Origin of the sequence: Micromonospora haikouensis (assembly GCF_000876225.1) — a bacterium.
GTDB lineage: Bacteria > Actinomycetota > Actinomycetes > Mycobacteriales > Micromonosporaceae > Micromonospora > Micromonospora haikouensis.
In genome coordinates this window covers 1-57,384 of sequence record NZ_JXSX01000001.1, presented here as the reverse complement: position 1 = coordinate 57,384, position 57,384 = coordinate 1, and the positions used below count along the sequence as shown (strand labels likewise).

Annotated in this window: 48 protein-coding genes (2 of these 48 cut by a window edge); 24 read left to right on the top strand and 24 right to left on the bottom strand. The window is 75.6% G+C overall.

Translation table 11 applies throughout. The annotated features are described in order from the left end of the window. A protein-coding gene (locus TK50_RS00230) for an SAM-dependent methyltransferase (protein ID WP_082106345.1) crosses the window boundary here: on the top strand, positions 1–20 show its final stretch. 805 nt of this gene lie to the left of the window's left edge; only the last 20 of its 825 coding nucleotides appear in the window; the start codon falls outside the window, past its left edge; it ends in the stop codon at positions 18–20. On the opposite strand, the gene TK50_RS00225 is transcribed toward TK50_RS00230, so the two are convergent. After that, a protein-coding gene (locus tag TK50_RS00225) for an IS630 family transposase (RefSeq protein WP_052503546.1) crosses the window boundary here: on the bottom strand, positions 1–1,045 show its 5' portion. Its footprint begins 20 nt before the window's first position; 1,045 of the gene's 1,065 nt are visible here — the first part of the coding sequence; the start codon lies at positions 1,043–1,045; its stop codon lies off the left edge, out of view. The genes TK50_RS00230 and TK50_RS00225 overlap by 40 nt on opposite strands. Positions 1,046–1,250: 205 nt before the next feature. Between TK50_RS00225 and TK50_RS34035 the strand changes: the two genes are divergently transcribed. The 17 genes from TK50_RS34035 (at position 1,251) to TK50_RS00140 (ending at position 24,454) form a co-directional block, all read left to right on the top strand. Further along, positions 1,251–1,493, top strand: a complete 243-nt coding sequence (locus TK50_RS34035) for an acyl carrier protein (protein ID WP_074474870.1) — start codon at positions 1,251–1,253, stop codon at positions 1,491–1,493. Beyond that, positions 1,486–3,060: a class I adenylate-forming enzyme family protein gene (locus tag TK50_RS00215; RefSeq protein WP_043960763.1), complete on the top strand. Its 1,575-nt coding sequence runs from the start codon at positions 1,486–1,488 to the stop codon at positions 3,058–3,060. Before TK50_RS34035 ends, TK50_RS00215 begins: the two co-directional genes overlap by 8 nt. A gap of 110 nt (positions 3,061–3,170) precedes the next feature. Next, positions 3,171–3,890, top strand: coding sequence for a Phenylacetic acid catabolic protein (locus tag TK50_RS00210; RefSeq protein WP_176734421.1), 720 nt, complete (start codon positions 3,171–3,173; stop codon positions 3,888–3,890). 19 nt (positions 3,891–3,909) lie between these two features. Beyond that, positions 3,910–5,040: a radical SAM family protein gene (locus tag TK50_RS00205; RefSeq protein ID WP_043960762.1), complete on the top strand. Its 1,131-nt coding sequence runs from the start codon at positions 3,910–3,912 to the stop codon at positions 5,038–5,040. A gap of 30 nt (positions 5,041–5,070) precedes the next feature. Beyond that, positions 5,071–5,328: an acyl carrier protein gene (locus TK50_RS00200; RefSeq protein WP_043960761.1), complete on the top strand. Its 258-nt coding sequence runs from the start codon at positions 5,071–5,073 to the stop codon at positions 5,326–5,328. Beyond that, positions 5,325–6,209 (top strand): SDR family oxidoreductase, encoded by an 885-nt coding sequence (locus TK50_RS00195; protein WP_241773882.1) that lies wholly within the window; start codon positions 5,325–5,327, stop codon positions 6,207–6,209. Before TK50_RS00200 ends, TK50_RS00195 begins: the two co-directional genes overlap by 4 nt. A 21-nt stretch (positions 6,210–6,230) precedes the next feature. Next, on the top strand, positions 6,231–9,338 hold the full coding sequence (aroA, locus tag TK50_RS00190) for a 3-phosphoshikimate 1-carboxyvinyltransferase (protein ID WP_043960760.1): 3,108 nt from the start codon (positions 6,231–6,233) through the stop codon (positions 9,336–9,338). Next, positions 9,335–10,483 carry an acyl-CoA dehydrogenase family protein gene (locus tag TK50_RS00185; protein ID WP_043960759.1) on the top strand — a complete coding sequence of 383 codons (1,149 nt, stop codon included), beginning with the start codon at positions 9,335–9,337 and terminating at the stop codon, positions 10,481–10,483. Before aroA ends, TK50_RS00185 begins: the two co-directional genes overlap by 4 nt. Beyond that, positions 10,480–11,274 (top strand): SDR family oxidoreductase, encoded by a 795-nt coding sequence (locus TK50_RS00180; protein ID WP_043960758.1) that lies wholly within the window; start codon positions 10,480–10,482, stop codon positions 11,272–11,274. Before TK50_RS00185 ends, TK50_RS00180 begins: the two co-directional genes overlap by 4 nt. Next, the gene (locus tag TK50_RS00175) at positions 11,271–13,259 is read left to right on the top strand and encodes an FAD-dependent oxidoreductase (RefSeq protein WP_063838535.1); all 1,989 of its coding nucleotides are present in this window, start codon (positions 11,271–11,273) and stop codon (positions 13,257–13,259) included. The genes TK50_RS00180 and TK50_RS00175 overlap by 4 nt, the downstream gene beginning before the upstream one ends. Next, a complete protein-coding gene (locus tag TK50_RS35345; protein ID WP_063838534.1) occupies positions 13,256–15,367 on the top strand; it encodes an ATP-binding cassette domain-containing protein in 2,112 nt (703 codons plus the stop codon). The genes TK50_RS00175 and TK50_RS35345 overlap by 4 nt, the downstream gene beginning before the upstream one ends. Continuing rightward, entirely contained in the window at positions 15,364–17,226 is a 1,863-nt protein-coding gene (locus tag TK50_RS00165; protein WP_043960757.1) for an ABC transporter ATP-binding protein, read from the top strand. Before TK50_RS35345 ends, TK50_RS00165 begins: the two co-directional genes overlap by 4 nt. A gap of 58 nt (positions 17,227–17,284) precedes the next feature. Beyond that, complete coding sequence (locus TK50_RS00160; protein WP_043960756.1) at positions 17,285–18,553, top strand: cytochrome P450; 1,269 nt, start codon at positions 17,285–17,287, stop codon at positions 18,551–18,553. Continuing rightward, positions 18,546–20,342 (top strand): condensation domain-containing protein, encoded by a 1,797-nt coding sequence (locus TK50_RS00155; RefSeq protein WP_043960755.1) that lies wholly within the window; start codon positions 18,546–18,548, stop codon positions 20,340–20,342. Before TK50_RS00160 ends, TK50_RS00155 begins: the two co-directional genes overlap by 8 nt. Before the next feature lie 157 nt (positions 20,343–20,499). After that, positions 20,500–21,759, top strand: coding sequence for a beta-ketoacyl-ACP synthase II (gene fabF, locus TK50_RS00150; protein WP_043960754.1), 1,260 nt, complete (start codon positions 20,500–20,502; stop codon positions 21,757–21,759). Further along, on the top strand, positions 21,756–22,841 hold the full coding sequence (locus TK50_RS00145) for a branched-chain amino acid aminotransferase (RefSeq protein ID WP_043960753.1): 1,086 nt from the start codon (positions 21,756–21,758) through the stop codon (positions 22,839–22,841). Before fabF ends, TK50_RS00145 begins: the two co-directional genes overlap by 4 nt. Beyond that, the gene (locus TK50_RS00140) at positions 22,841–24,454 is read left to right on the top strand and encodes a beta-ketoacyl [acyl carrier protein] synthase domain-containing protein (protein ID WP_229405827.1); all 1,614 of its coding nucleotides are present in this window, start codon (positions 22,841–22,843) and stop codon (positions 24,452–24,454) included. Before TK50_RS00145 ends, TK50_RS00140 begins: the two co-directional genes overlap by 1 nt. A gap of 105 nt (positions 24,455–24,559) precedes the next feature. On the opposite strand, the gene TK50_RS00135 is transcribed toward TK50_RS00140, so the two are convergent. Next, a complete protein-coding gene (locus tag TK50_RS00135) occupies positions 24,560–25,015 on the bottom strand; it encodes a PaaI family thioesterase (protein WP_043960752.1) in 456 nt (151 codons plus the stop codon). A 54-nt stretch (positions 25,016–25,069) separates the two neighbouring features. On the opposite strand from TK50_RS00135, the gene TK50_RS00130 reads away from it, so the two are divergent. Further along, a complete protein-coding gene (locus TK50_RS00130; RefSeq protein ID WP_043960751.1) occupies positions 25,070–26,044 on the top strand; it encodes a GlxA family transcriptional regulator in 975 nt (324 codons plus the stop codon). 100 nt (positions 26,045–26,144) lie between these two features. Beyond that, positions 26,145–27,458: a helix-turn-helix domain-containing protein gene (locus tag TK50_RS00125; RefSeq protein WP_052503545.1), complete on the top strand. Its 1,314-nt coding sequence runs from the start codon at positions 26,145–26,147 to the stop codon at positions 27,456–27,458. On the opposite strand, the gene TK50_RS35340 is transcribed toward TK50_RS00125, so the two are convergent. Together TK50_RS35340 and TK50_RS00115 are read right to left on the bottom strand one after the other, a co-directional pair. Beyond that, positions 27,451–28,158 carry a LuxR C-terminal-related transcriptional regulator gene (locus tag TK50_RS35340; RefSeq protein WP_052503544.1) on the bottom strand — a complete coding sequence of 236 codons (708 nt, stop codon included), beginning with the start codon at positions 28,156–28,158 and terminating at the stop codon, positions 27,451–27,453. The genes TK50_RS00125 and TK50_RS35340 overlap by 8 nt on opposite strands. 74 nt (positions 28,159–28,232) lie before the next feature. Next, the gene (locus TK50_RS00115) at positions 28,233–28,757 is read right to left on the bottom strand and encodes a helix-turn-helix transcriptional regulator (RefSeq protein WP_052503543.1); all 525 of its coding nucleotides are present in this window, start codon (positions 28,755–28,757) and stop codon (positions 28,233–28,235) included. A gap of 273 nt (positions 28,758–29,030) precedes the next feature. Between TK50_RS00115 and TK50_RS00110 the strand changes: the two genes are divergently transcribed. Continuing rightward, positions 29,031–29,822, top strand: a complete 792-nt coding sequence (locus TK50_RS00110; RefSeq protein ID WP_158499139.1) for an AfsR/SARP family transcriptional regulator — start codon at positions 29,031–29,033, stop codon at positions 29,820–29,822. Here the strand turns inward: TK50_RS00110 and TK50_RS00105 are convergent. Genes TK50_RS00105 through TK50_RS00050 form a run of 13 tightly spaced genes read right to left on the bottom strand, consistent with a single transcriptional unit; the run spans position 29,809 to position 43,152 of the window. Next, the gene (locus TK50_RS00105; RefSeq protein ID WP_052503542.1) at positions 29,809–30,906 is read right to left on the bottom strand and encodes a zinc ribbon domain-containing protein; all 1,098 of its coding nucleotides are present in this window, start codon (positions 30,904–30,906) and stop codon (positions 29,809–29,811) included. The two genes, TK50_RS00110 and TK50_RS00105, sit on opposite strands and share 14 nt — an antisense overlap. Then, the gene (locus tag TK50_RS00100) at positions 30,903–31,472 is read right to left on the bottom strand and encodes a phage tail protein (protein ID WP_043960749.1); all 570 of its coding nucleotides are present in this window, start codon (positions 31,470–31,472) and stop codon (positions 30,903–30,905) included. The genes TK50_RS00105 and TK50_RS00100 overlap by 4 nt, the downstream gene beginning before the upstream one ends. A 16-nt stretch (positions 31,473–31,488) precedes the next feature. After that, positions 31,489–33,450, bottom strand: a complete 1,962-nt coding sequence (locus TK50_RS00095; RefSeq protein WP_043960748.1) for a putative baseplate assembly protein — start codon at positions 33,448–33,450, stop codon at positions 31,489–31,491. After that, entirely contained in the window at positions 33,450–33,896 is a 447-nt protein-coding gene (locus TK50_RS00090; RefSeq protein WP_043960747.1) for a GPW/gp25 family protein, read from the bottom strand. The genes TK50_RS00095 and TK50_RS00090 overlap by 1 nt, the downstream gene beginning before the upstream one ends. Before the next feature lie 7 nt (positions 33,897–33,903). Further along, entirely contained in the window at positions 33,904–34,275 is a 372-nt protein-coding gene (locus tag TK50_RS00085; protein WP_052503541.1) for a PAAR domain-containing protein, read from the bottom strand. Positions 34,276–34,289: 14 nt separating this feature from the next. Beyond that, the gene (locus TK50_RS00080; RefSeq protein WP_043960746.1) at positions 34,290–36,053 is read right to left on the bottom strand and encodes a VgrG-related protein; all 1,764 of its coding nucleotides are present in this window, start codon (positions 36,051–36,053) and stop codon (positions 34,290–34,292) included. Continuing rightward, positions 36,040–36,771 carry a CIS tube protein gene (locus TK50_RS00075; RefSeq protein ID WP_043960745.1) on the bottom strand — a complete coding sequence of 244 codons (732 nt, stop codon included), beginning with the start codon at positions 36,769–36,771 and terminating at the stop codon, positions 36,040–36,042. Before TK50_RS00075 ends, TK50_RS00080 begins: the two co-directional genes overlap by 14 nt. Then, a complete protein-coding gene (locus TK50_RS00070; protein ID WP_043960744.1) occupies positions 36,768–37,199 on the bottom strand; it encodes a phage tail protein in 432 nt (143 codons plus the stop codon). The genes TK50_RS00075 and TK50_RS00070 overlap by 4 nt, the downstream gene beginning before the upstream one ends. A gap of 36 nt (positions 37,200–37,235) precedes the next feature. Further along, on the bottom strand, positions 37,236–40,496 hold the full coding sequence (locus tag TK50_RS00065; protein WP_144420106.1) for a hypothetical protein: 3,261 nt from the start codon (positions 40,494–40,496) through the stop codon (positions 37,236–37,238). A 6-nt stretch (positions 40,497–40,502) separates the two neighbouring features. Next, a complete protein-coding gene (locus TK50_RS34280) occupies positions 40,503–40,661 on the bottom strand; it encodes a DUF6760 family protein (RefSeq protein ID WP_176734419.1) in 159 nt (52 codons plus the stop codon). Then, positions 40,658–41,134, bottom strand: coding sequence for a hypothetical protein (locus TK50_RS00060; RefSeq protein WP_043960742.1), 477 nt, complete (start codon positions 41,132–41,134; stop codon positions 40,658–40,660). Before TK50_RS00060 ends, TK50_RS34280 begins: the two co-directional genes overlap by 4 nt. Further along, positions 41,131–41,571: a phage tail protein gene (locus tag TK50_RS00055; RefSeq protein WP_043960741.1), complete on the bottom strand. Its 441-nt coding sequence runs from the start codon at positions 41,569–41,571 to the stop codon at positions 41,131–41,133. The genes TK50_RS00060 and TK50_RS00055 overlap by 4 nt, the downstream gene beginning before the upstream one ends. A gap of 30 nt (positions 41,572–41,601) precedes the next feature. Then, complete coding sequence (locus TK50_RS00050; RefSeq protein ID WP_043960740.1) at positions 41,602–43,152, bottom strand: phage tail sheath family protein; 1,551 nt, start codon at positions 43,150–43,152, stop codon at positions 41,602–41,604. A 536-nt stretch (positions 43,153–43,688) separates the two neighbouring features. On the opposite strand from TK50_RS00050, the gene TK50_RS32575 reads away from it, so the two are divergent. After that, complete coding sequence (locus TK50_RS32575; RefSeq protein ID WP_199485944.1) at positions 43,689–44,753, top strand: eCIS core domain-containing protein; 1,065 nt, start codon at positions 43,689–43,691, stop codon at positions 44,751–44,753. 75 nt (positions 44,754–44,828) lie between these two features. On the opposite strand, the gene TK50_RS00040 is transcribed toward TK50_RS32575, so the two are convergent. The 4 genes from TK50_RS00040 to TK50_RS00025 form a co-directional block, all read right to left on the bottom strand. After that, a complete protein-coding gene (locus TK50_RS00040; protein ID WP_082106095.1) occupies positions 44,829–46,994 on the bottom strand; it encodes an ATP-binding protein in 2,166 nt (721 codons plus the stop codon). Further along, complete coding sequence (locus TK50_RS00035) at positions 46,991–47,713, bottom strand: Pvc16 family protein (protein WP_063838533.1); 723 nt, start codon at positions 47,711–47,713, stop codon at positions 46,991–46,993. Before TK50_RS00035 ends, TK50_RS00040 begins: the two co-directional genes overlap by 4 nt. A 13-nt stretch (positions 47,714–47,726) precedes the next feature. Next, on the bottom strand, positions 47,727–50,777 hold the full coding sequence (locus tag TK50_RS00030; RefSeq protein ID WP_063838532.1) for a DUF11 domain-containing protein: 3,051 nt from the start codon (positions 50,775–50,777) through the stop codon (positions 47,727–47,729). A gap of 204 nt (positions 50,778–50,981) precedes the next feature. Next, positions 50,982–51,602: a helix-turn-helix transcriptional regulator gene (locus tag TK50_RS00025; RefSeq protein ID WP_043960738.1), complete on the bottom strand. Its 621-nt coding sequence runs from the start codon at positions 51,600–51,602 to the stop codon at positions 50,982–50,984. A gap of 167 nt (positions 51,603–51,769) precedes the next feature. On the opposite strand from TK50_RS00025, the gene TK50_RS00020 reads away from it, so the two are divergent. Then, on the top strand, positions 51,770–53,077 hold the full coding sequence (locus TK50_RS00020; RefSeq protein ID WP_043960737.1) for a COG1470 family protein: 1,308 nt from the start codon (positions 51,770–51,772) through the stop codon (positions 53,075–53,077). Positions 53,078–53,110: 33 nt separating this feature from the next. Here the strand turns inward: TK50_RS00020 and argS are convergent, their stop codons facing one another. The 3 genes from argS to TK50_RS34275 all read right to left on the bottom strand — a co-directional run bounded on the left by argS (position 53,111) and on the right by TK50_RS34275 (position 56,487). Further along, a complete protein-coding gene (gene argS, locus TK50_RS00015) occupies positions 53,111–54,841 on the bottom strand; it encodes an arginine--tRNA ligase (protein WP_043963525.1) in 1,731 nt (576 codons plus the stop codon). 317 nt (positions 54,842–55,158) lie between these two features. Then, a complete protein-coding gene (trpS, locus tag TK50_RS00010) occupies positions 55,159–56,217 on the bottom strand; it encodes a tryptophan--tRNA ligase (RefSeq protein WP_043960736.1) in 1,059 nt (352 codons plus the stop codon). A gap of 96 nt (positions 56,218–56,313) precedes the next feature. Continuing rightward, positions 56,314–56,487, bottom strand: a complete 174-nt coding sequence (locus TK50_RS34275) for a hypothetical protein (RefSeq protein ID WP_176734417.1) — start codon at positions 56,485–56,487, stop codon at positions 56,314–56,316. A 92-nt stretch (positions 56,488–56,579) separates the two neighbouring features. Between TK50_RS34275 and TK50_RS00005 the strand changes: the two genes are divergently transcribed. Next, entirely contained in the window at positions 56,580–56,828 is a 249-nt protein-coding gene (locus TK50_RS00005; RefSeq protein WP_043960735.1) for an SCO4848 family membrane protein, read from the top strand. Positions 56,829–57,384: the final 556 nt, after the last annotated feature.

Here is a 57,384-nt window from a genome sequence, read left to right as displayed (position 1 = left end):
GGGTGGCCCGCAAGCCCTGAGGCCCGTCGGGCGGCGGCTCCGCGCCCGAAGTTCGTTCACGATGTCCGGGTGTTCGCTCACGATGCCCGGCGAGCGAGCGGTGGACCTCCCCGGGGGCTCGCCACCAGGTGCGGGGCTGCGCCACCCAGGTTCGGCTGTCGGCCCCGGCGTCGCCGCCCGCCCAGGCCGGCAGCTCCTCGCCGAGCAGGGCGAACCACCGTTCGGCCTGTTCCACCCACGACCGGCCGGCCGGCGTGAGGTGGACGTGGAAGCGGGGATGGCGGGCCAGCCAGGCCCGCACCGCCGCCGATCCCTGCACGGCGGCGTCGTCGCAGATGACGTGCACGTCCAGTGCGGCCGGCACCGCCCGGTCGACGGCGAGGAGGAACCTGCGGTACTCGGCGGACCGGTTCCCCCCGCGCCCCGTCGCGGCCCCGCCGGCCGGCGCGCGGGGGGCCGGCACGGTCGTCGACCGGGTCCACCCGGGGCCCCGCGTCGGCGGAGCGTCGTCCGTGCACAGCACCACCGCCCGCCCCGGCGGATGCCGATAGAGGCCGACGACGCCGACGACCCGCGCCACGAACCGCGGGTCGGCGGCGAGCCGGTGCCCGTCCTGGACGTGCGGCCGCAGGTCGAACCGCCGCCAGATCCGGCCGACCGTCGAGGCGGACAGCCCGCTGTGCGCGGCCATCGACGCCCGGGACCAGCGGGCCGCCCGCTCCGGCTGCGAACTGAGGGTGGCGGCCACCACCTGCTCCACCCGGCCCGGCCCGATCGTCGGGGGCCGGCCGGCGCGCGGTGCGTCGGCGAGGCCCGGCAGCCCGCGCGCCACGAACCGGGACCGCCACTTGCCCACGGTCGGCGGTGACACGCCGAACCGGGCCGCGACCTCCGCGTTGCTGGCCCCGTCGGCGCAGGCCAGCACGATCCGGCAGCGCAGCGCGTACGCCTGTGTCGAGCGGGCCGCCCGGGCGCCCCGCGCCAGCCGTGCCCGTTCCTCTTGGCTCAGCATCAGCTCGGCCTTCGGCCGGCCCTTTCCCCCCATGCGGCCGATGGTACATATATGTAAACGAATTTGTGGCGCAAATATTCGGACGTCGCAGGTGGTGGGACGAATCGATGTCCCTTCTGGACAGCGTCAGGCCCCCTCGGTATGGTCCCGACGAGTTCCCAAGCGAGGGATTCGCTCGCTGCTGCAAGGTCGCGGTGGCCCGTGGAATCACATTGACATGGAGACCGCTTCAGTGACTATGACCGATTTGCAACTGAAGATGACATCCATCTGCGCCGACGTGCTGAACCGTTCCACCCTCGGGCCGGACGAGGACCTCGTCGCGCTGGGCATGGACTCGGTCGCGGCGGTGGAGATCGTGACCCGCGTCGAGACGGCCTACGGGGTCGACGTCGTCGACGTCATCTTCGACAATCCCACGGTGAACCGCCTCTGTGACCTGGTGGGGGCGGCCGCCGGCAGCGACAGCACACATGCCTAGTCCGCTGGACGAGCCGGATCTCGCGGTCACCACGAACCTGCTCGACCTCGTCCGCGCCGCCGCCGAGCGCCACGGCGACCGCCCGTACCTGGTCCCCGCCGAGCCGGGCGGCCGGACGGCGAGCTTCGCCGACGTCCTGACCTTCACCCGGGGCTGCGCCGCACTGCTCGACGAGCACGGCGTGCCACCGGGCGGCCGGGTGGCGGTGGTCATGCACAACTCCTCGCTGACGGCGCTGCTGTTCATCGGCGTCATCGCCGCGCAACGCGTGCTCGTGCCGCTCAACCCGAAGTCGGGGCCGGGAGAGCTGGACGCGCTGCTCGCGCACTGCGCGCCCGCCCTGGTGCTCGCCCCCACGCCGGTCACCGCGAAGATCGGCCCGGGGCCCCGCCGGGTCGCCGTGGACGACGCCGAGGCCCTCCTGGCCGACGTGCTGGCGCGCGGCGCGGCGTACCAGGGGGACCTGACCGCCCCCCGCGACGGCGGGGCGGGCGACGCGGAGATCGTCTACACCTCCGGCTCGACCGGGGTCCCCAAGGGCGTCGTGCTGTCGCACCGCAGCCTGCTCGCCAACTCGCTGGCCATGGTGAAGTGGGCCGACGCGGGCCCCGACGACGTCTTCCTCAACGTCGTCCCCCTGTTCCACGCCGGCGGGCAGGGGTTCCCGACGCTGACCCCGCTGTGGAGCGGCGGCCGGTCGGTCTGCGTGCGCTCCGAGACGGCGCTGGTGCGGTTCTGGCACTACGTCGACCGGCACCGCCCGACCTGGACGCTGGTCGTCAACGCCTACCTGGCCAACCTGGTGGAGCGGCCGGAGCGGCCGGCGACCGACAGCCTCAAGGGCGTCCTCGCCGGGGGCTCGGCGCTCGGCCCGGAGCTGATCCACCGCTTCGAGGACACCTTCGGCATCGGCGTCTACCAGGTGTACGGCATGACGGAGATGACCTCCCTGACGACGGTGGAGCCGCGCGACCGCCGGCCGGGGGAGCCCCGCAGCGCCGGCCTGCCCGTGCCGTTCGCCCGGGTGCGCGTGGTCGGCCCGGACGGGCGGGACGTCCCGGCGGGCGAGAACGGCGAGGTCCTGCTCAGCGGCCCGAGCATCTTCACCCGCTACGAGGCCGCGCCGGAGCTCACCGCGAAGCGGCTCGACGACGGCTGGGTGCGCAGCGGCGACCTGGGGCACCTCGACGAGCGCGGCGAGCTGTCCATCGTCGACCGGATCGACAGCATGGTCATCGTCAGCGGCGAGAACGTCTACCCCGCCGAGATCGAGAACGCGGTGCCCCACCTGGCGGGCGTCGAGGACGCGGTCGTGGCGGCGCTGCCGCACCCGGTCACGGGTGTGGAGCTGATCCTCGTCTACACGCTGCTGCCCGGCGCCGTCGCCGACGACGACGCCTGGCGCGCGACGCTGCTGCGGTTCCTGAGCCCGTTCAAGGTGCCCCGCAGGTTCGTCGTGCTCAAGGAGATCGGCGTCGACGCCTTCCCCCGTACCCCGCTCGGGAAGATCCAGCGGCCGGAAGTGCAGCGGCTGGCCGTCGACGGTCTTTCACCGACCCGGACCTGATTCGGGCCACCAGAACTCCACGCGATTAGGCGGGAATGCCGTAACGGTGCGGCATCCCATTCTTTCCGGCCGGCACCATTCGGGCTTTAGTCGACAGGAGGTGGTTTGTCATGTCAGTCGAGATCCTCGACGACGAGGAAGTCGTGGTGCGCACCCCCGAAGAGTTCAAGCGCATGCCCCGGGCGTACCAGAAGGCGCTCATCAGCCAGGTCATGATCAATACGGAGGGCGAGCTCTCCGGCGGCGACGACTACACCATGATGTTCATCCCGCTGGCCCCCAACGCCGAGGAGCGCCAGGTGTGCGCCGAGCGGGCGGCGGAGGAGTACGACCACTACAAGATCGGCAAGCGGGTCCTCGCCGAGATCGGCATCGACACGACCTACATGGAGGAGCAGACGATCGAGGAGCGGCGGCTCTTCTCCGACAAGCGCCTGCACCAGTGCACCACGTGGGCCGAGCGCGGGATCTACTCCTACATCGGCGAGGAGAGCGCCCTGCTGATGATCAGGGAGTTCGCCGAGAGCAGCTACAAGCCCTGGGCCGACGCCGTCCGCACGATCATCCTGGACGAGAAGATCCACATCGCGCACGGCGCGCGGGTCTGCCGCAACCTGGCCACCACCGACGAGGGCCGCGAGCAGCTTCAGGCGGGCCTCAACCGCCTGTGGCCGGTGTTCCAGGGCCTCTTCGGCACGCCGGACTCCGAGCGCTCCAAGCGGGCGGTCCGGTTCGGCCTGCGCAGGACGACCAACCGCGAGGCCCTGGAGAAGTGGTTGCAGACGGTCACGCCCCGCATCCACTCCCTCGGGCTCGTCGTACCGGACTGACGGAAGGGACGACCGCGTCATGCCCACCCCTGTCGCCATCAATCCACGCCCGCCCTCCCGCAAGGAGGCCAAGGCCCGGCTCCAGGCGCTGCTCGCCGGCCGCCCCGACCTGGCCGGGCGGCTCGCCGCCGTCCGGGACATGGGCCTGCGGGTCACCGCGTCCGAGGTCCACCTGACCACCACGTGCAACATCCGGTGCAAGGGCTGCTGGTACTTCGAGGGAGGCTTCGACGCGGCCGTCCCGGAGACGTCGGACCCCGTGGTCATCTCCGACTTCGTCGACTCGCTCGTCGCCCGGGGCGTCACCCAGGCGACGCTCATCGGCGGCGAGCCCACGCTGGTGCTCAACCGGGTCGTGCCGTTCGTCGAGCGGCTCCCGTACGTCACGATCTCCACCAACGGGATCCGGCCGCTGCCGCGCGCCGGGTTCGAGGACGTCGCGGTGGCGATCAGCCTGTTCGGCGGCGGCCCGCTCGACGACTCCCTGCGCGGCTACCGTCCGAACGGATCGGCGTTCACCGGGCTCTTCGAGACCGCCCTCGGGCACTACCGCAACGACCCGCGCGTCATCTTCGTGTACGCGCTGTCCGAGGAGGGCCTGCAGTACGTCGAGCCGACGGTGCGGGCCATCCAGGACAACGGCAACCAGGTCACCTTCAACTTCTACTCCGACCACGGCAGCGACCACGCGCTGCGGATCGACAACGAGCAGCGCACCCTCGCCGAGGCGCTGCGGATCAAGGAGCAGTATCCGGAGACCGTGGTCAGCCACCCGTACTTCATCGAGACGCTGATCACCGGGCGCAGCCACTGGGGCGGTCAGTTCGGCTACGACGTCTGCCCGAGCATCAGCGTCGAGCACCCCGACCACGCCGACCGGATCGCCAACGGCAACCCCGTCCTGGACGGCTTCGCCGTCTACGGCGCCGACTACCAGACCCTCCAGTTCTGCTGCACGTCCGGCAACTGCGCCGACTGCCGCGACAGCCAGGGCGTCTACAGCTGGCTCCTGGTCAGCGCCAACCGGTTCCTCGACGACGTCGGCCGGCTGGAGACCTGGCTGGACCTGGCGGAGAGCTACTGGCGGCAGTGGTACTGGGCGCAGCGGCACCACGCCAACTTCGCCCGCCGCGCGCCGCTGGCCGCGTAGCCAACCCATCCGATCGAAGGAGTGCCCCGCATGTCTTCCCCCTCTGCCCCGATCACCGAGTCCGTCGTCGCCGACCGGCTCCGCGTCGAGCTGATCGACCTCGGCGTCGACGAGGAGGCGATCACCCCGGACGCCAAGTTCGACCAGCTCGACATCGACTCGCTGGACGTCGCCGACCTGATGGCCATGGTCGTCAAGGAGTTCAAGGTGGAGATCCCGCGCAGCGAGCTGGCCGACGTCACCATCGGGCAACTCGTCACGCGGATCGTCGCGGGCGCGTCACATTGACCTCCCTGCTCAGCCTGGACAAGCGCCGCTACCTCGTCACCGGCGTCCTCAACAACGAGTCGATCGCCTGGCACGTGGCGGCGGCCCTGCAACGGGAGGGCTGCGAGGTCGTCCTGACCTCGTTCGGTCGGGTGGCCCGCATCACCCGCAAGGTGGCCGACCTGCTGCCGTCCCCGGCCGAGGTGCTCGACCTGGACGTCATGTCCGACGAGAGCGTCGCGTCCCTGGCCGAGCAGATCGAGAGCCGCTGGGGGCAGCTCGACGGCGTGCTGCACAGCATCGCCGCCGCGCCGCCCGACGCGCTGGGCCCGGGCTTCGTCAGCGCGCCGGCCAGCGGCGTGCTCGACGGGTTCCGGGCGTCGGCGTACTCCTTCCAGCAGCTCACCACCGCGCTCGCGCCGCTGCTCGCGCGCGCCCCGGGCGGCGGCGCGGCGGTCGGCCTGACCGTCGACTCCACCCGCGCGCTGCCCGGCTACGGCTGGATGGGGGTCTACAAGTCGGCGCTGGAGGCCGTCGCCCGCTACCTCGCGCTGCACCTCGGGCCGTCCGGCATCCGGGTCAACCTGGTCGCCGCCGGCCCGGTCGAGACCGTCTCGGCGCGCGGGGTGCGCACCTTCGCCGAGCTGGCCGACCAGTACGAGCGGTGGGCCCCGCTGGGCTGGGACCGCGCCGACCCGGCGCGTGTCGTCGGCGCGGTCCTGTTCCTGCTGTCGGACCTGTCCCGGCACACCACGGGGCAGGTGGTGCACGCCGACGGCGGCATGCACGCCGTCTTCGGCGGGGTCGGCGTGTCGCCGGCGACGGGCACCGGCGTGCCCCCCGCCGCGACGGCTCCGGCCGGCGGGACGACGGTGTCGCGCGGCGAGACCGCGACCGGCTGACACACACTGCGGGGAGCGACCGTGCGTCTTGTCATCAAGGGGACCAGCGAACCCCTCGTGGGGGAACTCGACATACCGGCATCGAAATACCATGCCCACCGCGCGCTGATGCTGGCGTCGCTCGCCGACGGGACGAGCCGCATCCACGGCGCCTGCGGCGCCGGCCACGTGCGCCACACCATCGGCGCCCTGCGTGACCTCGGCACGTCGATCACCGTCGACGACGACACGTTCGTGGTGCGGGGCGGCCCCTACCGGCCGGTCCGCCCGGAGGTCTCGGTCGGCAGCTCCGGCACGACGCTCTACTTCCTGACCGGGCTGGCCGCGCTGGCCGGGTCGCCGGTCACCATCACCGGCCAGAAGTACTTCCGGCGGCGGCCCATCGGCCCGCTGCTCGACGCGCTGGCCGGCATCGGCGTGGAGATCGAGTCCACGGGCGGGCTCCTGCCGATCCGGGTCCCGGCCCGCCCGCCGACCGGGGGCCGGGTGGAGATCCCGGGCACCCTCTCGCAGTGGATCTCCAGCCTGCTGCTGGTCGGCCCGTTCGCCACGGGCCCGACCGTGGTCGACGTCGTCGGCCCGTTCAACGAACGCTCCTACGTCGACCTGACCATCGCGATGATGCGGCGGTTCGGCCTGCACGTGAGCGTCGGCGCGGACGGGCGGCGGTTCGAGATCGAGCCGGGGCAGCGGGCCACCCCCGCCGAGGTCCACCTGCCGCCCGACGTCGGCGCGGCGGCCTTCGGCCTGGCGGCGGCGGCCCTGCACCCGTCCGACGTCCTCTTCCGGGGGCTGCCGGCCGGGCCGTCGAGCGAGGTCGACCACCCCGAGGCCGACCTGCTGGACCACCTGCGCGAGATGGGCCTGCCGCTGCTGCGCGACCCGGCCACCGGCTGGACGCGGGTGCGGCACGACGGATCGCGGCTGGGCGGCGTACGCGTCGACTGCCGCGCCGTGCCCGACATGCTCCCGGTGCTCAGCGTGCTGGGGGCCCACGCCCGGGGCAGCACCGTCCTGGAGAACGTGGCGCACGTCCGGCTCAAGGAGTCCGACCGGGTGGCCGCGATGCTCCAGCTCAACCGGATGGGCGGGCGGGTGCGGCTGGACGCCGACCGGCTCGTCTGCGACGGCGTGGACCGGCTGCGGGAGGCCGACCTGTCGTCGTTCAACGACCACCGGGTGCTGATGGCCCTGGCCGTGGCCGCGTCCCGGGCCTCCGGCGAGAGCCGGCTCACCTATCCCAACGCCCACCGGATCTCCTATCCGCAGTTCCTCGACCAGATGAACGCGGTCGGCCTGAACATGTCCGTCGACCGGGCACCGGTCGACAGGCCGCCGGTCGACCGGGAGCCGGCCCGGCCGGCGGCGCTGCCGTCCCCGGCCCGGCTGGCCGCCACCGGCCCCGCCGACCTGGTACGCCGGCACGCCCGCGCCCACCCGGGCACCGCCGCCGTGATCGAGGCCGCCTCGCCGGGGCGGCCGGGCGGCGTACTCACCTGGCGGGAGCTTGACCGGCGCGCGGACGCCGCGGCGGCGCTGCTGCTGGAGCTGGGCGTCGGGCCGGGCGACGTGGTCGCCTGGCAGCTGCCCAACTGGCACGAGTTCGTCGTGCTCACCCTCGCCACCCTGCGCGTCGGCGCGGTCTGCTGCCCGATGATGCCGTTCTTCCGCGAGCGGGAGGTCGACGACCTGCTGCGCCGCTCGCGGGCGCGGGTGTTCGTAGTGCCCGCCGCCTTCCGGGGGCGCGACCACGTCGCCGAGACCGCGTCGGTGCTGGCCGCGCCCGGCGCGCCGGCCGTGGCGCACGTCCTCGTCGTCGGCGGCGACGGCCCGCTGCCGGCGGGCGCGGCGTCCCCGGGCGCGGCGTGCCCCGGCCCGGAGCTGGCGGGTCCGGTGGCGTCCGTTCCGCCGCCGGAGGGCGGCCCGGCCGCGCGGTGGCAGCGGTTCGACGCGGCCCTCGCCCGGCAGCGTCCCGACGCGGCGGCCCTGGCCGCCCGCCGGCCCGCCCCGGACGCCCTCGCCCAGCTCATGTTCACCTCGGGCACGTCCGGGCAGCCCAAGGGCGTGCTGCACCGCGCCGACACGCTGACCCGCGCGGCGGCCATGCAGGCCCGCCACCTCGGGCTCACGGCGGCCGACCGGTTGTACGTGCCGTCGCCCCTGGCGCACCAGACCGGCTTTCTCTACGGCATGTGGGTCGGCTTCGTCCTCGGCGCGCCGGTCGTGCTGGAGCCCATCTGGAGCGGCCCCGCCGCCCTGGCCACCCTGCACCGCACCGGCGCGACCTTCGTCCAGGCCGCCACGCCGTTCCTCGCCGACCTGGTGGACGCCGTCGAGGCCGGCGGCGGGCCGCCCAAGGCGCTGCGCGTCTTCGTCGCCACCGGCGCGGCGGTGCCCCGCACGCTGGCCGAGCGGGCCACCCGCACCCTGGGGGCGGCCGTGTGCGGCGCGTGGGGCTCCACCGAGTCCTGCCTCGGCACGCTCGCCGCGCCGACCGACGAGCCGGCCCGCGCCTGGGGCACGGACGGCCGCGCGCTGCGCGGCGTGCGGATCCGGGTCACCGACGACGACGGCACCGTCCTGCCCGCCGGCACCGAGGGCAACTTCGAGGTCGGCGGCGACTGCCTCTTCGCCGGCTACCTCGACCATCCGGAGTGGACGGCCGCCGCGCTGACGCCGGACGGCTGGTACCGCAGCGGGGACCTGGCGGTCATCGACGAGGCCGGCTTCGTGCGGATCACCGGCCGGGTGCGCGACGTCATCAACCGGGGCGGGGAGAAGATCCCGGTGGCCGAGGTGGAGCAGCTCCTGCACACCCATCCGGCCGTCCGCGACGTGGCGATCGTCGCGATGCCGGACCCGCGCCTCGGCGAACGGGCCTGCGCCTTCGTCGTGCCGCAGCCGGCACCGGAGGCATCCGGACCGGAGGCGGTCGGGCCGGAGGGTTCGCCGGAACCGCTCACGCTCGACGGGATGCGGCGGTTCCTGGACGAGCGCAAGGTCGCCAAGCAGTACTGGCCCGAGCGGCTGGAGACCGTGCCCGAGCTGCCCCGCAACGTGGTCGGCAAGGTGCAGAAGTTCGTGCTGCGAGACCAGCTCAAGCAGATCATCAGCGAGGAGGCCACGTGACCGACGACGACGGCGAGGCGTTCGCGACGCTCGCCCGCGAGGTCGAGGCGTTCGTCCGCGGGCCCGGCGAGGACTACGCCGAGACCATCGAGCGCACCCGGGCGGTGCCGCCGCAGCTCTGGGACGACCTGCGCGACCGTGGCTACCTGCGGCTGGCCGCCCCGGCCGAGTACGGCGGCGCCGGGCTCTCCTTCACGCAGTACCTGCGGCTGCTCGAACTGTTCTCCATGTCCCACGCGTCGCTGCGGATGATCGTGCACGTCTGCAACGGCGTCTGGCGGGCCATGGACCAGTTCGCCACCGACGAGCAGCGCAAGCGGTTCGTGCTCCCGCAGGTGGCCGGCGACCTGCGGGTGGCGTTCACCCTCACCGAGCCCACCGCCGGCACCGGGGCCGACCTGCGCGCCAGCGTGGTCCGCGACGGCGACACCTACCTCCTCTCCGGCGAGAAGCACCTGATCACCTTCGGGGTGAGCTGCGACTACTGGCTGCTGTTCGCCCGGCTCGCCGGCACCACCGGCAAGGACGGCACCGTCGCGCTCATGGTGGACCGGCACGTCCCGGGCGTCCGGGTCGAGCCGATGGCCGACACCATGGGGGTACGCGGCACCGACCACGCCCACCTGATCTTCGACGGGGCCCCGGTGCCGGTGGCCAACCGGCTCGGCGAGGAGGGCGCGGGCCTCACGGTCGCCCTCGGCGGCTTCCTCACCCCCAGCCGCATCGGCGTCGCCATGACCTGCGTCGGCCTGGCCCGACGCGCCCAGGAGCTGGCGGTCGCCCACGCGCGCCGCCGGGTCACCTTCGGCAAGCCGCTGACCGCCCGCCAGGCGATCGCCTTCGCGCTCGCCGAGAACGCCGCCGACATCGAGGCCGCCCGGCAGCTCACCCTGCACGCGGCGCGGCGGTGGGAGGCGGGGGCCGCCGACGCGGACGCGCTGTCCTCGATGGCCAAGCTGGTCGCCGTCGACATGCTGACCCGGGTCACCGACAAGGCGCTGCAGGCGCACGGCGGCATCGGCTACTGGGAGGGCAGCCCCATCGAGCGCGTCTACCGCGACGCCCGCGCCCAGCGGTTCGAGGAAGGCACCAACGAGATCCAGAAGACGGTCATCGCACGAGAGATCCTGGCGGAGCAACGGTGACGAGCTACCACGGCAAGACCGCACTGATCACCGGCAGCTCCCGGGGCATCGGGCGGGCCCTCGCGCTCACCCTGGCCCGGGGCGGCGGCTCGGTCGTCGTCAACTACAAGAAGAACGCGGAGCTGGCCGACCAGGTCCGCAAGGAGATCGAGCAGCTCGGCGGCCGGGCGCTCACCGTGGCCGCCGACGTCGAGCAGCCCGAGGAGATCGACCGGCTGTTCGCCGTCGCCGAGCAGGAGTTCGGCACCCTCGACTACTTCGTCTGCAACGCGGCGGCCAGCTCGTTCAAGAACATCATGGACCTGAAGGTGCACCACCTCGACCGCTCGTACGCGATGAACCTGCGCGCGTTCGTGCTCGGCTGCCAGCACGCGGTGCGGCTGATGCCCGACGGCGGCCGGATCGTGGCCCTGTCCAGCTACGGCAGCATCCGCGCCTACCCCACGTACGCGAACCTCGGCGCGGCCAAGGCCGCCATCGAGGCGTGGGTGCGCTACATGGCCCTGGAGTTCGGCGGGCGCGGCATCAACGTCAACGCCGTCAACGGCGGCATCATCGAGACGGAGTCGTCGCAGTACTTCTACGACGTGCCCGGGATGGCCCCGCTGTCCACGGTGCTGCCCAAGATCCCCAAGGGCCGGATGGGCACCGCGCAGGAGATCGCCGACGTCGTCGCGTTCCTGCTCTCCCCGGCGGCCGAATACATCACCGGGCAGACCATCGTCGCCGACGGCGGACTGTCGATCGTCTCGCCGCCGTTCGTCCAGGACCTGACCGCCCCCCTGACATGACGACCGGCCTGGAGCACGTGCTGCGCCCCGGCCGGATCGGCCGGCTGGCGCTGCCGCACCGCGTCGTCACCGGGGCCATGCACCTGGGCTGGGAGGCCCGCGACGACGGCGGGGCGGCGCTGGCGGCGTTCTATGTCGAGCGGGCCCGGGGCGGGGCCGGGCTGATGGTCACCGGCGGCGCGGCCGTCAGCCCGGAGGGCGCCGGGGGGCCGGGCTACGGGGTGCTCGACGACGCCCGCTTCCGCGCCCGGTTGCGGCGCGTCGCCGCCGAGGTGCGCGCCGCCGGAGGGCTGCTCGCGCTGCAGCTGTTCCACGCCGGCCGGTACGCCCGGCCGGCGGCGGGCGGCCCCCACCCGGTCGCCCCGTCCGCCGTTCACAGCGCGTTCTCCCGGCACACCCCGACCGCGCTCGACGCCGCCGGCATCGCCCGCACGGTCGCGGACTTCGCCCGGGGGGCCGCCCACGCCCGCGACCTCGGCTTCGCCGCCGTGGAGATCATGGGCTCGGAGGGCTACCTGCTCGACCAGTTCCTCTCCCCGCTGACCAACCAGCGCCACGACGAGTGGGGCGGCGACCCCCAGCGGCGGTCCCGCTTCCCGGTGGAGGTGGTCCGGGCGGTGCGCGCGGCCGTCGGCCCCGACTTTCCGGTGATCATGCGGATGACCGGCGACGACCTGATGGCCGGCGGCACGACCCGCGACGACGTGCTGGCGTACGCCCGCGCGCTCGCCGCCGCCGGCGCGGACGCCCTCAACGTCGGGGTCGGCTGGCACGAGTCCCCGGTCCCCACCGTGCAGGCCGTGGTCCCGCCCGGGCACTGGGTGCCGGTGGCGGCGGCGGTCAAGCAGGCCGTCGGCGCGCTCCCCGTGCTGGCCAGCAACCGGATCAACCGGCTGTCGCAGGCCGAGGCCGTCCTCGCCGGCACGCCGTTGGACCTGGTGTCGATGGCGCGGCCGTTCCTCGCCGACCCGGAGCTGGTCGCCAACGCCCGCGCCGGCCGGCCGGTGAACGTCTGCGTGGCCTGCAACCAGTCCTGCATCGACCGGTCGCTGGCCGACGAGCCGGTGTCCTGCATGGTCAACCCCCGGGTCGGGCGCGAGCACGAGCCGGCGGTGTCGCCCGCCGCGTCGCCCCGCCGGGTCGCCGTCGTCGGGGCCGGCCCGGCGGGCCTCAGGGCCGCCCGCGAACTTGCGCTGGCCGGGCACCGGGTCACCGTGTACGAGGCCGCCGACGAGCCCGGCGGCCAGTTCCGGCTGGCGGGCCGGGTGCCCGGCAAGTCCGACTACCTCGCCGCGATCGGCTTCCTCGTCGCCGAGCTGGCCCGGCTCGACGTCGAGCTGCGCACCGGCCGTCCCGTGACCGCCGCCGACCGGGACCTGCTCGGCGGCTACGACGGGGTGGTCGTCGCCACCGGCGTGCTGCCCCGGCCCGTGCCGATCCCCGGCGCCGACCTGCCGCACGTGCTCGGCTACCCGGCCGCCTTCGCCGAAGGGGCGCTGGGGGAACGCGTCGTCGTGATCGGCGGCGGCGGCGTCGCCGTGGACCTGGCGCACCTGGCCAGCCACCCGGCCGGGCCGGCACGGCGGGTCACGGTGCTGCACCGGGGCCGCCGGCTCGGCCCCCGGCTCGGGCGCTCGACGCGGTGGGCGGTGCTCGCCGAGCTGCGCCGGCAGCGGGTCGACGTCGTGCCCGGCGTCCGCGACCTGCGGATCAGCCCGGCCGGGGTGCACTTCGCCGACGCCGAGGGGCAGCCGCGCACCGTACCCGCCGACACGGTGGTGATCGCCGCCGGGCAGGTGCCCGACGACGGCCTCGTCGCGACGGTGCGCGCGGCCGGCGTCTGGCACCACGTCGTCGGCGGCGCGCGGGACACCGCCGGGCTGGACGCGGTGCGGGCCTTCGCCGAGGGCGGGGCGGCGGCGGAGGCGTTCCGGCGCGCGCAGGACCGCGCCGACCAACTCGCTGGGATCGAGGAACGGGTATGACCATCGACGGGCCGGAACGCATTACCGCGCTCGGCGTGCTGCGGCGCACCGCCGTGGACCGGTGGCGCATCGTGCGGCTGCTGCCGCGCGCGGGCTGGGCGGCGGTGACCGCCGCCGTCGTCAACAACGTGCTGCTGGCCGCCGCGCCGGTGCTGTTCATCGTGATGACGAGCCTGCTCGTCGGGCGGCTGCCCGCCGCCGTCCGCGACGGCGTGGACTCGCCGGCGTTCGGGCGGCTGGTGACCGCGTTCGTCGTCGCCGCCGCCGCGCTCAGCGCGCAGCAACTGCTGGCCCAGCTCCAGCTCACCACCGGGCTGTTGGTCCAGCGCCGCGTCGACGGGTGGGTCGCCGACGAGCTGATGGCCGCCGCGCTGAGCAGCCCGGGCATGGAACCGCTGGACGACCGGGCGCTGACCGACCGGCTCAGCGAGGCGTCCCGCGAGGTGGAGCAGGGCTTCCAGAGCCCCGGGGCCGCCTGCGCCGGGATGCTGGCGCTGCTCGCCCGCTACGGCCAGCTCACCGGGTACGCGGTGGTCGTCGGCGTCGTGTTCTCCTGGTTCGCGGGCGTGGGCCTGCTCGCCGCCGTCCTGGCGTTCCGCCACGGGCAGCGCGGTGGCCTGCGCAAGTACGCGGCGATCTACGGCACGATCGTGGCCCGGGTGCGCCGGCTGACATACTTCCGCTCCGTCGCCACGGGCAAGCCGGCCGCCAAGGAGATCCGCGTCTTCGGTCTCCTGCCGTGGCTGCGCGAGCAGTACGCGGCGGCGTACCTGGACTGGATGCGCCCGGTCTGGGCCGAGCGCCGCCGCGTCTACCTGCGGCCCTACTTCGGCTACACGGCCCTCGGGCTGGTGGTGCTCGTCGCGGTCCTCGCCGCGCTGGGCCTGGCCGGCGGGCAGCGGGAGGTCGACCTCACCCGGCTGGCGCTGGTCATCCAGGCCGTCCTGGCGGCGATCCAGCTCGGCGAGTTCTATCCCGAGGCCGACGTGCAGACCCAGTTCGGCATGAACGCCTACCGGGCGGTCGACGAGTTCCGCGCCGGCATGCGGGCCCGATCCGCCCCGGCCCAGGCCCCCGCCCCCGCCCCGGCCCAGGCCCCCGCCCCCGCCCCGGTCCAGGCCCCCGCCCCGGTCCAGGCCCCCGCCCTCGCTCCCGCATCGGCACCCCCGCCGGTGCCCGCGCCGCGCCCCGCCGGGGAGCCGGGCGCGCCGCCCGCCGCCGTGCCGATCCGGTTCGAGGCGGTGTGCTACCGCTACCCGCACCGGTCCGCGCCCGTGTTCACCGACCTCGACCTCACCCTGCCCCCGGGCAGGTGCACCGCGATCGTGGGGCTCAACGGCGCCGGCAAGACCACCCTGGTCAAGCTGCTCGCCCGGCTGGCGACCCCGACCTCGGGCCGGATCACCGTGGGCGGGCAGCCCGTCGACGCCCTGCCCGTGGCGCGCTGGCGCGGCAACCTCGCCGTGATCTTCCAGGACTACCTGCGGTACGAGGCCAGCGCCGCCGACAACATCGCGCTCGGTGCCGCCGGGCACGCCGGTGACCTCGCCGGCATCCGGGCGGCGGCCGAGGCGGCGGGGATCCTGGGCACGCTCGACGCGCTGCCGCGAGGGCTGGACACCCCGCTGTCCGGGCAGCTGCGCGGCGGGGTGGACCTCTCCGGCGGCCAGTGGCAGCGGCTCGCCATCGCCCGGGCGCTGTTCGCCGTCCGCCACGGCGCGTCGGTGCTCGTGCTCGACGAGCCGACGGCCAGCCTGGACGTCCGCGCCGAGGCGCGGTTCTTCGACGAGATCATCGCCGCCACGGCGGGCGTCACCACGGTCCTCATCTCGCACCGGTTCGCCACCGTGCGCCGCGCCGACCACATCGTCGTGCTGGCCGACGGGCGCGTCGTCGAGCAGGGCTCGCACGACGAACTGTTGCGCCACGGCGGCCGGTACGCCCGGCTGTTCGAGTTGCAGGCGGCCCGGTTCCTCGACGACCGCCCGGACGGCGACCCGGACCACCTGGACGGCGACGGCCCGGACGGCCGGGACGGCGACGACCCGGGCGGCCCGGAGGGCGACGGCGCGCCGGCGGAGATCGGACAGGAACGGAGCCTCGGATGAGTCGCGGACTGCTGTCGGCCGCCTGGTCGCTGTGGCGGACCTCGCTGCGGCAGGACCGGCGCAAGGCCGTCACGGCGTTGGTGCTCGTCGTCGCCGGCGCGGCGGCGTGGCCCCTGGTGGCGATCATGCTGCGCGTCCTGTTCGAGGCCGCGAACGCCGGGCGGCCGGTCGCCGCGAGCCTCGCCGGGGTCGCCGTGGCGGTGCTGCTGATCGCCGGCCTGACCCTCGGCCACTTCGCGCACATCGCGTACTTCGAGCTGTCGGAGCTGGACGTCCTGCACCTGCACCAGGAGCTGATGGACGCCACCAACGGCTCGGCCGGGATGGCCCACTTCGAACAGCCCGAGTTCGCCGACAAGGTCAGGATCCTGGAGGAGGACGTCGAGCAGCTCCGCGTCGGCCTCCAGGCCGTGCTGACCGGCGTCGGCCTGGCCGTGTCCATGACGCTGACGACGGCGGTGCTCGCCTCGCTGCACCCGCTGCTGCTGTTGCTGCCGCTGGTCGCCGTGCCGCCGCTGCTGGCGGGCCGCCGGGCGGAGCGGATGGTGGACCGGTCGAGGGAGGCCAGCGCCGAGTCCACCCGTCGGGCCCTGGGGCTGTTCCGCCTCGCGACCCACGCCGCGTCCGGCAAGGAGCTGCGGGTCTTCGGCCTGGAACAGGAGGTACGCCGCCGGCACGGCGCGTTCTGGCAGGACGCCACCCGGCGGCTGTGGCGCACGCAGGCCGTGGCGAGCCTCGTCCGCATGCTCGGGCAGTTGGCGTTCGCGGGCGGCTACATCGCCGCCGTGCTCCTGATCCTGCGCGACGCCGTCGCCGGCCGTCGGGGCGTGGGCGACGTCATCCTGGTCATCACCATCGCGGCGCAGGTCAACCAGCAGGTGGCCGCCGCGGTCGGTGTCCTCCAGGACCTCCAGCGGCTGCGCAGCGTCTACCAGCGGCTCGACGAGGTCCACGAACTGGTCCGGGCCGGGGAGCGCGCCGACCGGGACGAGGCCCGCCCCGCCGCCGCTCCGGCCGCGTCGCCTGCCCTTCCGGCCGTGCCTCCCGCCGCCGCACCGGCCGGGTCGCCGCCGCCGGAGCGGCTGCGCGACGGCATCCGGCTCGTCGGCGTCGAGCTGCGCTACCCCGGCGGGGAGCAGCCGGTGCTCGCCGGCCTCGACCTGCACCTGCCGGCGGGCGCGACCGTGGCGATCGTCGGCGACAACGGCGCCGGCAAGACCACCCTCGTCAAGCTCGTCTGCGGGCTGCTGCGCCCGACCGCCGGCCGGGTCCTCGTCGACGGCGTCGACCTGGCCGACCTGTCGCTGCCCGGGTGGCGGGCCCGGATCGCGGCCGGCTTCCAGGACTTCGTCCGCCTCGAACTGCCGGCCCGGCGGACCGTCGGCGTCGGCGACCTGCCCCGGCTCGACGACGAGCCGGCGGTGCGCGCCGCGCTGGAGCGCGCCGGCGCCGGCGACCTCGTCGGGCAGCTCGAAGCCGGCCTGGACACCCAGCTCGGCCGCGAGTACGCCGACGGGGCCGAACTCTCCGGCGGCCAGTGGCAGAAGCTCGCCCTCGGCCGGGCGTTCATGCGCGACGCCCCCCTGCTGGTCGTCCTCGACGAGCCCGCCGCCGCCCTCGACGCCGAGGCCGAGCACGCGATGTTCGAGCGGTACCGGCTCCAGGCCGCCTGGGTCGCCGCCGCCACCGGCGCGGTCAGCGTGTTCGTGTCGCACCGCTTCTCCACCGTCCAGTTGGCCGACCTGATCGTGGTGCTCGCCGACGGCCGGGTCGCCGAGCTGGGCGGCCACGCCGACCTGATCGCCGCCGACGGCCTCTACGCGGAGATGTTCGAGCTGCAGGCGAGGGCGTACCGGTGACCGGGGCGGACGCCGACGTCCGGCCCACCAGCCACAGCGAAGTCCGGAGGACCCGTCAGTGACCAGCGCGACGCACACCGCAGAGTTCGACCCCTTCTCCCCGAGCGCCATGGACGACCCCTATCCCGCGTACGCGGAGCTGCTGCGCCACGAGGAGCCGCTGTACCTGGCCGACCGCGACATGTGGCTGGTCATCCGGTACGACCACGTGCGCGCGGCGGCGAAGGACCACGGCGGCCTCTCCTCGGCCGAGGGGATCGCCTACCACCGGTCGACGCTGCCCGTGCTGTTCGGGCTCGACCAGCCCGACCACACCCGGATGCGCGGGCTGATCCGGCACGACTTCTCGCCCCGTGGCGTGCAGTTCTGGCGGCCGTTCATCGAGCAGGTCTGCGGCGAGCTGCTCGACGAGGCCGTCGCCACCGGCGACATCGACCTCGTCCAGCAGGCGATCATCCTGCTGCCCGTCAAGGTCGTCACCACGATCGTCGGGGTGCCCAGCGACAACCTGGCCAAGCTCAAGCTGACCGCCGGGGTGCTGGAGAGCTTCATCGCCAACGCGAAGGTCGGCGAGGACGCCCCGGACGACCCCGACGAGAACGCCCTGCGGCTGCGGGCCGCCAAGTCCGCGCTCTCCTCCGTCGCCGGCCTGTCCACCTTCCTCGGTGGGCTGCTGGAGGAGCGCCGGACGCAGCCGCCCCGCAGCGACGTGGTGTCGAAGCTGTTCGCCGCCGCCGAGAAGGGCGGGGTGACCGAGAACGAGATCCTCTGGCTCTGCCTCACCCTGCTCGTCGGCGGCCAGGAGACCATGACGCACTTCCTGGGCAACATGCTGGACGCCCTGCTGAACCACCCCGACCAGTTCCGCCTGGTGCGCAGCCGGCCCGACCTGATCCCGGCGACGATCGAGGAGACGGCCCGCTTCTATCCACCTGTGCAGAACGTCTTCCGCACCGCCACGACCGACGTCGTCGTCGGCAACACCACCATTCCGAGGGACGCCCGGGTCGAGCTGTCGTTCGCGGCGGCCAACCGCGACCCGCGCAAGTTCCCCGACCCCAACGCGTACCGGATCGACCGCCGCACCGACGGACACCTGGGCTTCGGGGCGGGCATCCACACCTGCGTCGGCATGCACCTGGCCCGCCTCCAGGCGGCGACGTTCCTGCGCCTGCTCATCGAGCGCACCGACGACATCGAGCTGATCGGCGAGCTGGTCAAGATCCCCAGCCCGGCGTTCCGGGGGCTCGACCACCTGCCGCTGCGCCTCACCCCGAAGGGCGGTCGCCCGGCCGCCGCGCCGGTGAACGGGGGGCACCGTGCGTGACGCGACCACCGGCGGCCCGCCGGACCCGGCCGTGCTCGACCTGCCGTTCGCCGTCGGCGAGGCCGCGTCCGGGCCGCTGACCTGGGCGCAGAGCGTGATGTGGGACGCGATGCAGTGGTTCGGCAAGGAGGCGAACCAGTTCAACATCGGCCAGCCCCTCGTGCTCGCCGAGCCCGTCGGGCAGGCCCGGCTGCTCGCGGCCCTGCGGGACCTGATCGAGGCGCACCAGACGCTGCGGACCCGGTACGTGGCCCGGTCGGGCCAGCCCCGCCAGGAGGTCCACGCCTCGGGGGCGTACGACGTCGTGGTGGCCGACGGGCACGACGACCCGCCGCGCGTCGCGGAGGAACTGGCCGGGCGGTTGGCGGAGACCGCGTTCGACCACGAGGCCGAGTGGCCGCTGCGGGTCGGCTGCGTCGTCGACGGGGACGGCCGGGTCACCGCCGTGGCGCTCGTCGGGTCGCACCTGGCGTTCGACGGCTGGGCGTTCCACACGTTCGTCGACCTCCTGCTCGCCGGGCTCACCGGGGAGCGGGGTCAGCCGGAGCCGGCGTCGGCCGCCGCCGTCGGGCCGCCCGTCGGTGCCGAGCCGGCGGCCGGCGGGGGCGTGCCGCAGGCGCTGGAGCAGGCCGCCTTCGAGGGCTCACCCGCCGGCCAGCAGCAGAGCCGGCTCGGGCTGCGGCACTGGGAACAGGGCCTGTCCGCCGCGCCGGCGTCCATGTTCGACCTGCCGCGCGCGGCCACCGGCGACCAGCCCATCGAGCGGCACCTGCTCGACTCGGCGGCGGTCGCCGCGGCGGCGGCCGCCCTCGCGGCGCGCACCCGCACGTCGTTCTCGACCGTGCTGCTCTGCCTCACCACGCTCGTCCTGACCGCCTACAACGGCCACGACACCGCCGTGCTCAAGCTGATCACGGGGAACCGGCTCGACCGGCGCAGCCGCGACCTGATCGCGCTGAACACCCTGGACGCGCTGCTGGCGTTCACCGTCCCGCGCGACGTGGACCTGCTCACCGCCATCCGGCAGACGCACCGGCCCGCGTTCGACGCGTACCGCCGGGCGCAGTGCGACCCACGCGCCGTCCGGACGGTGGTCGAGGAGGTGGGCCGGCGGCGGGGCGTGTCGTTCGACCTGTCCACCTACTTCAACAACGGGCACCGGGGCAACGACTGGGCCGTCACCGGCCCGGAACCGGGGCCGGACCGGCTCGCCGAGCTGCGCGCCGGGTCCCGCTACACGTGGCTGGACCCGTTGCCCCGCAGCGACATGAAGTTCATGGTCGCCGCCAGCAACGCCGGGGAGGGGCTCTGCCGCCTCGGCCTGCTGGTGGACACGACGTACCTGCCGGGCGCGCTCGGCGAGACCATCGTGCGGGGCATCGAGACGCTGCTGTGCGACGCGGTCGCCGCCGAGATCGGCGTCGCCGAGATCCCCGGCCGGATCGGCCTCACCCCCGCCGTCCGGGGGGCGGACTGGGTGCGTACCCCCGCCGGCTGGGTGCGCCCCGCCGACGTGGCGGAGCTGGTCCGCGAGGCGGCCGGGGGCGTCGAGGTCGCCGTCCTGGCCACCGGGCCCGCGCCGGGCACCGGGCTGACGGCGTACGTCGCCGACGCCTCGGCCGTACCGGAGGAGCTGCACCGGCGCGTGCTCGACCTGCTGCCGGGCCGCACGGGCGTGGCCGCGCCCGACGGGTACGTCGCCTGCGTGGCGGCCCCGCCCGCCGGGGCCGGGCCCGACGCCTGGCGGGGCGTGCCCGTCGCGGCGTGTGGCCCGGGGCGGCCGGCATGACCGGCGGGCTCCCCGGGACGACCGGCGGGGCGGCCGGCATGCGCGGCGGAGAGATCGGCGGGGGCGGCAACCGTCGCACGGACGCCTGCCGCGCGGTCACGGCGATTGATAGTCTGCGGTGGGTCGTTCGATGCCTGAGAAGTGGGGCCGTGGCGGGATGGTAGGGGGCGACGTCGTCATCACCGGCATCGGCGCCGTCACGCCGCTCGGCCTCGACCGGGAGAGCACCTGGCACGGCCTGCTGGCCGGCAAGTCCGGCGTCGGCGCGATCACCGCGTTCGACGCCGCCGACCTGCCCACCCGCATCGCCGCCGAGGTGCGGGGCTTCGACCCGGCGGCGCACTTCACCCCGAAGCGGGCCCGCCGGATGGCGCGGTTCAGCCAGTTCGCGGTCGTCGCCGCGCGGGAGGCGGTCGCCGACGCGCGCCTGACCGTCGACCCCGACCACGCCGACCGGGTGGGCGTGGTGGTCAACGCGGCCGTCGCCGGCTTCGACACCGTCGAGGCGGCCACCCGGGGGCTCCTCGCGCCCGTGCCGTCCGCGCCCAGCGCCCAGTTCGTGCCGTCCTCCCTGACCAACATGCCGGCCTGCGAGATCGCCATCGACCTGGGCGCGCACGGGCCGGTCAACGCCAGCGCCCTGGCCTGCGCCAGCGGCGCGTACGCGCTGCTCGACGCCCGCCGCCTGATCCTCAGCGGCGAGGCGGACGTGGTCGTCTGCGGCGGCACCGACGCGGCGATCACCCCGGCCATGTTCGCCGGCCTGGTGAGCATGGGCGCGATGTCCGAGCGCAACGCCGACCCGGCGGGCGCGAGCCGGCCGTTTGCCGCCGACCGCGACGGCTTCGTCTTCGGCGAGGGCGCGGTGGTGCTGGTCCTGGAGTCGGCCGAGCACGCCCGCCGCCGCAGGGCTACCCCCTACGCCACCCTCGCCGGTGGCGCGCTGACCAGCGACGCCTTCCACGTGAGCGCGCCCGCCCCGGGCGGCGTGCACGCCGCCGCCGCGATCCGGCAGGCCGTGGCCCGCTCCGGGCTGCGCCCCGACGACGTCGACTACATCTGCGCCCACGGCACCTCGACGAAGGCCAACGACCGCACGGAGACCGTCGCGATCCGCGCCGCGCTCGGCGACGCCGCCGACCGGGTGGCGGTCAGCGCGCCCAAGTCGATGCTCGGCCACCTGATCGGCGCGGCCGGGGCCCTCGGCGCGATGGTGTGCGCCATGGCGATCCGCGAGCAGGTCGTGCCGCCCACGATCAACCTGCACGAGCCGGACCCGGAGTGCGACCTGGACTACGTGCCGCACCAGGCCAGGGAGATGCCGGTGCGGGCCGCGCTCACCAACGCCTTCGGCTTCGGCGGGCAGAACTGCGTCGCCGTCTTCACCGAGCCACCGTCCCGAGGAGAGCCCAGATGACCGCCGAGTTCCGGTTGAGGCGAACCGACCACCCGACTCCCCAGCAGCAGCGGGAGGAGATCCTCGCCGATCCCGGGTTCGGCCGGCACTTCACCGACCACATGGTGACCGTGACGTGGACGCCGGACGTGGGCTGGCACGACCACCAGGTCACCGCGCTGGCCCCGTTCACCCTGCACCCCGGGGCGGCCGTCCTGCACTACGCGCAGGAGATCCTCGAAGGGCTCAAGGCGTTCCGCCGCGCCGACGGCAGCATCTGGCTGTTCCGGCCCGGCCTCAACGCGCGTCGGTTCGTCGCGTCCGCCGACCGGCTGGTCCTGCCCGAGCTGGACGAGGAGACCTTCGTCGAGAGCGTCGCCGCGCTGGTCCGCGCCGACGAGGCGTGGGTGCCGCCGTACGGCGGGGAGCAGAGCCTCTACCTGCGCCCGTTCATGTTCGCCTCGGAGGCGTTCCTCGGGGTGCGGCCGGCGCAGCAGGTCACCTACTGCGTGATCGCCTGCCCGGCCGGGTCGTACTTCCCCAACGGGGTCACCGGCGTGACCCTGTGGATCTCTACGAAGTACAGCCGGGCGTCGATCGGCGGCACCGGCGCGGCCAAGTGCGGCGGCAACTACGCCGCGAGCCTCGCCCCGCAGCGCGAGGCGCTGGGGCACGGCTGCGAGCAGGTGCTCTACCTGGGCGGCGAGCAGCGGCGCGACATCGACGAGTCGGGCACCATGAACGTCTTCTTCGTGACCCGCGACCAGCAGCTCGTCACGCCGAGCCTCGGCACCATCCTCGACGGGGTGACCCGCGACAGCGTGCTGGCGCTCGCCGCCGAGCACGGCCTCGACCCGGTGCAGCGGTCGATCGGCATGGACGAGATCCGCGACGGGCTCGCCGACGGCACGGTCACGGAGGCGTTCGCGGCCGGCACCGCCGCCGTGATCACCCCGATCATCGGGTTCAAGAGCGAGGAGTTCGCCGCCGAAGTCGGCGACGGCACCCCCGGCAAGTACACCCGCCAGTTCCGCACCCACCTGCTGGACATCCAGTACGGCCGGGCCGAGGACACCCACGGCTGGATGCACCGGGTCCTGTAGTGGGCACACCCATCGCGGTGGTCGGGATGGCCGTCCGCGCGCCGGGCGGCATCGCCGACCTCGACGCGTACTGGTCGGCCATCCTGCACGCCCGCGACCTCACCGGCGACCTGCCGGCCGACCGGCGCGACGCGTTCGGCGCGGCATGGGACGGCATGGTCACCCGGGGCGGATACCTCGACGCGGCGTTCGACTTCGACCCGAAGTTCTTCGGCATCGCGCCGAAGGAGGCCCGGGTGCTCGACCCGCAGCACCGGCTGCTGCTGGAGGTCGCCTGGGAGGCGTTCGAGCACGCGGCGATCCCCGTCGCCGCCGTCGCCGCGTCCACCGGTGTGTTCGTCGGCATCACCGGCCGGGACTACTGGCAGTGGCTCTCCGGCGACCCCAACTCGTACTGGACCATCGGCAACGGCCACGCGTTCGCCGCCGGCCGGGTCGCGTACACCCTGGGGTTGGGGGGTCCGGTGTTCGCGCTGGACACGGCCTGCTCGTCGTCGCTGGTGTCGGTGCACACCGCGTGCCGGGCGCTGGCCCACGGCGACTGCGACGTGGCCCTCGCGGGCGGCGTCAACCTGGTCCTCGCCCCGGGCACCACCCGGGCGGTGGCGCAGACCGGCGCGCTGTCGCCGCAGGGCCGCTCCCGCCCGTTCGACGCCGACGCGAACGGGTTCGTCCGGGGCGAGGGCTGCGGCCTGCTGGTGCTCAAGCGGCTCGCCGACGCCCGCCGGGACCGCGACCGCGTCCTCGCGGTGATCGGCGGCACCGGCATCAACCACGACGGGCGTACGGCGACGTTCACGACGCCGAACGTGTCGGCCCAGGCGGGGCTCATCGACACCGTCCTCGCGGCGGCCGGCGTGTCCGCGCGGGACGTCGGCTACCACGAGGCGCACGGCACGGGCACCCCGCTGGGCGACCCGTCCGAGCTGGAGGCGGTCGTGGCCGCGCTCGGCCGCCGCGAGGGCCGCCCGCTGTACGTGGGCTCGGTGAAGGGCAACGTCGGCCACACCGAGTCGGCCGCCGGGGTGCTCGGGCTGGTGAAGGCCGTGCTGTGCCTGCACCACCGCACGATCGCCCCGCAGGCCAACTACCGGGCGCTCAACCCGCGCGTCGACCTGGCGGGCACCGGCATCGAGATCGCGGCGGCGGCGGTGCCCTGGGACGACCGGCTGGGCCCCTGCGCGTCGACGAGTTCGTACGGGATGAGCGGCACCAACGCCTTCGCGGTGCTGTCCCCGGCGCCGCCGCCGGAGCCGGCCGGGGAGGCGCCTGCCGCGCGCGGCTTCCCCGTGTCGGCCGCCACCCCGGGCGCGCTCGCCGAGCTGGCCGGCCGGTACGCGACGCACCTGGCCGCCCTGCCGGGCGCGGACTACCCGGCGTTCGCGTCGACCGCCACCGGCGGCCGTACCCGGCTCAAGCATGCGGTGTGGGTCGAGGCGGCCGAGCCGGCCGGCGCGGCGGCGGCGCTGGCGGCCCTGGCCGCGGGCGAGGCGCACCCGGCCGTGCGGGCGCTCGACGCGGACGAGCCGGTGCCGGCCCCGCCCGGCCGGGCGGTCGTCTCGCTGCCCGGCTACCCGTGGCAGCGCGGCACCTACCTCTCCGCCCCGGCCTGACCGCCCCGGCCACCCGGTCCGGCCGGCACCTCCGCCCCGGCCCGTGCGGCCCGGCTGGCTCGGCTCCGGCCCGGTTGACTCGGCTCCGACCTGGGCGGCCCCGTGCTACGCCCCGGCCTGGGCGGCGAGCGTGGCCGCGCGGGCGGCCCGCGACGGCAGCGCGAAGTGCAGCGTGGCCATGGCGACCAGGCGGCCGCGGTGGTCCGTGGCCCGCGCGTCCACGACCGCCGAGCGGCTGGCGATGTTGACCACTTCGGCGGCGACCCGCAGCACGCCGGGCTCGGCCGGCTCCAGGAAGCTGATGCTGCTGTTGGCCAGCGCCATCGCGGGCGCTGGCCCGACCAGCACGTTCACCGCGACGAAGCCGGCCAGGTCGATCGCCCAGAACATGGCCGGCCCGGACAGCGCCCCGTCGATGCGGCGTTCGAGCCCGTCGGGGCCGGCGGCGCAGACCACCCGGCCGCCGTCGATCGCCTCCACCCGGAGCCGGTCGGTGCCGGACAGGATCTCGGCGAGCCACGCCCGCGCCTCGTCGATCGCCATCACCGGTTGCCACGCCATGGCCACACTATAAGTCGTGATCGATCTCTTCCGGTCGTCTCGTACGGTGGGGCGATGGGGGAGAGAACGGTCCTGATCGTCGGCTACGAGGGCGCGGAGCTGATCGACATCGCCTGCGTCAGCTCCAGCCTGGACATCGCCAACCGCATCGGCGCGGACCCGCCGTACCGGATCGTGCTGGCCACGCCCGGCGGGCGGCCCATCACCTGCGACTCCGGCCTGCGACTCTGCGCCCAGGAGACGCTGGAGCGGTGCACCGGGCCCGTCGACACGCTGGTCGTCTCCGGCGGCCTGGGCCACACGCGGGCCGCCGCCAACCCGCTGGTGACCGGCCACGTGCGCCGGCTGGCGGCGCTGGCCCGCCGGGTCGCGTCGGTGTGCACCGGGGCGACCGTGCTCGCCGAGGCCGGCCTGCTCGCGAACCGCCGGGCCACCAGCCACTGGATGTACGCCGACCAGCTCGCCCGCAGCTATCCCGACGTCACCGTCGACCCGGAGCCGATCTACATCCGCGACGGCAACGTCGCCACCTCCGGCGGCGTCACCAGCGCCCTCGACCTCACCCTCGCCTTCGTCGAGGAGGACCACGGCATGGCCCTGGCGCGGGGCGTCGCGCTGGGCGTGGTCGCCTACCTGCAACGCCCCGGCACCCAGGCGCAGCTGAGCATGTTCCTGGCCCGCTGCTCGACCGACGACCTCGTGGTGCGCCGGGCCCGCAGCCACGTCGCCACCCACCTGGCCGACGACCTCGGCACCGCCACCCTGGCCCGGCTCGCCGGGGTCAGCGAGCGGCAGCTCTCCCGGCTCTTCCTCGCCCACGCCGGGTCGACCCCCGCCCAGTACGTGCGGCGGGCGCGCACCGAGGCCGCCGCGCACCTGCTGACGTCGACCGCGCTTCCGCTCGCGGCGGTGGCCCGGCGGTGCGGCTTCGGCTCCACCGAGTCGCTGCGCCAGGCGTTCCTCGCCCACTACGCGGTGACCCCGTCGCGTTTCCGGGCCGAGCGCCGCAGGACCGTCGACGCCCCGTGACCCCGTCGGGCGGGACCGGGGTTGGGCACCGGCCCGTGGTTTCTGTAACTATCCGTGGGGTGACGTTCACGGATGGGGTCGGCGTCTCGGGGACGTCGGGATGAACGGCCGGCTGGGCGCCCTGCTGCGGCGGCACCGCACGGACGCCGGCCTGACCCAGGAGGAGCTGGCCGACCTCGCGGGCGTCGCCGTGCGTACGGTGCGGAACCTGGAGCTCGGCCGCGTGGCCCGGCCGCAGCGCCGCACCGTGCAGGAACTGGCCGACCGCCTCAGCCTCTCCGAGCCGGACCGGTCCCGGTTGCTCACCGCGGCCCGCGGGGGCGGGTGGGACGACGGGGCGGGCTCCCTCCCCGGTGACCTGGCCGACTTCGCCGGCCGGGCCGGGGAACTGCGCCGGCTGGCCGGCGCGGCCGAGGCGGCCGGACGGTCCGGCGTCAGCCGGGTCGTGGTCGTCAGCGGCGCGCCTGGTGTCGGCAAGTCCAGCCTGGTGGTGCACGCCGCACACGAGCTGGCGCGCCGCTTCCCGGGCGGGCCCCTGTACGTGGACCTGCGGGGCCTGGACGACGAGCCGACGACCCCGGCGCAGGCCCTCGACCAACTGCTGACCGCCCTCGGCGTGACGGCCCCACCGCCCGCCACGGACGCCCGGCTGACCCTGTGGCGCACCCTCGCGGCCGACCGCCGCGGGCTGCTGGTGCTGGACGACGCACGCGACGAGGCGCAGGTGCGGCCCCTGCTGCCGGGCGGGCCGGGCTGGCTGGTGCTGGTGTCCAGCCGCAACGCCCTGGCCGGGCTGGTCGGGGCGGACCGGATGCCGCTGGGCGTGCTGTCCGACGCCGAGACGCGCACCCTGCTCGCCGCGTCCGTGGGTGGCGGGCGGATCGCCGACGACGACCCGGCGGCGGCGGAGCTGGGCCGGCTCTGCGGCGGGCTGCCGCTCGCCCTCCGGGCCGCCGCGAACCGACTCGCGGTCCGGCCCGAGTGGAGCGCGCGGTGCTTCGTCGAGCGGCTCCGCGACGAGCAGCGCCGGCTCGACCTGCTGCGGGCCGGCGACATCCAGGTGCGGGGGGCGTTCGAACGGTCGTACCGGCTGCTCGACCCGTCCGTCCGGCGCACGTTCCGGCTGCTGGGCGCGGCCCCGCTGCCGGAGTACACCGCGCCGGTGGTCGCGGCGTTGTCCGGCGAGCCGGTGCCGGTCGCCGAGGACCGGCTCGACAGGCTGGTCGACGCGGGACTGCTCGGCACCGGCGCGGCCCCCGGCCGGTACGTCCTGCACACGCTGCTGGCGCTGTTCGCCGCCGAGCGGTTCGCCGGTGACGAGGCGGCCGGGGACCGGGAGGCGGCCCGGGGGCGGTTGGCCGCCCACCTGCGGGGTCGGGGCGCGGGGGCCGGCGGGCCCGATTCCCTCAGGTGACCGGGTCGGTGCTCCCCGACCGCCGCCGCACCAGGCCGAGGGTGATCGCCTCGCGGGTCAGCTCCGCCTTGTTCCCGACGTCCAGCTTGGACCTGATCCGGGTGAGGTAGGTGTTCACCGTCGCCTCGGAGATGCCGAGCCGGCGCGCGGCCTGCGCGTGCGTCAGCCCCTGGGCGATCAGCGTCAGCGTCGCCGCCTCCCGGGGGGCGAGCGCCGGGCGGCCGGGCGGCCGGAAGCGCGCCCGGTCGCGGCCGGGGCCGGGCCCCGGCGCGCAGGCCGGGGCCCGACCTCCGCCGGCCACCGGCCGCCCCGCCTCCGGGCCGGTCGCGCAGGCCCGGAGCCGCGCCGACAGCGTCGGGCACAGGTAGAACCCGCCGGCCGCGACCACGTCGAGGGCCGTCCACAGGTGGACCCGCTCGGTCGCGGTGGTCACCACCGAGCGGGCGCCGGCCCGGATCGCGTCCAGCGTCGCGCCCTCCGCGGACTCCGGCACCATCACCAGCGTCGGGTGCCGGGCGCACGACCAGCGGAGGACCTGCGGTGGCGGGTCGACCAGGACCACGACCGCCACCGTCCCGGCCTCCACCTCGCTCACCGCGTCGACGGCGCGCAGGCTCCGCACCCGGTCGTTGCCGTCGATGAGCTGGCGCACCCCGCGCCGGGCCAACGGCTCGGCCACCACCACACACACGTCGAACATCGCCCCACCCCTCGGTGAGCAGTCAACTACGGTGCGGTTGGCGGGGCGAGGCAAGACGACCGGCAAGAACGGGTTCACACCGACAAATAGCCGAGTTCCACCGCCCGCCGGGTCAGCTCCGCCTTGTTGGCCGCCCCGAGCTTGCGGCGCAGCCGCTTGGCGTACGTGTTGACGGTCTGCTCCGTCACCCCGAGGCGGTGGGCGACCTGCCGGTGGGTGAGGCCCTGCGCGATGCACCGCAGCGTCTCCACCTCGCGGGGGCCGAGCGACACCTCCGACCCGCCCGGCGACGCCCGGCCGCCGCCGTCCGGTCGGCCGCCGACCAGCGCCGCCACGCTCCGCGACAGGTACGACCCGCCGGTGAGCACCGCCGACCGGGCCAGTTCCAGCTCGTCGACGCCGTCGCCGTCGCGCAGGACGGCCCGGGCCCCGGCGGCGAGCAACGCCAGCGGGTCGACCGTGGTGGCGCGGGGCAGCACGAGCAGCACCAGCCCGTCGGCGGCGAGCGTGGCCAGCTCCGGCCAGCGTTCGCCGGTCAGGCGGTCCCACCGGACGACGACCGGCGCGGGGCCGGCGTCGGGTGGATCGACGGTCGGCATCAGGTTGCTCCCGGGAAGGATGGGTGCCCGAACCCCAGCGTGTACCGAGCGCTACCGATGGTAGATGCCGGAGAAGTCCCCAAAATGACGGCTGTCCATGTCCCCCGCGCGCCGCGCACACTGTCCCCCGCGGCGTCGACGTCGCCACCTCCCCAGCACCGGCCGTCCTGCCTGCGCCGCCCCGGCGTCGTCGCCCCGCGCGGCCCGGTGTCGGCGTCCGGCGCGTGCCGGCGCGCGGTCGGCGTCGCCGTGGCGGCAAGGGAGACAGATCACATGATTTCGAGGGATCGCCCGATCGTTGCGGCAGAACACCCCCGCCTGTGGTTGCGGTGCTTCGGCGGATTCCGGCTGGAACTGGACGGCGTCCCGGTGGTCTGGTCGGGCGTCCGGCCCCGGGTCCGGACCCTGATGCGCTTCCTGGCGGCCGAGGCCGGCCGGCCCGTGCACCGGGAACGGATCATGGCGGCGCTCTGGCCGGAGCTGCCGGAACGGGCCGCCGTCAACAACCTGCACGTGAGCGTGTCGACGCTGCGCACCTTCCTGGAGCCCGGGGTGGCCCGGGGCGCGTCCCGGTTCGTCGTCCGGGACGGGGCGTCGTACCTGCTGGACCCGGGGCCGGGCGGCGGCAGCGACGTGCTGGCCTTCGAGGCGGCGCTGGCCGTCGCCCGGCATGCCGGGCCGACCGGCGACGCCACCACGGTCACCGGGGCGCTGCGCGGCGCACTCGATCACTACGGCGGTGACCTGCTGCCGGAGGACGGGACCGCCGAATGGGTGGTCGCCGACCGGGAACGGTACCGGGCGCGGGCGACGGAGGCGGCGGCGCTGCTCGCCCGGGTGGAACTGGACCGGGGGCGGGCACGGGCGGCGGTGCTGGCCGCCCGGCGGGCGCTGGAGCTGGACGGCTACCACGACGACGGCTGGCGGCTGCTCGTGGCCGCGCAGCGTCGGGCCGGCGACGTGGCCGCGTCCCGGCGCAGCCAGCAGACGTACGAGCGGGTACTGCGCTCGCTGGGCGTGGCCCACCCGTCGGCGGCCCGGCCCGTGCACGTCACGGCCGCCTGAACACCTCCACCTCGGCCAGCGCCACCTCCCGCCCCCGCTGCGCGCCGTAGCTGGCGTCGATCGTCAACCGGAGCCGGGTCACCCCGCCCACCACGTGGTGGAAGGTCTGCGGCCCCGGCCGGTCGGTCAGCCGCAGCTGCCGGGCGCTGCTCGGGCCGTCCCCGGTCCACAGGGTCATCGTCAGCTCGGCCGGTCGCGCCTGCCGGACGAAGGCGTCCTGCTGCGGCGACGCCCCGGTGTGCACGATCAGGTCCATCAGCCGGATCGGCGGGTCGAAGGTCAGCTCCACGTACTGGCCGGTGGCGGGCCGGTCGGCGGCGGGCGCCCAGTAGCGGTTGTTCAGGCCGTCCACGACGGACCGGGCGGGGTGCCCGCGCGCCTCGCTGGAGGCCACCACGGCGCTGGGCAGGACGGCCTCGGGCGTCGCCGTGCGGTCCCGCACCGCGTCGACGGCCCGGGGACCGAACCGGACCGCCGCCCAGACCGCCGCGGCGAGCAGGGCCAGGACGACCAGCACCGCGAGCAACCGGCGCAGCCCGCCCCGGCCGGGTCGCCGCCGGGGCCAGCGCAGACGACGCCACCACGGCACGGCCCCCGCCGGGCCCGTCGGCGCGGCCAGTGGCCCGCCGCAGCGGCGGCAGAACGACCGGCCCGCCGGGTTGCCGGTGCCGCAGGCCGGGCAGACCACGTCGCCCGGCGCGCCAGCGGTGTCCCCGGCGAAGTCGCGGACCACCGGCGCGGGGGCCACGGGCAGCCCCGGCTGCACCGCCCGGGGCTGGTCGGCGGCGGGCGGCGGCTCGGCGGGGGCCGACGCGGGCACCGGGTCGGGCGGCCCGCCAGGTCCGTCGTCGTCGGCGGGGCGCACCGGTACGACGAGCGCGGCGGCCCGCCGCGCGGCGGTGTCCCCGGCGTCCGCGACGGGCCCGGCGGCGGTGTCCGCGACGGGCTCGGCAGTGGCATCGTGGGCCGTGGCCGTCGGGGCGGGCGGCGGCGTGGGGTCGTTCCAGGCGAGGAACGCACCGCAGTTGCCGCAGAACCCGTCGCCGGGGGAAACCTCGGCGCCGCAGTTGTCGCAGGTCCTCATCGCGCCCCGCCCGTCGCCGGGCCGCCGTCGGGCGGCAGCACCTCCACCGTGTACGGCACGTGCGCCGGCCTGTTCGCCTCGATGACCGCCCGCAGCCGCGCCGCGAGCGCCGGGCCCGGCTCGGCGACGCGGATCCGCACCGTCAGGGCCGGCTCGGGCGACCCGGGCAGCGCGCCGCCGGGGGTGGCCGACCAGGCGGTGCCGCCGCTCTCGACGATCTCCGCGGCGATCCCCGTGGCCAGCCGCACCTCCTCGGCGAGCGCGGCGGCCGTGCCGCGTACGCGGTGCCGGCCGACCGCACCGGCGACCACCCGCCGCCGGTCGTCGCCGGCCCCGTCGGGCGGGCCACCGGCGGCGACCCAGCCGCCCAGCCAGTCCACGAAGTCGGGCGGGGCCAGCGCCGGGTCGAAGTACGCCCACAGGTTGTCCAGGGTGGCGTGCACCGGCGCGATCACCTGGTCGTACGCGCCGGTCAGGCGCTGGGCCAGGTCGTCGGCGGCGTAGACGGCGGGCAGCCGCCGACCCAGCGGGTCGGGCGTGGCCAGCCCCTCGACGGCGGCGCGCATGCCACCCCCCTCTCGCTCAGGCACCCGACCGGTGCTCGTCGACGCGGACCTGGTGCTGGTGGGAGAAGACGAGGGCGTGCCGGTCCAGCTCGATCCGGGTCACCTGCTCGCCCCGGCGGCCCGTCAGCGGGTCGGCGGGGAACATGCGTACCTCCTCGACGACCTCGACCCCCGGCAGCCGTTGCAGCACCCCGAACACCTCGCCGGAGTGCACCTGCCGCCCGAACGGCCAGCCGGTCCCCTCCGGCCCGCCGCGCACCGGGTCGAGATAGCGGTAGAGGGTGGCCGTCGCCTCGGCCCGCAGCTGGGCGACGGCGGTGTCGGGGCGGGGGACGAGCCGGGCGACGACCGTGACGCCCTGGTAGAACGGCGGCTCCACGACCAGCCGCGCCCCGATCGGGCGGCGGGCTTCCAGGTGCTCGGCGATGGTGGCGAGCATCCCGTCCGGGGGGACGAGGTCCTCGAAGTGGAGGCGGCCCTCCTCGTCGGCGACGGCCTCCGGCACCACCAGCAGGCGTACGCCGCCGGCCGCGCTGCCGTCACCGGCGGGCAGGCACCGGACCCGGGCGGCGGCCGGGCACGCCTGCCTTGCCAGCAGCTCGTAGTCGCGGGCGGTGACCGCCCGGTCCTGGGCCCGCAGCTGCACCGGCCCGCGCAGCCGGGCCTCCGCGACGGTCTCCCCGTCGACGCCGCCGGTGGCGGGGGCCCGGTTCTCCACCCGCGACACGTACGGCATCGAGCTGCGCAGCACGGCCAGGGCCCCCCGGGCGACGTTGCCGCTGTGCCCGCCCCCGGTGCGGTAGCGCCGCACCCGGATCCGGGAACCGGCCGTCGGCACGGCACCGTAGCGGCGCAGGGTGCCGTCGGGTTGCCGGACGGCCGGGCCGAACAGGATCTCCCCGGCGGTGCGGTCGACGACGACGTGCCGGTCGCCCGGCCCGGACCCGCCGAACGTCTCCACCTCCGTCCACTCCAGCCACCCGGTGCCGTCGCTGCTCTCCACCACCAGCGGGTGCTCGTCGGGGACGATGGGCGGCCGGGCCACCGTCAACCGCTGGCCGGGCACCCCCTCCGCCTCGCCGACCTGCTCGCCGAGGACGGTCTCGGCGTGCACGGCGCCGACCGTGCCGCCGATGGTGGCCGCCTCCACGGAACGCACCGTCGGCGAGGCGGCGTAGAACGGCTGGCCGGGCCGGGCCGCCACCAGCCGGCACCGCAGCCAGCCGGCCCGCTGCCCGGCCACCACGGAGGTGACGTGGGCGGCGGGCACGTGCAGCACCACCTCGCCGGGCCGGTTCAGCCCGCCGGTGTCGTCGTGGTCGACGTCGCACGGCGACCAGCGCTCACCCGTCCACGCCTCCCACACCAGCGGCGGCTGGCGTGGGTCGACGCCGACGCCCTCCACCCGGCTGTCCATCCGCAGCAGCACCGCGCAGGACGGCACGGCGGCGGAGAGGCCGACGAGCATGGCGTCGCCCACCGACGGGACAGCGGGAAAGCAGGACACGTCCCGGCCGTCGAGCAGCTCCTCGGTCCGGTCCGCCGGCGGGCCCTCGGCGGGGTGGCTGCGTAGCCGGGTCAGCTCGCAGGGCACCACCGCCAGGTCCGTCGTGGTGGTGAACACGACGGCCTCGTCGGTCTGGGTGCGTTCGGTGCCGACCTCGGTGCCGGCGCGCAGCAGCACCGGCTGGGTCTGCGGGCCGGAGAGCCAGAACGTGACGTCGCCCCGCGCGGCCGTCGGCGGGAACGGCCGCACCCCGATCAGGTCGAGGAACGCCAGGTAGTTCTTCTCCGGCACCCGGTTGAGCCGGTAGAGCAGCTGGTCGACCATGTGGGCGAACGTCTCGACCAGGGTCACCCCGGGGTCGGAGACGTTGTGGTCGCTCCACTCCGGGCAGCGCTGCTGGATGAAGCGTTTCGCCTCGTCGACGAGCTGCTGGAAACGGCGGTCGTCCAGGTTGGGCGCGGGCAGCGGCATCAGGCGGCGCTTTCCTCGTGGTTGCTTCCCCCGCGCGAGAGGGTGCTCTCCTCGTGGGAGGGGATGACGTAGAACGGGAAGACCAGGTTGCGCGGGTCGTTGGTGCCCCTGATCGAGTAGCGGACGTCGATGTAGAGCACCCCGGCGTCCTCGGCGTCAAAGTTGATCACCACGTCGGTGACGTCGATGCGGGGCTCCCACCGGTCGAGCGCCCGGCGCACCTCGAAGGCGATCCGTCCGGCGGTGTTCTCGTCGGCCGGGGCGAAGACGTAGTCGTGCACCCCGCAGCCGAACTCCGGCCGCATCGGCCGCTCGCCCGGCGCGGTGCCGAGGATGAGTCCGATCGCCTCGACGATCTCCCGCTCCCGGTCCACCAGGGCGATGCCGCCGGTGGCGTCGGTGCGCAGCGGGAACGCCCAGCCCGCCCCGATGAACTGCTCGGCCACCGCCGCCTCACCCGCCGATCAGCACGGTCGTCGCCCCGGTGCTCACCACGGCCTTGCAACCGGTGGCGTCGCCGCGCCGCGCCGCCTGGTGCCCGCCGATCAGCACCCGGCGCAGCGGCGGCGGCACCGCCGGCACGATCCGGTTGGTCAGCAGCAGCACGGCGTGCTGCGGCGGCTTCTCGCAGACGCAGACCGTGCCGACCACGGCGGCCGGCCTGCCGGCGATGAGCACGCTGGACACCCCGAGCAGCGGGGCGCCGGGCGTGCCCGGCGGCAGGGCCTGCCCGCCCGGCGGCCCGATGGTCCCCGTGGGCGGCCCCGGGGTGACCCCGGTGGCCAGGTGGCTGATCTTGTCACCGATGCGCGCGGCCGGCGGCATGAGCGTCCCTCCGGTCAGTTGAGCTTCACGAGTGGTGCCTGGATGTCGACCTGGGTGCCGCCGTCGACGCTGACCGACCGGCCCTTCAAGGTCAGCTCGCCCGCCCCGGCGTCGAGGGTGATCCCCCGCCCCTTCACCGTGACCTGCTGCCGGGCCTCGATCTCGACGCTGCCGTCGCTGTGCACCACCACGGCCGTACGCCGGTCGTCGAGGTGCACGGTCAGCCGGTCCCGGGCCGTGGTCAGCCGGATCCCGCGCGGCCCCGAGGGCAGCGCCGACTCCAGGAACTCGATCCGGTCCCCGCGACGCGAGGCCAACGAGCGGCGGTTGATCCGCCCCGACGAGGCGTCCACCAGCGCGCCCTCGTGCACCGACGGCTTGTCCACCCCGTTGTACAGCCCGCCGATGACGTACGGGCGGTCCAGCAGCCCCTGCTCGAAGCCCACGAGGACCTCGTCGTTGACCTCCGGGCAGAACACCCCGCCCCCGCCGACGCCGCCGAGCTGCACCGTACGCACCCAGTCCGTCTCGTAGTCCGGCGCGTCCGTCAGCCACGGGAAGCGCAGCCGCACCCAGCCCTGGCCGACCCGCTCGGGGTGCCGGCGGTCCACGTCGGCCTTGGTGTTGGTGACGATCGCGACGGCCAGCCCCGGGATCCGGGTCGCCCGCGCGGGCGCGGCGGCCCCCGTGGCGAGGCCCCACGTCGACCGGTCCTGCCGGCCGCTGACCGTCAGCCACGTCTCGTAGAGCTGGGCGGGGCCGAAGACGTGCCGGCTCGCCGTGATCGTGTACTTCCCCTCGAACGGAGCGCCCACCTGCTGCAGCGACAGCGGCACCCCCGCCCGCAGCCGGGGGTTGCCCCGGATCCCCACCTCCAGCTCCGCGAACGCCGCCGTCACGTCGGCCGCCACCGCCCCGGCCACCGCCCGCGTCTCGGCCACCGTCCGGTAGGGCACGTCCGCCACGCAGAGCCGGGCCGCGCCGAACGGCTGGGCCGCCTTCGCCGGGGTGGTGCCGATCTGCACCTCGTCGCTGGCGTCGGTGGCGACCTCCGTACTCACCGGCCGCTTCGCCCGCACGTCCCAGCCGCGCACCGTCACCCCGGCCACCTGACCCACGGAGGTGACGGTGGAGCGCACCGACAGCAGGTTCTCGTTCATCTCCACCACGAACGGGCTCTGCTCGGCGGTGACCCCCGCGCCCGGCGCGGCGGCGGCCCGCACCGACCGGCGGAAGAAGAACCGGCCGTCGACCACCACCACCTCGGCGTCGTTGTCGACCGCGAGCATCTTGAGGAACTCCCAGTCGTTGACGTTCGGCTGGGTGACCGTCTCGTACACGGTGGGGGTGGGGTCGATCCGGCCCACCGGGATCCCGGCGGCGGCGGCGACCTCCCGGGCGATGTCGGAGGCCTTGCGGTTGACGAAGCTGCGCACCCGCTGCCCCCGCATCAGCCGGTGCGACAGGTCCAGCGCCCGGACGGTGGTGAAGGTGCCCACCCCGTCGTACTCCGACTCCAGCGTCACCACCTCCCCGGCGAACAGCGGCAGCGGGGCGGCGTCGCGGCCGGTGCGGACCCGGACGGTCACGTCGGTGCCGATGGTCACCCCGTTGTCCCGCAGGAACCGGCTCTGCTGGTCGCGGAAGCGCAGGGTCGCCGTGGCGGCCAGGTTCGTGCTGTCCTCCACCACCGCCGACACCAGCCGGTCGGCCCAGGCCCGGGGCAGCGCGCCGGGCAGGCCCACGACCAGGTTGTTGGTGTGGTCACCGCTGGACATCGAAGCCCTCCCCGGTACGCAGTTCCTCCGGCGCGGGCAGCAGGAGTTGGCGGCCGGGGCGCAGCCGCACCGGGTCGTCGATGTCGTTGGCCTCCGCGATGACCCGCCACGCGGTCGGGTCCCCGTACTCGCGGTGGGCCAGCAGCTCCAGGGAGTCCCCGGCGACCAGCCGGTGCACCCGGCGGGCGGTGCGGCTGCCCGACGTCGGGTTCTGCCCCGGGGTGGAGCCGCTGACCTCGTTGAGCGTCAGCGAGCAGGTCGCCCGCAGCGGGGTGCCGTCCGGGTCGAACAGGCTGTAGGTTGCGTTGACCTGGCTGACGTACGAGTAGAACGACACCGTCTGGAACTGCCCCCAGGCGAACTTCACCCACGGCGGGGACGGTGCCTTCGCCGCGATGCTCGCCTTGGTGGGCACGCAGCAGGTGAGCAGGGCGTCGACCCGGTCCTGGACTGTGCGGGAGTGGGTGTCCGTGGCGTCGAGGAAGACCTCCAGGGTCAGCGTCCGGGGCCCGGACCCGCTGAACTCGGCGACCCCGACGTCCGCCGCCCCGCGTACGACGTGCGGGATCCAGCTCGCCGACTTGGTCAGCGCGAGCTGCTGCGGGTTGAACATGAAGGTGATCGGCCCGCCGAGGGCACCGCCCGGCTGGTTCCCGCCCGAGGTGGGCGGCTGGTACCGCTGCAGGTGCGCCGCCACCTTCCCGGCCCGTGACCTCATCCGCCGACCTCCAGGAAGCCGTGGTACGCCAGCTCGATGCTCTCGCTGGCCACCTCCGAGCGGTTCGGGTCGAACGACGGCCCGGACCACCGCACCAGGACGACGTCGGCTAGTCCCCACTGCACCAGCATCGCCAGGTCGGGCCGGAGCGCGGCGATCTGCGCGGTGCCCCGGCGCACCCCGCTGGGCAGTTGCGCGAGATAGCTGGAGACCTTGGCGGTGTCCCTGGTCAGCGGGCGGGTCAGGGTGACGTTGGAGTAGCGCAGCCGCGACGGCAACTGCCAGACGAACTCGTTGTTGCCGCCCTCCTGGTACTGCTCCAGCTCGACCTCGCAGCCGAGCCCGTCGCAGCCACTCCAGTCGCCCAGGTCGATGCCGTCGATCTGGAGCCGGAAGTGGACGCTGGTCCCCGGGTCGTCACCGGCCATCGCCGTCTCCCCTCTCGTGCTGATCGGTGCGCCGGCTCATCGGGTGCCGTCCCGCCACCGGCCGGTCCGTTCCCGGGCGGCCCGCAGGTCGGCCCGGACCAGCCGGCTGACCGGTTCGACCAGGCGGTGGGCCAGGGCGTCCAGGTGCCGCCGGTCCAAGCCCCGCAGCAGGGTCTCGGGGTCCGGCCCCGGGTCCGGCTCCGGGGCGGTGCCGGTGCTCACGGCGGCTTCCCGCCGCTGGACGGCCGCCGGTGGGGCGGCCCGCCGCGTCGGCCCGCCGCCCCCCGGCCGGGCCCCGGCGACACTCGTCGTGCCGGTGCCGCTCGTCGCGTCCGGCCGGGCCGTGGCCCGCTGGACGGCCGCCGGGGTGCCGCTGGCGACCCCCGTCGCCGTGCTCGTCCGCCGCGCCGGGCCCGTGGTGCCGTCCGGTCCGCCGGCCGCCACCGGGCCCGCCGCCCGCCGCGTCGGCAGCGGTACGCCCGCGAAGTCGGCCTGCCGCGGCGACGTGCCCGGCGACGCGTGCGGTGCCGGGTTGGCCGCCCCGGCGAGGAGGAGCACGGGAACCGAGCCCCGCCCGGTGCCCGGCCCACCATCCGCCCGCCCGCCCTGCCCGCCCTGCCTGTTCTGCCCGCCCTGCCTGTTCTGCCCGCCCTGCCCGGTCCGGCCGTCGGGACCGGCCCCGACGGGTCCGGTCGTGCCGTGGCCGTCGGGTGCCCGACCGCCGCTGGCCCCGGCGGGCCCGCTCGCGCCGGACGGTCCCGCCCGGTGCCGGCCCGTTCGCTGGGGGCTCCCCCCGCCGGGGCGTCCGTCGGCCGTGGCCGCCGGACGGGGCGTGCTGCCCGCGTCGACCCGGGGGGCCCGCTGGACGGCGGTCGGGCCGCCGGACGGCGTTCCCGGCCTGCCCGACTGCGTTCCCGCCCTGCCGGACGAGGTTCCCGCCCCGCCGGACAGCCCGGCGGAGGCCGGTTCGGGGTTGCCCGCACCGCGCGTCCGCCAGGTCACCGGCACCCCGGTCCGTGCACCGGCCGGGACCGCGCCGGCCGGTGCCGATGCCCCGGTCAGCAGGGGCAGCCCGCGTCCGGCCAGCAGCGGAACCCGGCGCGGACCGGCCGGATCGGGCGACGCGCCCTGAGTGCCGGAGGCGGGCGGCGCGTCATGCCCGACGGAAGCAGCCGGCGCACCCTGCACCGCGGAAGTAGCCGGCGCGCCCTGCGCGTCGGGGGCGGGCGGCACGTCGTGCGGGACCCGGGCGGGCGGCGCGTCGCGGGGGCGGACCGGCGCGGGCGGCGGTGCTCCCTGCGGGACGACGCCGGCTGACGGCACGCCCTGCGGCACCGGTGCGGGCGGCGGCACCGCGCGGGCGGCCGGGTCCGGGCCGGTGTTGCCGGAGGGGGCGACCACCGCCGGGGGACCGCCTGCGGTCCCGGGCAGGTCCGCCGGCCGCCACCGGAGCCGCTGCACCGCCGGCCGCGACGAGGTGCCGGCGGCACCGCCCGACGCGCCGCCGACCGGGGGCCGGACCGGTACGCGTGGCGGTACGGGCAGCGCCCGGTGCCGGTCGCCGTCCGTGGCGCGGTGGGGGCCGTCCGGCGTGCCCGGCGACGGCCGGGTTCCCCCCGCCCGGGTGGCCGGTGCGCCGGCCGGGGCCGGGCGAGCGGGCCGAGGGGTGTCGCCCGTCGGGGCGGGACGCGGCGGCGCGGGGGCCGGCCGGTCGGCACCGCCTGCGGGGGCGACGGCCGATGGTGTGCCGGGCCGGGAGGACCCGCCTCGGGAGGCGTCGGTCGGGAGCGCGTCGTGGCTGGTGGGCGGGGTCGGGCGCACCAGCGGGGGCGGGGCGTCGGCGGGCAGCGGCGGCCCCAGGCCGGCGCGTCCGGGACGGCGCTCCCCGAGATCGGTCGACCCGGGACCGGTCGACCGGCGCGGGTCGCCGCCCGGTCGTGGGCCCGGGCCGGTGCTCGTCCCGGCCGGCTCCCGACCGGCCGGTGCGCGCTGCACCGTCGGCGGGTGGCCGGACGGCCCCCGGCCCGCCAGGTCGCCGGCGGTCGTGCCGATGGAGGGTCCCGGTGGAGCCGGTCGCCCGGCCGCGCCGGGTCGGGCGGTCCCGGGCAGCGCGGGCAGCGGGTCGCCGAGGCCGAGCCGGGCGGCGGGGCGCACCGGCGGTGGCCCGCCGCGCCCCTGCCCTGATCCACTGTGGACGACCGGTGCGGCCGACCCGCCATCCGGGGCACCCGGTGGGGATCCGCCGTCGGGCCCGGCGGGCGGAGCCGTGGCGTCCGGTCGGCCGGGCGGCATGCTGCCGGTGGCACCGCTGGGCGGGGCGCCGGTGAGATGGGCGGCGGTGGAGTGGGCGGCGTCGGAGGGTGCGGGGCCGGAGGGTGCGGGGCCGGGGGCGGCCGGAACGGTGCGGGTCCGGCCGCCGGTCGGGGCGACGGGCCCGGCGGGGCGCGGATCGGCGGCCGACGGGGGGCGGCCCGTCGGAGGGGGGACGGCCGTCGCCGCCGTCGCGGGCGGCGTGGCCCGCTGGACCGTGGCCGGCCGACGGGCCGGCAGCGGCGCACCGGCCAGCCTGCGGACCGGGCCCGGTGGCGGCGCGGTGACCATTGCCCCTGCCCCTGGCCCTGCCGCAGCCCCGGCCGGCTTCGTGGCCGCCACCAGGGGCGGGCGCGAGGCACCCGCTGGTGCCGCAACCCCCGCCGGTGCCGTCGCCGGGTCCGAGGCCGGAGCCAGGGGCCGGGCCGACGCCAAGGTCGGAGCTGACGTCGAGGCCGGTGCCGACACCGGGGGCGGTGCCGGAGCCAGGGGTGGGACCGGCGTAGGCACGGCCGGCGCGCCGCCGGTGGCCGGATCGGCGGCCGGGTGGTCCGCCCCCGGGCCGTCGGCGGGGAGACCGGCGACCCTCCGCTGGACGGCGGGCAACTGTGGAGCCGGCCCCCGGCCGGCGTCCGGTCGGGCCGGGCGGGGCCGGGCCAGGTCGTGGACGACCCCGAGCGGTGCCTGGTCGCTGACCAGGTGGTCGAGCGGCGTGCGCAGGGTCGGGTCGCGGTAGGTGGCCAGCCGGTCGGTGAACCGGGGCAGGTCGGCGACCTGGAGCGGACCCGTGGACACCGCCCGCATCAGCGGCGGCAGCGCCCGCCAGCCGGGGTCGCCGGCATCTGTGGGGACGCTGCCCGGGTCGCCGGGCGGCGGCGGGCCCGCCGGCCCGGCCGGGGCGGGGGACGGGCGGGCGTCACCGACGGTGCCGGCCACCCGGGCGCGGGTGCCGGCGGCCAGCCGCCGCATCCTGTCGCGTAGCCCCATCGCGCCTCACTGACCTTCGTTCATCCTGGTGTTGATGCGGGCGATCTCCGCGACGTACCGGGCCCGCTCGGCGTGGGTGAGGGCGAGGATCTCGGTGCGCGGCCAGTGGAAGTGGTAGGCGACGTACGAGACCTCCTCGTGGAGCCGGTCGGCCCCGTACGTCACGATTCCCCCGGGCGACCACCGGCCAGGTCCACCTCGAAGACCGACTCGCACGCCGGGCAGGTGACCTCGGCGAGGGTGTGCCCCTCGGCGTTGATCCGCCGGTACAGGTCCTGCAGGAAGGCCAGGTCGGAGGCGAAGAGCCGCTCGACGACCTCCGCCCGGACCTGGGTGATCGTGCCCAGCCGGGTGATCACCAGGCTGAGCAGGACGATCGACAGGTACGCCGGGTTCTGCTTGACCCGCAGGTCCACCAGGGGCGCCAGCTCGTCGCGGGCGGTGGCCAGCCGCATGCTGCCGTCCCGGTGTACGGTGCCGTCCTCGTCGACGTACCCCCGGGGAAGTTGGAAGGTGAACTCCGTCTGGAGCCGGACGGGCGCGACCGGCGCGACCACCGGCGAGGCGGCCTCCTCCGGGCCGCCGGCCGGGTCGACGAGGGTGTCGAGGCCCCCGGCCGAGACACCACGGCGTCTCATTGCGCGCTGATCTCCTCGTAGACCACGGTGACCTTCTCGGTCGCCGCCGTCGGGTCGCCGGCCTTCAGCCCCGGCCCCTCCCACTTGCTCACCCACGCGTTGGACAGGTCGAAGCGCCGCGTCTCGGACTTGTCGGCGTTGTTGAGGATGATGCTGATGTTCTGCCGGGCCGCCTCCACCGCGCCCTTCAGGAACGTCTCCTTGATCCAGTCGGTGAAGGCGCTGCTCTTGTCGAGCCCCCGGGTGATGGTGACCTCGCCGGCCTTCCGGGCCCCCGGGATCTTCCGGATGATCAGCTCGCCGGTGGCGGTCACCGACTTGACCTCGATCGAGTCCAGCTCGACGGTCAGGCCGCTGACCTCCTGCACCAGCTCCACCTGGATGCCGCCCAGCTCCACCTGGAAGCTGTGCACGATAAGGGTGTCACCACTGGCCATCGTGGCCGCCTTTCGTCAGGGTTTGTTCGGTCAGTCGCTGACCAGGCTGGTGCTGTCGGAGAACTGCGCCAGCCGGAAGACGACGAACTCGGCGGGCTTGACCGGGCAGATGCCGATCTCGCACACCACCTGGCCCCGGTCGATCACCTCCGGGGGGTTGGTCTCCTGGTCGCACTTGACGTAGAAGGCCTCCGCGGCGGTCGCCCCGAACAGCGCGCCCCGCCGCCACTCCTCGGTGAGGAAGGCGGTGATGTTGCGCCGGATCGTGCCCCACAGCCGCTGGTCGTTCGGCTCGAACACCACCCACTGCGTGCCGAGGAGGATGGACTCCTCGACGTAGTTGAACAGCCGCCGGACGTTGATGTAGCGCCACGCCGGGTCGGAGGAGAGGGTGCGCGCGCCCCAGACCCGGACGCCGCGCCCGGGAAACGCCCGGATGCAGTTGACCCCGATCGGGTTGAGCAGGTCCTGCTCGCCCTTGGTGACGTTGTTCTGCAGGTCGACCACGCCCCGCACCACCTCGTTGGCGGGGGCCTTGTGCACGCCCCGCTCGGTGTCGTTGCGGGACCAGAGGCCGGCGAGGTGCCCACTAGGCGGCATGAACACGGCCCGGCCGGTGCTCGGGTCGAACACCTTCACCCAGGGGTAGTAGAGGGCCGCGTACCGGGAGTCGTAGCCGGCCTCGTCCTGCCGCCAGGCGCGCACCTGCTGGGCGGTCAACTCCGGCGGCGGGTCGAGCAGGGCCATCCGGTCGCCCATCTGCTCGCAGTGCGAGATCAGGGCGAGCTGGGCGGCCTTGACCGCCTCCAGGTCGACGACCCCCTGCTGGTACGCCCCCATCAGGTCCGGCGCGGCGACCATGGTGATCTCGTCGATGGCCTCCAGGCCGGCCAGGCCGGTGCGGGAGTCGACGTCCCCGGCGAACTCGCCGGCGGTGAGGGCGGCCGGCACGGCGTCGCCGGGGGCGGTGGCCGGGGCCAGGGTGACCGTCTGGTTGGCGGGCCGGGCCAGCGCGTTGGCCGGGCCGACCTCCTCCATGGTGATCAGCTTGGACCGCTCGCGGACCTGGCTGACCACCGAGGTCTTGCTGTTGCGCCGGAACGAGCCGTCGTACTCCTCGGCCACCTGGCCGTCCCGGTGCACGACGAGCCGGAACCGGTCCTCGCCGGCCCCCTCGCCCTCGACGTCGGCGACCTCCACGCTGATCTCGCCGCCGCCGGCGGGGAGGGCGGCCACCCGGAACGTGCCGAGCGCCGACGGTTCCCCGGCGGGCAGCGCCTTCTGCCCGCCCCGGCCGCCGGTCGTCCGGCCGGTCGACGGGTCGCCGATCCGCACCACGTAGCAGACGCCCCCGCCGTTGGCGAAGTACCCGTACACCGCGTGCGCCAGGTAGGCGCCCTCGACCATCCCGCCGAAGAGCTGGACGTACTGGCTCCAGTTGGTGACCAGGGTCGGCGCGTGGAAGGGCCCCTTCTCGGCGAATCCCAGGAAGGCGGTGACGGCGGTCCCGACGCCCTCGATGGGACGCGAACCGCTCTGCACCTCCTCCACGTACACGCCCGGGGACAGGTACGTCGGCATGCAAGCTCCTCTGCCAGGTCGGCGGACGCTGGCCAGCCTGCTCGGCCGGGGAGCCGGCGGGAAGGTCCCTACGGGCCGCGCGGGGGCAGAGTCCCGCGCCGCAGGGGCAGGGGTGCGGGTGCCCGCCGGACGTGCGCCGCCCGGCGGGCACCCGTCCCGCAGGCCGGCCCGGTCGCACCGGCCTCTGATCCTGTCCGCGCGCACCTCGACCGGACCGCGGAGCCGGGACTACCGTGTACGTCGATGCCCGCCCTCGCAACGAGGAGGTGCCGACGTGCGCGCGCAGCGGCCCGCAGCGACATCCAGCTCCCGCGAGGAGCGGCCCCGCCCCGCCCCACCCGGCGGCCGGCGCGGCGACGCACCCGCACCCGCACCCGGCGTCGGCGTCGGCGTCGCTGCGAGGCACAGCCCCGGGGAGATCCTCACGCTGCAACGAGCCGTGGGCAACCGCGCGGCGACCCGGGCCATCGAGCGCGACCGGCACGAGCACGGCGCGGGGCTGCGGCCACGACGCCCCCGCCGTCCAGCGCTCCACCGTGCACGAGGTGCTGCGTGGCGGCGGGCGGCCGCTCGACGAGGCGACCCGGGTCGACATGGAGGCCCGGCTCGGGTCGGACTTCTCCGACGTGCGGATCCACGACGACACGACCGCGCGCACCTCGGCGGCCGAGCTGGGCGCGCGGGCGTACACGTCCGGCAACCACGTGGTGCTCGGCGAGGATGGCGGCGACCGGCACACCCTGGCCCACGAGCTGACCCACGTCATCCAGCAGCGGCTCGGCCCGGTCGCGGGCACCGACAACGGCTCCGGCCTGCGGGTCAGTGACCCGGGCGACCGGTTCGAACGGGAGGCCGAGGCCAACGCCCACCGCGCCCTCGCCACCGACGTCCCGGCGCAGGCCGACCCGGCCACCGTCGAGCTGCCCGCCCTCGCCGGCCCCGGCGCGCAGACCCCGGTGCAGCGGGTGCCGAGGGCGGAGGGCACCAGGACGACCAACCGCAGCGAGCCGTACAGCGGCCGGGCCACCCGGTCGAAGTCCAAACCGGAGGCGGACCTCAACGCTCCCCGGCTGACCTTCACCTCCTCCTACACCGGCCCGGCCACCCAGCGACTGGACACGCGCCAGTCCATCGGGTTCACCCAGGTGGCCACCCTGCACCGGCCGGACAACGCGGCGCTGTCGGCGGCGACGCTCTACGACTTCCGGCAGGAGGTCACCGACCAGTTCGTCGCGTACACGGTGGACGAGGACGGCGAGGTGGGCGCCCCGCAGCGCGTCAACCGGCCCTGGGTGCAGGACGGGCCGTACCGCCCGAACTACTCCAACCCGGTCATCCAGACCACGCCGGCGGCCATCGTCTTCAACGACGATCCGGGCTTCTCCACCACCAGCGCGATCGGCGAGGGCAGCTGGCTCGCCGAGTACGAGGTGCGGTTCCGGTGGCGGGTCAGGCGGCGGGACGTGGAGAGCCAGACCTGGGTCAGCAGCCCGGAGATGGTGCACACCCTCACCTCCGACTTCGACCCGGACGACCCGCCGCAGAGCGGCGCGATCGACCACGCCGCCGCCGGCGACCACGAGTGGACCGTCTCGCTCTGACCGGGTCGCGCCGGTCGTCGCGGTGACCGTGCCGTCCCCAGCCGCGTCCAGCGCGTGCCGGCCGGGCGCGGCGGGTCAGCGACGGTGCGGCACCCGGCCGGTCGGTGTGTCTCGGGGCAGCACCAGGCGGCCCAACTTGCGGTACTCGCGCTGGGCGGCGGCCACCAGCATCGCCATCGTCACCGGGCCGCCCGCCTCGGCGGCCAGATAGCCGGCGCTGACCACGCACGCCCGGATACCGCCCCCGCTCAGCTCGAAGTCCCGCGCGCAGCGGTCCAGGTCGACGTCGTCGGCCCGGGGCAGCTCGCCGCCGAGACAGCGGTCCCACAACGCCCGCCGCTGCGCCGCGTCCGGGGTCGGGAAGTCCACGACGACGTCGAGCCGGCGCAGGAACGCCTCGTCCAGGTTGGCCCGCAGGTTCGTGGTCAGCACCGCCACGCCGTCGAACGACTCCATCCGCTGCAACAGGTACGCGCTCTCCAGGTTCGCGTACCGGTCGTGGGCGTCGCTGACCTCCGATCGCTTGCCGAAGATCGCGTCGGCCTCGTCGAACAGCAGCACCCCGTTCACCCCGGCCGCCTCGGTGAAGATCCGCTCCAGGTTCTTCTCGGTCTGGCCCACGTACTTGTCGACGACGGTGGACAGGTCCACCACGTACAGGTCGAGCCCCAGGTCGGCGGCGACCACCTCGGCGGACATCGTCTTGCCCGTGCCGGAGTCCCCGGCGAACAGGGCGGTCACCCCGTGGCCCCGCCCGCCGCCGGGGCGCAGCCGCCAGCCGCCCAGCACCTGCTCGCGGTGGCGGACCCGCAGCGCCAGCTCGGTGAGCTGCTCCCGCGCCGGGGCCGGGAGGACCAGGTCGTCCCAGCCGACGGCGGGCTCCACCCGCCGGGCCAGCTTCTCCAGCGCCGCCGCGTTCTGCGAACGCACCCCGGCCCGTACGTGCCGGGCGGCGACCCGGTCGGCACCGTCGAGCACCGCCTGCTGCGCCGCCGCGACCGCCGCCCGCCGCGTCTGGTCGGGCGACAGCACGTACGCCGACAGCTCCCGCTCCGGGTCGACATCGTCCGCCAGCCGCGTCGACCGGCCGGCCAGGGTGTCCCGCCACAGCCGGGCCCGCTCTGCTGCCCCGACCGGGTGGGCGGTCACCAGCAGCGGGGACTCCTCCGCCCAGTGCGGATCCCAGCGCAGCCGCCCGGTGAGCAGCACCGGCACCGGGAGGCCGGCGAGCCGGCGCAGCAGCCGGGCGGGGGCCGCGCCCGCCGCCGGGTCGAGGGCGTCGACCGGGCCGAAGACCAGCCCGGCCCGCCGCAGCCGGGCCTCCCGCACCGCGCAGGCCAGGGCCTCCTCCGGCGCGGGGTCGACGCCCAACACGTCCAGGTCGAGGGCGAGGACGCCCCGACCGGCCGCAGCGAGGGCGGCGGCGGCCACCTCGTCGGCCGCCCCGCCGGGCTCCTCGCGCAGGTAGGCCAACCGGTCACCGGCGCGGATCGCCGCCGCCAACCCGGCGGCCACCGGCCCCGCCGACGCCCCCGGCCGACCCGACCGACGGAGCAGGCCGTCGAGCCGCTCGTCCACGCCGGCGTGCCCGAGCAGGTGCCCGGCCACCCGGTCCGGCACCCGCAGTGAACGGGTCAGGAAGGGCCGGTCGGGCTCCTCGACCAGGAGCAGTCCCCCGGCCACCAGCGGCCCGGTGTCGGCGAGGCGGGCGCGGGCCGGGCCGGCGGCCGGGGAGACGCCGCAGAGCGACAGGGCCAGCCCCGTCGTGGCGCGGCGGCGCGTCACGTCGTCGTTGAGGTAGCCGTACAGCTTCTCGTAGCGCCGGTCCAGGTCGGGCAGGAGCGCGATCAGCAGCACCTCCACGTCCAGCGGGCCCAGCCGGAACTCCTCGGCCACCTCCCGCAGCGGCACCCGGGCGCCCGCCGCCCGGGCCCCGTCGGCCCACCGGTCGGCCGTCTCCACCGCCTCCGCCGCGATCTCGTCGGGGACGGGCGGGGCCGGGCCGTCGGCGAGCCGCCAGGCGTCGTCGTCGGAGACGTGCAGCCCGCGTAGCGGGTCGTCCGGGGCCGGGTCCGCCGCGCGGGCCGCCGCGACGGCCCGCCGAACCCGCTGCTCCACGAGGAACAGCCGGGCCCGCAGGTACGTGGTGCCGGCCGGCTCGACCCGATCGGACCGCCGGGCACCGGAAGGTGGGCCCTCCGGCGCGGCCGCACCGGGCTCCGCCTCGACGGCAGCGCTCACCGCCGGCCGCCCCGGATGGGCCCGCCCGTGCCCTGCCGGCGCTGCCGCTCGGCTGCGGTGCCCCGCGCCCGACGTACGCCGATCGGGGTCGTGGTGTCCACCGGCTCGGGGTGGCGCAGCCGCCGCGTCTCCCCGCCCGCGACGGGCTCGGCCCGGTCGGCGGCGCGCAGCCGGAGCCCGTCGGTGACGGGCTGGGCGGCGAAGGTCGCGGACGCCGCGATCGGCGTGGTCACCACCAGGTCCAGCGACGGCTTCAGCGAACCGCCGAGGGCCGACCAGATGTCGGCGAGCCCCCGGTCCCGCGACGGCGGCACCGCGACGCTCATCGGCACGGTCAGCCCCAGCGCGGCCAGCCCGCCGACGAGCCGGGACGGCGGCAGCACGTCGTGCACGACCAGCCCGGCCAGCAGCACCGACAGCAGCCGGTGCTCGTCCTGCGGCTGCGCCGTCCACGCCGTCACCAGGTACGACAGGGCGAAGTACCGGGGCGGGCGGTGCTCGGCGACGACCGCGCCGTCGGAGTCGTACTCCTCGACCCGGCCCTCCCGACGGTGGGTCATCTCCTCGCGTACGTCGTAGAGGAACAGGTTCACCGTCGGGGCGTTGCGGCGGGCCTCCCACTCCCGGGTCGGCGCGTCGAAGGCGAGCTGCACGTCGGTGCCGGCGAGCATCTCCTCGGTCAGCAGCGCGTGCAGCGCCTCGTCGACCTCGTGGATCATCCTCGTCGTCCCCTCACCAGCCACGGAACAGCAGGCCGGGCGGCTGCTGGGCGGGCAGGATCACCCGGAAGTCGGTGCGGACGGTGCCGAACCCCGCGCCGGTGGCCAGGATCCTTCGGGGGCCGAGCTGGTCGCGCGGCACCACCAGCAGCTGCGCGGCGAAGGTGCCGTCGGCCGCCGGCACGGCCGGATTCGCGGCCGCGGTCAGGCCGACGTCCCAGGCCAGCCGCACCGGCACGCCGGGCGGGAAGTCGGTGCCCCGCACGGAGGTGACGAAGCCGGGCGGCCCGATGGCCGGCACGGCGACGATCCGGGGCTGCAGCACCCGGAACGGGGCCTGGGCGGTGTCGTCGAGACCCCCGTCGCCGGCCACCGTGCCGCGTACCGTCGTCGACGTCGCCGCGCCCGGGGCCAGCACGAACTCCAGGGACCGGCCGGCACCCGGGGCGAGGTCGGGGACCGGGCAGGAGGTCGCGGAGCACCCCGCCGGCCGGCTGCGCACCGGCACCCCCGCCGGCAGGGCGGGGGTGATCCGGATGCCGGTCGCCGGCCGGCCGCCGGTGTTGCGGACCGTGTAGGTCACCGTGACCGTCCCACCCACGTACGCCGGGACGGGGTCGACCGTGACCGTGATGTCGAGGCCCGCCGCCGGTGGGCTGGTGGGCGGCGGACCCGTCGGGGTCGGCGTCGGGGTGGCCGGGGGCGGGGTGGTCGTCGGCGGGGGGACCGGGACGACCGTCACCGGCACCGACGCCGTGTTGTCCGACGGCCGGGCGTCGGCCGTCCAACCACCGACCGTCCACTCCAGCGGGTACGTCCCGGCGGTCACCCCGGTCAGCTCCACGCGTACCCGCACCGTGTTGCCCAGCCCGATCGGCCCCAGGTCGCAACCCGGCGGGGCGAGCTGGCAGGAGCCCACCTCCGGCTCCAGCGCGGTGGCCCGGACCCCGTCGGGCACCCGCAGGTCGAGGCGGACGTTCGCCGCCGGGGTCGGCCCCCGGTCGGTCACCGTCAGCGTCAGCGTCGTCCGCTCGCCGACCCGCACCGGCGCGGGCGGCTCCGCCACGTCCGTGGCCAGGTCCACCGACCGCTGCCAGGTCGGCTTCCGGTGCCGGCCGGGGAACTCCCAGGTCAGCCCATCGAAGATGGCGGTGTCGAAGTCGTACGTCTTGACGTACTCGGGGCTGGCCGGGTCGGTGTACCGGCGCGAGTTGAGGGCGAGCCGGTGCCCGTCCGGCGACCAGGCGACGTCCCGGGGCCGGTGCGGGCCGTCCGGCGGGGCGACCAGCGGGCCGGCGCAGCCCGCCCCGGGGGTCTGCGGCGCCAGCACCCGGCAGTCGTCGCCGTCGGTGCCGGTGACGACCAGCCCGTCGGGGCCCCGCCCGAACGCGATCCGGCCGCCGTCCGGGGAGAAGCTCGGGCCGTAGTCCGCCCCGACGCACCCGGGGCAGCCGATGGCGGTCAGGTCCCGCTGCCCGCTGCCGTCGCGGGCGTCGACCGTCCACACGTGACTGTCGGCCGCCGCCCCGTCCGGCTGGCCCCGCACCAGGGCCAGCGTCGACCCGTCCGGCGACCAGGCCGGCTGGCTGTCGGAGCGGTCCGGATCGCCGCCCGACCCGACGGTGAGCAGGTGCTCCCCGGTGGTCACGTTTGCCACCACCACCCGGCTGGGCCCGCCCGGCCCGGCCAGCGCGTACGCGACGCGGGTGCCGTCCGGCGACCACACCGGGTCGGTCTCGACGTCGGCGGCACCGCGACCGGCGAGGGGAAGCAGCCGGGGATTTCCGCCGTCGGCGTCGACGATCCAGAGGCGGGACACCCGGTTGCCGCCCACGGTCTCGAACCGGTTCACCACGATCCGCCGGCCGTCCGGCGAGTAGTCGGGGCGGGCCGTCCACGGGTCGCCGTCGACGGGCCGCCACAGCAGGTCCGGATCCGTCGCCGCCCCCGGGTCCTCCCGCAGCACGGTCAGCCCCAGGTCACGGGGGTCGGTGGCGTCGGGACGGACGTCCTGCAACGTCACCGTGTACCGGTCCGGTGCGGTCGTCCGGCTGACCACCAGCGCCGGCGCGCCGGCACCCGGCGGGACGTACCAGGCGGGGTCGCCGACGAGGCGGTCCTCGGCGAGGCGGAGCACCGCCTCGCACGGGCACCAGTCGGGGCGCGGCACCCCCGTGTAGACCAGGTCGACCGCCCCCCGCGTGCCGTCGTCGGTGGTCCGGCTCAGGAACGCCAGGGTCGTCCCGTCCGGCGACCAGCTCGGCTGGTGGCTGTCCCACGACGGGGCGAGCAGCAGCCGGTCGTCGCCCCCGACGGTGTTGATCAGGTGGATCTGCCGGGCGTCCGGGTCCTGCGGCGCGGCGGTGTACGCGATCCGGTCGTGCGCCGGGTCCGGATCCCACGCGGGCTCCCCGGCCCCCTCCGGCCGGGCGGTCAGCGCGGTCACCGGCCCGCCGTCGACCGGCACCCGGTGCACCTGCGGCACGCCCGCGTCGTCGCGCCGCTCGAACGCCAGCGTCGTGCCGTCGGGTGACCAGGTGGGCCGGCGGTTGTCGTTGGTGCCGTCGGTGACCTGCCGCAGCCCGGTGCCGTCGACGCCGACCACGAAGATGTCGTGCCAGCTCCCCACGCCCTCCCGGGTCTGCTCGAAGGCGACCCGGGTGCCGTCCGGCGACACCGACGGCGCCCCGGCCACCTGCACCGGGTCGTCGACCAGGCAGGTCGGCTCCCCCGAGCCACGGCGCACCCAGAGCTGGGCCAGCTCCGACCCGCGCCGGCTGACCCAGACGACCACGTCCCCCGTGGCGGACACCTCGTCGTCGAAGTGCGCCGGGCCGCCGCCGAACAACGGCGGCGCGGTCGCCTCCGCCCCGGTGCCGGAGACCACGCCGATGCTGCGGTGCCCGGTGCCCAGGTAGGCCACCCGCAGGTCGGTGACCGGCGGCGGGTCGGCCGGCTCGGCGTACGACGCCCGGTCGGGCGGGACGCCCAGCGCCCACGCGCCCAGCAACGCGGCGACCGCCGTCGCGGCGGCGACGAGGGGAGACCTTCGGGTGGGACGCAATCGGCACCTCGACGGGAGACGGCGGGCGGGCGGCCACGTCGCGCAGGGCCCAGAGGGCCATCGTGGCCGCCCGCCGCCGCCCGGCACAGGGACCGCCGGCCAGGGACCGGGGCAGAACCGCCGCCGGTACGGGCAACACCCGCCCGCACCGGCGACCCCGGCCCCGCCCCGGCCGGCCCGCCGGTGCGGCCCGGATCCGGCCGCTCAGATCAGGTCGTGCCGCAGCGCGTACGCCACCGCGTGCGCCCGGTTGCGCAGGTGCAGCCGGGTCGTCATGCCGTGCACCACGTTCTTCACCGTCCGCTCCGAATACGACAGCTTCGCCGCGATCTCCCGCGTCTCGAACCCGTCGGCGACGAGCCGCAGCACGTCCACCTCCCGCGAGCTCAGCCCGCCCAGGCTCAGCCCGCGCGGGTCGAGCACCTCCCGCTGGAGCCGGCGCATCTGGTTCAGCAGCCGACCGAGCAGGTCGGCGGGGACGCTCCCCTCGCCCCGCGCCGCCGACAGGATCACCTCGACCAGGCGGCCGGCGGACGCCTCGCTGCGGCGTACCACCCCCACCACCCCGCACTCGACGGCGGCCGACAGCTGGGCGTCGTCGATGGTGGCCGGCACCAGCACCAGCCGGTTCTGCTCCCGGCGCAGCCGCCGCAGGGCCTGCACCACCGGCGGGGTCAGGCTGTCCACGACGACCAGGGTGACCGCCGCCTCGGCGGCGTCCGCCTGGGCCAGGACCCTGACCTCGGGACGACCCGTGAGCTGCCCCGTCACGCCCGTCCACGAGATCGGATCCGTCGCGTGCACGTAGACCGGTATCCGCTGCATCCTCGCCTCCTCTCCCCGTGCCGACGGCCGGCGGGCCGACGGCACGGCGAGTATGGGCGCGGTGTCTTTGCGTGTACTTAACGTCGCCCGGCGGGCAGCGACCTCTGCCCGCCGTCGTACCCCGATGGCCCCTGACAGGCCGCAGAAGCGCTCCTACGCTCCAGCAGATGCGCGCATCGGCGAATCTGGCCAGCACCTCCGTGAGCGTCGCCCCCGGCGGCGAGGTCGAGGTCCCGGTCACCGTGCGGAACGCCGGCGACACGGTCGAGGCGTACCGGTTCGAGATCCTCGGCGTGCCGGGCGAGTGGGTGACCGTGCAGCCGCCCACGCTCAACCTCTACCCGGCGGGCTCGGACACCGTCACGGTCACCTTCCGCCCGCCCCGCTCCGCCCGGGTGGACGCCGGCGACCGGCCCTTCGGCGTCCGCGTGGTCCCCGCCGAATACCCCGACTCCGCCGTGGTGGAGGAGGGCATCCTCACCGTCGAGCCGTTCTCCGAGCTGGCCGCGCAGGTGCAGCCGCCGTCGCGCAGCGGGTTGCGCGGGGCCCGCTACCGCATCGACACCGACAACCTCGGCAACGTCACCGAGCAGGTCGGCCTCGCCGCCGCCGAGGGCACCGACCAGGTGACGTTCGCGCTGCCCGCCGAGCCGGTCACCGTGCCCAACGGCACCCGCGCCGAGACCCCCCTCCGGGTACGCGCCCGCCGGCTGCTCTGGTGGGGCGCGCCGAAGGAGTACCCGTTCGCCGTCGAGCTGCGCACCTCGGACGGCCGGGCCCGTGGCCTCGACGCCGTCTTCGTCCAGCGCCCGATCATCTCGGCCGGGCTGCTGAAGCTGCTGGCGGCCCTGCTTGCGCTGCTCCTGGCGCTGCTGGCCCTCTGGTTCGGGCTGCTGCGCCCGCAGGTGGAGACCGCCGCCCGGGAGGCGGTGGAGGCGGAGCAGGCCCGGCAGGTCGCGCGGGGCGAGCCGGTGCCCAGCGCCGCGCCGAACCCGGCCCCGACGACCACCCCGCCCGGTGCCGGCACCCCGGGCGGCGGGACCCCCGGCGACGGCAGCACCGACGGCAGCGGGGTGGGCGGCCCCGCCGGTGCCGGTGGCCTCGGCGGGGAGCAGTTCTCCGTCGCCATCACCTTCCGCACCAGCCCCAACGGCTCGGCGGAGCGCAGCTACACCGTCCCGGCGGGCAAGACGTTCCTGCTCACCGACTTCCTGGTCGACAACGTGCAGGGGGACGAGGGCACGCTGACGGTCACCGCGAACCAGGTGCGGGTCGTCACCTACGCCCTGGAGAACTTCCGCAACCAGGACTACCACTCGGTCACCCCGATCCGCGTTCCCGCCCGGGGCCGGGTGACCCTCACGGTGGTCTGCCGCCGCCCCGGCACCCCGGCCAACGCCCCCCGCGCCACCACCTGCCGCGAGTCGCTCTACCTCAACGGCATCCTCCGGGACAACCCGGACCCGGAGGACTGACCGCGTGCGCCTGTCCGCCGCTCACCGCGGGCCTCACATCCGTTCCGGGGTGCGGATGCCCAGCAGGTCCAGGCCCTGCCGCAGCACCCGCGCGGTCAGCCCGCACAGCACCAGCCGGCCCTCCCGGACGGCCCCCTCCGCGCGCAGCACCGGGCACCGCTCGTAGAACGCGCTGAACGCCGCGGCCACCCGGTGCAGGTGGCCGGCGAGCTGGTGAAACTCCAACGTCCGTTCCACCTCGACCACCACCGGGGCGAAGCCGAGCAGCGCGAACACCAGTGCGCGCTCCGCCGGGTCCGCCAGCGGCACCCGTGCGGCTTCCACCGCCGCCGGCAGCCCGTCCGCCCCCGCCCGCCGGAAGAGCGACCGGATCCGCGCGTACGCGTACTGCAGGTAGGGGGCGGTGTTGCCGTCCAGGGACAGCATCCGGTCCCAGTCGAAGACGTAGTCCCGGTGCCGGTCGGTCGCGAGGTCCGCGTACTTCACCGCGCCGATGCCGACCGCCCGGCCCACCTCGGCCACTTCCGCGGCATCCAGCCCGGGATTCTTGCGCCGGGCCAACTCGGTGGCCCGCGCCACCGCCTCGTCCAGCAGGTCGGCCAGCTTGACCGGGGCGCCTGCCCGGCTGCGGAGCATCCGCCCGTCGGCGCCGAGGACCGAGCCGAAGCCCACATGTTCGGCGCGGGCCGCCCCGGGCAGCCAGCCGGCCGCAGCGGCTACCGCGAAGACCATCTCGAAGTGCCGCCGTTGCGGCAGGCCCACCACGTACAGCAGCCGGGTGGCTCCCAGCTCGCCGGTCCGGTACCGCAGCGCGGCCAGGTCCGTGGCCGGATAGCCGTACCCGCCGTCCCGCTTGCGGACGATCAGCGGCAGCGGCTCCCCGTCCCGGCCCACCGAGCCGGGCGGGAAGACGCAGGCGGCGCCGTCGCTGTCCCGGAGCAGCCCGAGCCGGTCCAGCTCCTCGACCACCGGGCCGAGCATCGGCTGGTAGCGGCTCTCCCCCTGGAAGTCCCGTTCGGTGAGCGTCACGTCCAACGCCCGGTACACCCCCAGGAAGTAACCCTCCGACCGGCCGACCAGCAGCCGCCACAGCCGTACCGTCCGCTCGTCGCCGGCCTGCAGGGCGACCACCCGCAGCCGGGACCGGGCCCGGAACCCCTCGTCCGCGTCGAACTTCGCTCGCGCGGCCCGGTAGAACGAGTCCAGGTCGCCCACCGACAGCTCGGCCGCCCCGTCGGCCTCCCCGAGGTCCAGCAGGTGCTCGATCAGCATCCCGAACGGCGTCCCCCAGTCGCCCAGGTGGTTGGCCCGGATCACCCGGTGGCCCCGCCACCGCAGCAGCCGGGCCGTCGCGTCCCCGATGATCGTGGACCGCAGGTGGCCGACGTGCATCTCCTTCGCCACGTTCGGTGCCGAGTAGTCGATCAGCACCGTCTCCGGTCCGGCGACGCGCGGCACGCCGAGCCGGGGATCGCCGACGAGCCCGGCGACCGCCGCGCCGAGGGCCTGGTCGGCGACGGTCAGGTTGATGAAGCCCGGCCCCGACACCTCCGCCGCCGCGCACAGGTCGCCCAGGACCGCCCGGCCCAGCACCTCTGCGGCGATCGCGCGGGGCGGGCGGCCGAGCCGCCGGGCCAGCGCCAGGGCCGCGTCCGACTGGTAGTCGGCGTGCGCCGAGCGCCGCACGGCCGGGTCGACCGGGGCGCCGGCCACCGCCGTGAACGCGGGCGCCAGCCGGTCGGCCAGCAACTGCTCCAGATCCATGGGTACGCCGATCTCGCTCGGGCCCGCCGTCGGACGGACCACCGGAAGGGACTCCGACGGAGCGAGAGCCTGATCGGGTACGCGACCGGCGGCTCGATCCGCCGGTCGCAGGAGAACGTGGGTCAGCTCAGCGTCGACGGGGGCTCGTCCGAGCCCGGCGTCGCTCGCGGCGCACCGATCCGACCGGGGCGTCCTGGGACGCGTCGGCGGTGGCGTGGCTGCCGCGGCTGATCACGTGGCGGAGCATAGCCGGCCGGCCCGGTGGACGCTGCCGCGTTTCCCGCTCCGGCCAGCCCGCTCCCGGCGTACCCGACAGGTCAGGTCCGGGTGCCCGCGGCCCGGCGGGCGCGCTCGGCCCGCCGCCGCACCTGCTGGTACGCCCCCGTCAGCCCCATCGCCCGACGGACCTCGACCAGGGTGCGCCGCACCTCGGCCCGGGTCCGCTCCGTGCCGTCGACGATGAGCTGGTCGACCAGGCCGGCGTCGGCCTCGATCCGGGCCCGCCGTTCCCGGATCGGGTCGAGGAACCGGTTCAGCGCCACCGCGAGCTGCTCCTTGACCTCGACGTCGCCGACCCGGCCGGCCCGGTACCGCTCCTTCAGGTCCGCCACCTGCGCCCGGTCGGGGTTGAACACGTCGTGGTACGCGAACACCGGGTTCCCCTCCACCGTGCCCGGGACGTCCGCGCGCACCCGGTTCGGGTCGGTGTACATCCCCATGACAGCCCGGCGGACGGTGGCCGCGTCGGCGGAGAGCGAGATCGTGTTGCCCAGGCTCTTGCTCATCTTCCGCCGGCCGTCCGTGCCGACCAGCGACGGCGTCTCGGCGGCGATCGTCTCCGGCACGGGGAAGACCTCCCCGTAGAGGTGGTTGAACCGGCGGGCGATCTCCCGGGTCACCTCGACGTGCGCCGCGTTGTCCTTCCCGACGGGCACCACCTGCCCCTTCACGCAGAGGATGTCGGCGGCCTGGAGGACGGGATAGCCGAGCAGTCCGTACGGCATCTCCTCCTTGCCGGCGGCCCGGGCCATGTCCTTGAGCGACGGCACCCGTTCCAGCCGGGGCACGGTCACCAGGTTCTGCAGCAGGGTGTTCAGGTCGCCGACCTCGGGGATGGCCGACTGGAGGTAGAACGTGGCCCGCGCGGGGTCGACGCCGGCGGCGAGGATGTCCGTGACCATCTCCCGGGCGTTGCGGGACACCGCGGCGATGTCCTCGCGGGTGTTGCGGGTGGTCAGCATGTGCAGGTCGGCGATGATGAAGAAGCTCTCGTAACGCTGGTGCAGCCGCACCCGGTTGGCGATGCTGCCGACGTAGTGGCCGAGGTGCAGCCGCCCGGTCGGGCGGTCACCGGTGAGCATCCGTGCGACGGACATGGGGATGTGCCTTTCGTGCCGTGGAAGCGGTGGGAGGCGCGCGGGCGCGCACCGACCTCGGGCGAATGCCCGTCGGAGGTCGGGTGGATCGGCTCGTCAGATCAGGGAGCCGGTGCGCCATCGCCCGCCGGCGCGGAACCGCAGTCCGCCGGCACGCAGGACGTCCAGGATGCGCTCGCGGCCGTCGCCGGAGCTGCCGGGCGGCACCGGCGCGGCACCCACCGGGAGGCCGTCGACGGCCTCCGGCGCGAGGGTGCAGGGCCGGACCACGCTTCCACGATAGACCGCCGGGCCGCCGTCCGTGCGCCCCTCACAGACCAAACGGGGTACGCGTCGCGGGCCCGCTGGCATACTCGCGGACCATGGTGTTGTCGCGCGGCTGGGCGCTCTTCCTCGTCGGGGTCGGCGTGTGGACGTGGGTGATCTGGCCCCGGTTCGCCGTCGCCATCTGGAACGACCCCCGCGCGTGGGCCGGCGGCGTCGTGGGCGAGGGGACGCCCACCGGGTTCCTCTGGATCCACGCCCTGTTGATCGCGGCGTCGCTGGCGATCGGCACCACGGTCGGTGTCCTCGGCGTACGGGGCTGGCGGGGCGCCCGAAGCCGGGGCTGACCCGCTGAGCTGCGGGTATCTTCGGTCACGAATGGTGTGACGCGGGCCTCTACCCCCCCGATTTGACGTTGAAACCCCGGGACGCGTAACTTTCTCTCTGCCAGCGCGGAACGGACGAAACAGGGCGAAAGTCCTGGGAGGCCGGAGCGCCGGACAGCACAGCTCGACCCTCCGGGGGCGAGCCGGGCGGGGCCACCGGATCTGCCGCAGGGCGGATTTGGAGCGGCGAAACCGACCGGGTAAGGTTGACGATCGGCGGGGAACCGGGCGAGATCGTGGGAGACCACGACGGCCGGCCTGCCAAATCCGATGATCACGAGCAGTGGTTCGCCGCTGCGCGCGCTCACCGGTGCCGGATCCGTACGAAGCACGACAGACCGGGACACACGGTTTGACACGGCGGAAACGGTGAGGTAACGTAGTAAAAGTGCCCAGCGCGAAAGCGGGGGGCGCGGAACGAACGAGATGCCCCGGATGGGGCCCCCGGGTTTGGGGGTTTCGGATGGTGTGTGGTTGTTCTTTGAGAACTCAACAGGGTGCTTGATAAGCCAGTGCC

Bases quoted from the DNA above. Each gene is read 5' to 3' on its own strand.
- TK50_RS34035 (WP_074474870.1), top strand. From the start codon at position 1,251: ATGACCGATTTGCAACTGAAGATGACATCCATCTGCGCCGACGTGCTG.
- TK50_RS00215 (WP_043960763.1), top strand. From the start codon at position 1,486: ATGCCTAGTCCGCTGGACGAGCCGGATCTCGCGGTCACCACGAACCTG.
- TK50_RS00210 (WP_176734421.1), top strand. From the start codon at position 3,171: ATGTCAGTCGAGATCCTCGACGACGAGGAAGTCGTGGTGCGCACCCCC.
- TK50_RS00205 (WP_043960762.1), top strand. From the start codon at position 3,910: ATGCCCACCCCTGTCGCCATCAATCCACGCCCGCCCTCCCGCAAGGAG.
- TK50_RS00200 (WP_043960761.1), top strand. From the start codon at position 5,071: ATGTCTTCCCCCTCTGCCCCGATCACCGAGTCCGTCGTCGCCGACCGG.
- TK50_RS00175 (WP_063838535.1), top strand. From the start codon at position 11,271: ATGACGACCGGCCTGGAGCACGTGCTGCGCCCCGGCCGGATCGGCCGG.
- TK50_RS35345 (WP_063838534.1), top strand. From the start codon at position 13,256: ATGACCATCGACGGGCCGGAACGCATTACCGCGCTCGGCGTGCTGCGG.
- TK50_RS00165 (WP_043960757.1), top strand. From the start codon at position 15,364: ATGAGTCGCGGACTGCTGTCGGCCGCCTGGTCGCTGTGGCGGACCTCG.
- fabF (WP_043960754.1), top strand. From the start codon at position 20,500: ATGGTAGGGGGCGACGTCGTCATCACCGGCATCGGCGCCGTCACGCCG.
- TK50_RS00145 (WP_043960753.1), top strand. From the start codon at position 21,756: ATGACCGCCGAGTTCCGGTTGAGGCGAACCGACCACCCGACTCCCCAG.
- TK50_RS00135 (WP_043960752.1), bottom strand. From the start codon at position 25,015: ATGGCGTGGCAACCGGTGATGGCGATCGACGAGGCGCGGGCGTGGCTC.
- TK50_RS00130 (WP_043960751.1), top strand. From the start codon at position 25,070: ATGGGGGAGAGAACGGTCCTGATCGTCGGCTACGAGGGCGCGGAGCTG.
- TK50_RS00125 (WP_052503545.1), top strand. From the start codon at position 26,145: ATGAACGGCCGGCTGGGCGCCCTGCTGCGGCGGCACCGCACGGACGCC.
- TK50_RS35340 (WP_052503544.1), bottom strand. From the start codon at position 28,158: ATGTTCGACGTGTGTGTGGTGGTGGCCGAGCCGTTGGCCCGGCGCGGG.
- TK50_RS00115 (WP_052503543.1), bottom strand. From the start codon at position 28,757: ATGCCGACCGTCGATCCACCCGACGCCGGCCCCGCGCCGGTCGTCGTC.
- TK50_RS00110 (WP_158499139.1), top strand. From the start codon at position 29,031: ATGATTTCGAGGGATCGCCCGATCGTTGCGGCAGAACACCCCCGCCTG.
- TK50_RS00105 (WP_052503542.1), bottom strand. From the start codon at position 30,906: ATGAGGACCTGCGACAACTGCGGCGCCGAGGTTTCCCCCGGCGACGGG.
- TK50_RS00100 (WP_043960749.1), bottom strand. From the start codon at position 31,472: ATGCGCGCCGCCGTCGAGGGGCTGGCCACGCCCGACCCGCTGGGTCGG.
- TK50_RS00095 (WP_043960748.1), bottom strand. From the start codon at position 33,450: ATGCCGCTGCCCGCGCCCAACCTGGACGACCGCCGTTTCCAGCAGCTC.
- TK50_RS00085 (WP_052503541.1), bottom strand. From the start codon at position 34,275: ATGCCGCCGGCCGCGCGCATCGGTGACAAGATCAGCCACCTGGCCACC.
- TK50_RS00080 (WP_043960746.1), bottom strand. From the start codon at position 36,053: ATGTCCAGCGGTGACCACACCAACAACCTGGTCGTGGGCCTGCCCGGC.
- TK50_RS00075 (WP_043960745.1), bottom strand. From the start codon at position 36,771: ATGAGGTCACGGGCCGGGAAGGTGGCGGCGCACCTGCAGCGGTACCAG.
- TK50_RS00070 (WP_043960744.1), bottom strand. From the start codon at position 37,199: ATGGCCGGTGACGACCCGGGGACCAGCGTCCACTTCCGGCTCCAGATC.
- TK50_RS00065 (WP_144420106.1), bottom strand. From the start codon at position 40,496: ATGGGGCTACGCGACAGGATGCGGCGGCTGGCCGCCGGCACCCGCGCC.
- TK50_RS00060 (WP_043960742.1), bottom strand. From the start codon at position 41,134: ATGAGACGCCGTGGTGTCTCGGCCGGGGGCCTCGACACCCTCGTCGAC.
- TK50_RS00055 (WP_043960741.1), bottom strand. From the start codon at position 41,571: ATGGCCAGTGGTGACACCCTTATCGTGCACAGCTTCCAGGTGGAGCTG.
- TK50_RS00050 (WP_043960740.1), bottom strand. From the start codon at position 43,152: ATGCCGACGTACCTGTCCCCGGGCGTGTACGTGGAGGAGGTGCAGAGC.
- TK50_RS00035 (WP_063838533.1), bottom strand. From the start codon at position 47,713: ATGATCCACGAGGTCGACGAGGCGCTGCACGCGCTGCTGACCGAGGAG.
- TK50_RS00025 (WP_043960738.1), bottom strand. From the start codon at position 51,602: ATGCAGCGGATACCGGTCTACGTGCACGCGACGGATCCGATCTCGTGG.
- TK50_RS00020 (WP_043960737.1), top strand. From the start codon at position 51,770: ATGCGCGCATCGGCGAATCTGGCCAGCACCTCCGTGAGCGTCGCCCCC.
- argS (WP_043963525.1), bottom strand. From the start codon at position 54,841: ATGGATCTGGAGCAGTTGCTGGCCGACCGGCTGGCGCCCGCGTTCACG.
- trpS (WP_043960736.1), bottom strand. From the start codon at position 56,217: ATGTCCGTCGCACGGATGCTCACCGGTGACCGCCCGACCGGGCGGCTG.
- TK50_RS00005 (WP_043960735.1), top strand. From the start codon at position 56,580: ATGGTGTTGTCGCGCGGCTGGGCGCTCTTCCTCGTCGGGGTCGGCGTG.